General features: G+C 56.0%; 56 protein-coding genes and 1 pseudogene (2 of these 57 running past the window's edge). 32 read left to right on the forward strand and 25 right to left on the reverse strand.

Annotation, left to right across the window (positions count from 1 at the left end; genetic code table 11):
- The 3 genes and pseudogenes from zntA to LH23_RS04090 all read left to right on the forward strand — a co-directional run.
- Positions 1-891: the final stretch of a Zn(II)/Cd(II)/Pb(II) translocating P-type ATPase ZntA gene (gene zntA / locus LH23_RS04080; RefSeq protein WP_039288632.1), read on the forward strand. It extends 1,323 nt beyond the left edge of the window; the window shows 891 of its 2,214 coding nt (coding positions 1,324-2,214); its start codon lies beyond the left edge, outside the window; it ends in the stop codon at positions 889-891.
- 142 nt (positions 892-1,033) lie between these two features.
- A pseudogene (locus tag LH23_RS04085) lies at positions 1,034-1,344 on the forward strand (type II toxin-antitoxin system HigB family toxin).
- Positions 1,341-1,751, forward strand: coding sequence for a helix-turn-helix domain-containing protein (locus LH23_RS04090; RefSeq protein ID WP_039288644.1), 411 nt, complete (start codon positions 1,341-1,343; stop codon positions 1,749-1,751). Before LH23_RS04085 ends, LH23_RS04090 begins: the two are co-directional and overlap by 4 nt.
- Before the next feature lie 25 nt (positions 1,752-1,776).
- Here the strand turns inward: LH23_RS04090 and tusA are convergent, their stop codons facing one another.
- Entirely contained in the window at positions 1,777-2,022 is a 246-nt protein-coding gene (gene tusA, locus LH23_RS04095) for a sulfurtransferase TusA (protein ID WP_008458604.1), read from the reverse strand.
- A gap of 174 nt (positions 2,023-2,196) precedes the next feature.
- On the opposite strand from tusA, the gene LH23_RS04100 reads away from it, so the two are divergent.
- The 3 genes from LH23_RS04100 (at position 2,197) to LH23_RS04110 (ending at position 4,672) form a co-directional block, all read left to right on the forward strand.
- Positions 2,197-2,862: a 7-cyano-7-deazaguanine/7-aminomethyl-7-deazaguanine transporter gene (locus tag LH23_RS04100; RefSeq protein ID WP_039288646.1), complete on the forward strand. Its 666-nt coding sequence runs from the start codon at positions 2,197-2,199 to the stop codon at positions 2,860-2,862.
- A gap of 72 nt (positions 2,863-2,934) precedes the next feature.
- Positions 2,935-3,492, forward strand: coding sequence for a DcrB family lipoprotein (locus tag LH23_RS04105; protein WP_008458608.1), 558 nt, complete (start codon positions 2,935-2,937; stop codon positions 3,490-3,492).
- A gap of 130 nt (positions 3,493-3,622) precedes the next feature.
- Positions 3,623-4,672, forward strand: coding sequence for an AI-2E family transporter (locus LH23_RS04110; RefSeq protein WP_039288651.1), 1,050 nt, complete (start codon positions 3,623-3,625; stop codon positions 4,670-4,672).
- 5 nt (positions 4,673-4,677) lie between these two features.
- Here LH23_RS04110 and LH23_RS04115 read toward each other — a convergent pair whose 3' ends face one another.
- Positions 4,678-5,319, reverse strand: a complete 642-nt coding sequence (locus LH23_RS04115; protein ID WP_039288655.1) for an FMN-binding negative transcriptional regulator — start codon at positions 5,317-5,319, stop codon at positions 4,678-4,680.
- A 96-nt stretch (positions 5,320-5,415) separates the two neighbouring features.
- Here LH23_RS04115 and LH23_RS04120 point away from each other — a divergent pair, with 96 nt between their 5' ends.
- Entirely contained in the window at positions 5,416-6,903 is a 1,488-nt protein-coding gene (locus LH23_RS04120) for a PLP-dependent aminotransferase family protein (protein ID WP_039296362.1), read from the forward strand.
- 19 nt (positions 6,904-6,922) lie between these two features.
- Complete coding sequence (locus tag LH23_RS04125) at positions 6,923-7,528, forward strand: ATP-dependent Clp protease proteolytic subunit (RefSeq protein ID WP_039288659.1); 606 nt, start codon at positions 6,923-6,925, stop codon at positions 7,526-7,528.
- A 36-nt stretch (positions 7,529-7,564) separates the two neighbouring features.
- Here LH23_RS04125 and LH23_RS04130 read toward each other — a convergent pair whose 3' ends face one another.
- Positions 7,565-8,467: a DMT family transporter gene (locus tag LH23_RS04130; protein WP_039288663.1), complete on the reverse strand. Its 903-nt coding sequence runs from the start codon at positions 8,465-8,467 to the stop codon at positions 7,565-7,567.
- 287 nt (positions 8,468-8,754) lie between these two features.
- On the opposite strand from LH23_RS04130, the gene LH23_RS04135 reads away from it, so the two are divergent.
- The 9 genes from LH23_RS04135 (at position 8,755) to LH23_RS04175 (ending at position 17,220) form a co-directional block, all read left to right on the forward strand.
- Entirely contained in the window at positions 8,755-9,036 is a 282-nt protein-coding gene (locus LH23_RS04135; protein ID WP_039288669.1) for a hypothetical protein, read from the forward strand.
- Between the two features lie 20 nt (positions 9,037-9,056).
- Positions 9,057-9,401, forward strand: coding sequence for a carboxymuconolactone decarboxylase family protein (locus tag LH23_RS04140; RefSeq protein ID WP_008458624.1), 345 nt, complete (start codon positions 9,057-9,059; stop codon positions 9,399-9,401).
- 53 nt (positions 9,402-9,454) lie between these two features.
- Positions 9,455-10,471: an alcohol dehydrogenase gene (locus LH23_RS04145; protein ID WP_039288673.1), complete on the forward strand. Its 1,017-nt coding sequence runs from the start codon at positions 9,455-9,457 to the stop codon at positions 10,469-10,471.
- Positions 10,472-10,568: 97 nt separating this feature from the next.
- Complete coding sequence (locus LH23_RS04150) at positions 10,569-13,121, forward strand: TonB-dependent receptor (RefSeq protein ID WP_039288679.1); 2,553 nt, start codon at positions 10,569-10,571, stop codon at positions 13,119-13,121.
- Between the two features lie 162 nt (positions 13,122-13,283).
- Positions 13,284-13,781, forward strand: a complete 498-nt coding sequence (locus LH23_RS04155; RefSeq protein ID WP_039288684.1) for a sigma-70 family RNA polymerase sigma factor — start codon at positions 13,284-13,286, stop codon at positions 13,779-13,781.
- Positions 13,778-14,767: a FecR domain-containing protein gene (locus LH23_RS04160; protein ID WP_039288687.1), complete on the forward strand. Its 990-nt coding sequence runs from the start codon at positions 13,778-13,780 to the stop codon at positions 14,765-14,767. The genes LH23_RS04155 and LH23_RS04160 overlap by 4 nt, the downstream gene beginning before the upstream one ends.
- A gap of 133 nt (positions 14,768-14,900) precedes the next feature.
- On the forward strand, positions 14,901-15,698 hold the full coding sequence (locus tag LH23_RS04165) for an energy transducer TonB (RefSeq protein WP_039288690.1): 798 nt from the start codon (positions 14,901-14,903) through the stop codon (positions 15,696-15,698).
- 168 nt (positions 15,699-15,866) lie between these two features.
- Positions 15,867-16,385, forward strand: a complete 519-nt coding sequence (locus tag LH23_RS04170) for a phosphoribosyltransferase (RefSeq protein WP_231560170.1) — start codon at positions 15,867-15,869, stop codon at positions 16,383-16,385.
- 34 nt (positions 16,386-16,419) lie between these two features.
- The gene (locus LH23_RS04175; protein ID WP_039288697.1) at positions 16,420-17,220 is read left to right on the forward strand and encodes an HAD-IIB family hydrolase; all 801 of its coding nucleotides are present in this window, start codon (positions 16,420-16,422) and stop codon (positions 17,218-17,220) included.
- 35 nt (positions 17,221-17,255) lie between these two features.
- Here the strand turns inward: LH23_RS04175 and LH23_RS04180 are convergent, their stop codons facing one another.
- Both LH23_RS04180 and LH23_RS04185 read right to left on the reverse strand, forming a co-directional pair.
- Positions 17,256-18,020, reverse strand: a complete 765-nt coding sequence (locus LH23_RS04180) for a DeoR/GlpR family DNA-binding transcription regulator (protein ID WP_039288700.1) — start codon at positions 18,018-18,020, stop codon at positions 17,256-17,258.
- 72 nt (positions 18,021-18,092) lie between these two features.
- On the reverse strand, positions 18,093-19,286 hold the full coding sequence (locus LH23_RS04185; protein ID WP_039288703.1) for an NAD(P)/FAD-dependent oxidoreductase: 1,194 nt from the start codon (positions 19,284-19,286) through the stop codon (positions 18,093-18,095).
- Positions 19,287-19,515: 229 nt separating this feature from the next.
- Between LH23_RS04185 and pitA the strand changes: the two genes are divergently transcribed.
- Positions 19,516-21,012 (forward strand): inorganic phosphate transporter PitA, encoded by a 1,497-nt coding sequence (gene pitA / locus LH23_RS04190; protein WP_039288707.1) that lies wholly within the window; start codon positions 19,516-19,518, stop codon positions 21,010-21,012.
- Between the two features lie 75 nt (positions 21,013-21,087).
- On the opposite strand, the gene uspB is transcribed toward pitA, so the two are convergent.
- The gene (uspB, locus tag LH23_RS04195; protein ID WP_008458643.1) at positions 21,088-21,423 is read right to left on the reverse strand and encodes a universal stress protein UspB; all 336 of its coding nucleotides are present in this window, start codon (positions 21,421-21,423) and stop codon (positions 21,088-21,090) included.
- A 366-nt stretch (positions 21,424-21,789) separates the two neighbouring features.
- On the opposite strand from uspB, the gene uspA reads away from it, so the two are divergent.
- The gene (uspA, locus tag LH23_RS04200; protein ID WP_008458645.1) at positions 21,790-22,227 is read left to right on the forward strand and encodes a universal stress protein UspA; all 438 of its coding nucleotides are present in this window, start codon (positions 21,790-21,792) and stop codon (positions 22,225-22,227) included.
- 157 nt (positions 22,228-22,384) lie between these two features.
- Here the strand turns inward: uspA and LH23_RS04205 are convergent, their stop codons facing one another.
- The 4 genes from LH23_RS04205 to LH23_RS04220 form a co-directional block, all read right to left on the reverse strand.
- Positions 22,385-22,723, reverse strand: a complete 339-nt coding sequence (locus LH23_RS04205) for an endonuclease domain-containing protein (RefSeq protein WP_039288715.1) — start codon at positions 22,721-22,723, stop codon at positions 22,385-22,387.
- A gap of 81 nt (positions 22,724-22,804) precedes the next feature.
- Positions 22,805-23,557 (reverse strand): 16S rRNA (guanine(1516)-N(2))-methyltransferase RsmJ, encoded by a 753-nt coding sequence (gene rsmJ, locus LH23_RS04210; RefSeq protein ID WP_039288719.1) that lies wholly within the window; start codon positions 23,555-23,557, stop codon positions 22,805-22,807.
- Between the two features lie 8 nt (positions 23,558-23,565).
- Entirely contained in the window at positions 23,566-25,608 is a 2,043-nt protein-coding gene (prlC, locus tag LH23_RS04215; protein WP_039288725.1) for an oligopeptidase A, read from the reverse strand.
- 153 nt (positions 25,609-25,761) lie between these two features.
- Positions 25,762-27,033, reverse strand: coding sequence for an acid phosphatase (locus LH23_RS04220; RefSeq protein ID WP_039288729.1), 1,272 nt, complete (start codon positions 27,031-27,033; stop codon positions 25,762-25,764).
- A gap of 195 nt (positions 27,034-27,228) precedes the next feature.
- Between LH23_RS04220 and LH23_RS04225 the strand changes: the two genes are divergently transcribed.
- From LH23_RS04225 to LH23_RS04235, 3 genes are all read left to right on the forward strand, one after another.
- Positions 27,229-28,071, forward strand: a complete 843-nt coding sequence (locus tag LH23_RS04225) for a 23S rRNA (adenine(2030)-N(6))-methyltransferase RlmJ (RefSeq protein WP_039288733.1) — start codon at positions 27,229-27,231, stop codon at positions 28,069-28,071.
- 207 nt (positions 28,072-28,278) lie between these two features.
- Positions 28,279-29,631, forward strand: a complete 1,353-nt coding sequence (gene gorA, locus LH23_RS04230) for a glutathione-disulfide reductase (RefSeq protein ID WP_039288737.1) — start codon at positions 28,279-28,281, stop codon at positions 29,629-29,631.
- Positions 29,632-29,750: 119 nt separating this feature from the next.
- Positions 29,751-30,146 carry a hypothetical protein gene (locus LH23_RS04235; protein WP_231560171.1) on the forward strand — a complete coding sequence of 132 codons (396 nt, stop codon included), beginning with the start codon at positions 29,751-29,753 and terminating at the stop codon, positions 30,144-30,146.
- A 74-nt stretch (positions 30,147-30,220) separates the two neighbouring features.
- On the opposite strand, the gene LH23_RS04240 is transcribed toward LH23_RS04235, so the two are convergent.
- Together LH23_RS04240 and LH23_RS04245 are read right to left on the reverse strand one after the other, a co-directional pair.
- Positions 30,221-31,114 (reverse strand): Kdo hydroxylase family protein, encoded by an 894-nt coding sequence (locus LH23_RS04240; RefSeq protein WP_039288745.1) that lies wholly within the window; start codon positions 31,112-31,114, stop codon positions 30,221-30,223.
- A gap of 305 nt (positions 31,115-31,419) precedes the next feature.
- The gene (locus tag LH23_RS04245; RefSeq protein WP_039288748.1) at positions 31,420-31,956 is read right to left on the reverse strand and encodes a GNAT family N-acetyltransferase; all 537 of its coding nucleotides are present in this window, start codon (positions 31,954-31,956) and stop codon (positions 31,420-31,422) included.
- A 518-nt stretch (positions 31,957-32,474) separates the two neighbouring features.
- Here LH23_RS04245 and LH23_RS04250 point away from each other — a divergent pair.
- A complete protein-coding gene (locus tag LH23_RS04250) occupies positions 32,475-33,407 on the forward strand; it encodes an omptin family outer membrane protease (RefSeq protein WP_039288751.1) in 933 nt (310 codons plus the stop codon).
- Positions 33,408-33,557: 150 nt separating this feature from the next.
- On the opposite strand, the gene LH23_RS04255 is transcribed toward LH23_RS04250, so the two are convergent.
- The 4 genes from LH23_RS04255 to LH23_RS04270 all read right to left on the reverse strand — a co-directional run bounded on the left by LH23_RS04255 (position 33,558) and on the right by LH23_RS04270 (position 35,887).
- Complete coding sequence (locus LH23_RS04255) at positions 33,558-34,016, reverse strand: DUF943 family protein (protein ID WP_039296367.1); 459 nt, start codon at positions 34,014-34,016, stop codon at positions 33,558-33,560.
- A gap of 61 nt (positions 34,017-34,077) precedes the next feature.
- Complete coding sequence (locus tag LH23_RS04260; RefSeq protein WP_039288755.1) at positions 34,078-34,536, reverse strand: DUF943 family protein; 459 nt, start codon at positions 34,534-34,536, stop codon at positions 34,078-34,080.
- A gap of 57 nt (positions 34,537-34,593) precedes the next feature.
- Positions 34,594-35,052 (reverse strand): DUF943 family protein, encoded by a 459-nt coding sequence (locus LH23_RS04265; RefSeq protein ID WP_039288758.1) that lies wholly within the window; start codon positions 35,050-35,052, stop codon positions 34,594-34,596.
- Entirely contained in the window at positions 35,036-35,887 is an 852-nt protein-coding gene (locus LH23_RS04270) for a YPO3983 family protein (protein WP_039288761.1), read from the reverse strand. The genes LH23_RS04265 and LH23_RS04270 overlap by 17 nt, the downstream gene beginning before the upstream one ends.
- Before the next feature lie 315 nt (positions 35,888-36,202).
- Here LH23_RS04270 and nudI point away from each other — a divergent pair, with 315 nt between their 5' ends.
- Entirely contained in the window at positions 36,203-36,628 is a 426-nt protein-coding gene (gene nudI, locus LH23_RS04275) for a nucleoside triphosphatase NudI (protein WP_039288764.1), read from the forward strand.
- A gap of 33 nt (positions 36,629-36,661) precedes the next feature.
- On the opposite strand, the gene LH23_RS04280 is transcribed toward nudI, so the two are convergent.
- Together LH23_RS04280 and LH23_RS04285 are read right to left on the reverse strand one after the other, a co-directional pair.
- A complete protein-coding gene (locus LH23_RS04280) occupies positions 36,662-38,299 on the reverse strand; it encodes an STY4199 family HEPN domain-containing protein (protein ID WP_039288767.1) in 1,638 nt (545 codons plus the stop codon).
- Between the two features lie 171 nt (positions 38,300-38,470).
- Positions 38,471-39,889 carry a PLP-dependent aminotransferase family protein gene (locus LH23_RS04285; protein ID WP_039288771.1) on the reverse strand — a complete coding sequence of 473 codons (1,419 nt, stop codon included), beginning with the start codon at positions 39,887-39,889 and terminating at the stop codon, positions 38,471-38,473.
- A 176-nt stretch (positions 39,890-40,065) separates the two neighbouring features.
- On the opposite strand from LH23_RS04285, the gene LH23_RS23285 reads away from it, so the two are divergent.
- From LH23_RS23285 to LH23_RS04295, 3 genes are all read left to right on the forward strand, one after another.
- Positions 40,066-40,239 carry a DUF1127 domain-containing protein gene (locus LH23_RS23285; protein ID WP_071842692.1) on the forward strand — a complete coding sequence of 58 codons (174 nt, stop codon included), beginning with the start codon at positions 40,066-40,068 and terminating at the stop codon, positions 40,237-40,239.
- A gap of 89 nt (positions 40,240-40,328) precedes the next feature.
- Positions 40,329-40,658, forward strand: coding sequence for a DHCW motif cupin fold protein (locus tag LH23_RS04290; protein ID WP_039288774.1), 330 nt, complete (start codon positions 40,329-40,331; stop codon positions 40,656-40,658).
- Positions 40,659-40,662: 4 nt separating this feature from the next.
- On the forward strand, positions 40,663-41,190 hold the full coding sequence (locus tag LH23_RS04295) for a GNAT family N-acetyltransferase (protein ID WP_039288777.1): 528 nt from the start codon (positions 40,663-40,665) through the stop codon (positions 41,188-41,190).
- Between the two features lie 43 nt (positions 41,191-41,233).
- Here LH23_RS04295 and LH23_RS04300 read toward each other — a convergent pair whose 3' ends face one another.
- The 7 genes from LH23_RS04300 to LH23_RS04330 form a co-directional block, all read right to left on the reverse strand.
- Positions 41,234-41,479: a DUF1471 domain-containing protein gene (locus LH23_RS04300; protein WP_039288781.1), complete on the reverse strand. Its 246-nt coding sequence runs from the start codon at positions 41,477-41,479 to the stop codon at positions 41,234-41,236.
- Positions 41,480-41,635: 156 nt separating this feature from the next.
- Positions 41,636-44,362 (reverse strand): autotransporter outer membrane beta-barrel domain-containing protein, encoded by a 2,727-nt coding sequence (locus LH23_RS04305; RefSeq protein WP_052050128.1) that lies wholly within the window; start codon positions 44,360-44,362, stop codon positions 41,636-41,638.
- Positions 44,363-44,558: 196 nt separating this feature from the next.
- Positions 44,559-44,921 carry a YibL family ribosome-associated protein gene (locus LH23_RS04310; RefSeq protein WP_008458687.1) on the reverse strand — a complete coding sequence of 121 codons (363 nt, stop codon included), beginning with the start codon at positions 44,919-44,921 and terminating at the stop codon, positions 44,559-44,561.
- Positions 44,922-44,992: 71 nt separating this feature from the next.
- Positions 44,993-45,532, reverse strand: coding sequence for a mannitol operon repressor MtlR (mtlR, locus tag LH23_RS04315; RefSeq protein ID WP_052050130.1), 540 nt, complete (start codon positions 45,530-45,532; stop codon positions 44,993-44,995).
- 45 nt (positions 45,533-45,577) lie between these two features.
- Positions 45,578-46,726 (reverse strand): mannitol-1-phosphate 5-dehydrogenase, encoded by a 1,149-nt coding sequence (gene mtlD / locus LH23_RS04320; protein ID WP_039288791.1) that lies wholly within the window; start codon positions 46,724-46,726, stop codon positions 45,578-45,580.
- A 210-nt stretch (positions 46,727-46,936) separates the two neighbouring features.
- Positions 46,937-48,856, reverse strand: coding sequence for a PTS mannitol transporter subunit IICBA (locus LH23_RS04325; RefSeq protein ID WP_039288796.1), 1,920 nt, complete (start codon positions 48,854-48,856; stop codon positions 46,937-46,939).
- Positions 48,857-49,322: 466 nt separating this feature from the next.
- Positions 49,323-49,922 carry an NAD(P)H oxidoreductase gene (locus LH23_RS04330; protein ID WP_039288800.1) on the reverse strand — a complete coding sequence of 200 codons (600 nt, stop codon included), beginning with the start codon at positions 49,920-49,922 and terminating at the stop codon, positions 49,323-49,325.
- A 100-nt stretch (positions 49,923-50,022) separates the two neighbouring features.
- Here LH23_RS04330 and LH23_RS04335 point away from each other — a divergent pair, with 100 nt between their 5' ends.
- From LH23_RS04335 to LH23_RS04355, 5 genes are all read left to right on the forward strand, one after another.
- The gene (locus LH23_RS04335; protein ID WP_039288805.1) at positions 50,023-50,913 is read left to right on the forward strand and encodes a LysR family transcriptional regulator; all 891 of its coding nucleotides are present in this window, start codon (positions 50,023-50,025) and stop codon (positions 50,911-50,913) included.
- A gap of 65 nt (positions 50,914-50,978) precedes the next feature.
- Positions 50,979-51,587, forward strand: coding sequence for a glutathione S-transferase (locus tag LH23_RS04340; RefSeq protein WP_039288809.1), 609 nt, complete (start codon positions 50,979-50,981; stop codon positions 51,585-51,587).
- A gap of 69 nt (positions 51,588-51,656) precedes the next feature.
- Positions 51,657-53,045 carry an L-seryl-tRNA(Sec) selenium transferase gene (selA, locus tag LH23_RS04345; RefSeq protein WP_039288813.1) on the forward strand — a complete coding sequence of 463 codons (1,389 nt, stop codon included), beginning with the start codon at positions 51,657-51,659 and terminating at the stop codon, positions 53,043-53,045.
- On the forward strand, positions 53,042-54,877 hold the full coding sequence (gene selB / locus LH23_RS04350) for a selenocysteine-specific translation elongation factor (RefSeq protein ID WP_039288818.1): 1,836 nt from the start codon (positions 53,042-53,044) through the stop codon (positions 54,875-54,877). Before selA ends, selB begins: the two co-directional genes overlap by 4 nt.
- Positions 54,878-55,014: 137 nt before the next feature.
- Positions 55,015-56,397, forward strand: partial view of an aldehyde dehydrogenase family protein gene (locus LH23_RS04355; protein ID WP_039288822.1) — the 5' portion only. The gene runs 156 nt beyond the window's last position; the window shows 1,383 of its 1,539 coding nt (coding positions 1-1,383); it begins with the start codon at positions 55,015-55,017; its stop codon lies beyond the right edge, outside the window.

Genomic DNA, 56,397 nt, shown 5'->3' on the forward strand with positions numbered 1-56,397 from the left:
CTGACGGCAGGCAAACCTCAGGTTACGGCGATTGCGGTGGAAGAAGGAACAGAAGAAGACCAGCTTCTGGCGCTCGCCGCGGCGGTTGAACAAGGCTCCACCCACCCGCTGGCGCAGGCCATTGTCAACGCGGCGCAACAGCGCAACTTGCCTCCTGTCGCCGCAGAAAACCACCGCGCGCTCGCCGGGGTTGGCGTAGAAGCCAGCATTCAGGGCGAAACGCTGCTGCTCAGTTCCCCGTCCAAACTTGACGGCCAGACACTCAGCGAAACCTGGCAAAGACGTATCGCGAAGCAGGAAGAAGAGGGCCAGACGGTGATCGTGGTGCTGCGTTCAGGGCAGCTGCTGGGCACCATCGCCATGCGCGATACCCTGCGCAGCGATGCCCGTGAAGCGGTTGCGGCACTCCACCAGCTCGGGATTCAGGGCGTGATGCTGACGGGAGATAACCCACGTGCGGCAGCGGCAATAGCCAATGAACTGGGCATTGATTACCGTGCCAGCCTGCTGCCGGCAGACAAAGTGGCGGCGGTGAACAAACTCAATGCCACCGCGCCGCTGGCGATGGTCGGCGACGGCATCAACGATGCTCCGGCGATGAAAGCGGCCACCATCGGCATCGCGATGGGTAGCGGTACCGACGTCGCGCTGGAAACGGCAGATGCCGCGCTGACCCACAACCGCCTGACCGAACTGGCAGGTATGGTGCGACTTGCCAGAGCGACCCACAACAACATTCGTCAGAACGTGACGATTGCGTTGGGGCTGAAGGGGATTTTCCTCGTCACCACCCTGCTCGGCCTGACCGGCCTGTGGCTGGCGGTGCTGGCAGACTCAGGCGCTACCGCACTGGTCACGGCGAACGCCATTCGCCTGCTGCGGAAGAAATAGTTTTCGAGGCAGCTTCCGGTTTTTTACTCCACAAGCAAGGGCAAGGATGCCTCTGTGTAAAAATGAACCCCCGCCCATAAGTTGACTGATTGGCAACTTATGGGCATATTAATTGCCAATCAGTCAACTTCAGGATGAAGTGATGCATCTGATTACGCTTAAGGCGCTTGTGGAAGCCGGTCAAAAATTCCCAGACATAAGCAGGAACTGCAAATCCTTGGCAAAGTGCTGGAAAAAGGCTTTTTCCCAACGGCGGAATCACTTAAGCGGGTTTATCCCACGCTGGATAACTTTAAATATCTCGATAAACAATACGTCATCAACATAGCCGGAAATGAACTCAGGCTGATTGCGCTTATCTTTTTTACCAGCCAGAAGTTCTACATCCGCCACATAATGACGCACAGCGAATACATGCGATTTACTGAAAAACACCGGGGAAAGAAGCGATGATTGCGGATGCACTGAAGGCCACTGAAGCCTTAAAAACAGCAGTTCCGCTGCTGGCGGGCAGCACCTGCGAAAAAGATTATCTGGCTGCGCTGGAGCTAGTCGAATATCTGCTCATCAATGACCCAGAAAGTCCCCTGGTTGAGATTCTCAGTAGTAAGATCCAGGCTTGGGAAAACGCGCAGCCGGACGTGCAGGCATTTCGCGAGGAAATGCAGGCCATACCTGCCGGGATAGCCATACTGAAAACCCTGATGGAGCATCACCATTTAAAACAGAGCGATTTTCAGCAAGAAATTGGCAGCAAGTCGATGGTCTCCCGCATTCTCAGCGGTGAACGCCAGCTAACCACCGACCACATCCGCAAACTGTCCCGGCGATTTGGCATATCACCCGCTCTCTTTTTCTGAGCAGCGGATTAGCCTGGGGAGAGAATTAATGGCTCTTACGCAGCAAATAACGGTAAGGCAGCGCATCGGTTTCGCTGGCGACCAGCTCGTGCTCCATAAAGCGGCAGAAACCGGGAATATCGCGCGTGGTGGCCGGGTCATCGGCTATCACCAGCAGCGTTTCGCCGACGGGCATATTGCGCACGGTTTTGCGCACCATCATCACCGGCTCCGGGCAGCGCAGGCCAAGAGCATCCAACGTGTGGTCAGGGGTTGCGAACAAATCGGTCATAGCACTCTCAGGTCGTCAAAAACCGCGCTAGTTTACGCCGGGTAAAATCTGGCGCAAGCCGCGTGAACGATTGCGTTAAAATTAACCATTGCATTGAGAAACTAAAGCAGTATCATCCCCGCGCTTTACATTTTTGACTGGGTTCCCTCACCCCACTACTAAAAAGGCTACAACATGATGCAGTTCAGCTCTCGCCAGCGCACTAATGCGCTGTTTTGGCTATCGCTTTTTCATTTGCTGGTGATCACCTCCAGTAACTATCTGGTTCAGCTTCCGGTCTCCGTCTTCGGGTTTCATACCACCTGGGGTGCCTTCAGCTTCCCGTTTATTTTCCTCGCGACTGACCTCACGGTGCGTATTTTTGGCGCTCCGCTGGCGCGGCGGATTATTTTCGCGGTGATGATCCCGGCGCTGGTGATTTCCTACGGCATCTCCTCGCTGTTTTACATGGGAAGCTGGCAGGGCTTTGAAGCGTTAATGCACTTCAACCTGTTTGTTGCCCGTATCGCGGTTGCCAGCTTCATGGCTTACGCGCTCGGCCAGATTCTGGACGTGCACGTCTTTAACCGCCTGCGCCAGAATCACTGTTGGTGGCTGGCGCCTACGGTGTCCACGCTGTTCGGTAACGTGAGCGATACGCTGTCGTTCTTCTTTATCGCCTTCTGGCGCAGCCCGGACGCCTTTATGGCCCAGCACTGGGTGGAAATCGCCGTGGTCGATTACTGCTTCAAAGTCCTTATCAGCCTGATTTTCTTCCTGCCGATGTACGGCGTTCTGCTGAATATGCTGTTGAAACGCCTCGCAGATAAATCTGAAATCTCCGCGCTGCAGCCTGGTTAAACGCGGGCTGAATATCTTGTGTTAAGATGCAGGGATTGGCCTTTTGGCTTGCTAACGGAAAGGAAGAACGCGATGCGCAAACTGGTAAAATATGTCGGTATTGGCCTGCTGGTAGTGGGTCTTGCCGCCTGTGATAATAACGACAGCAAAACCGCCACCACCGGCGCGCCGGAAGCCAGCAGCGCCAGCGGTCAGCCAGTTGAACTGCTGGACGGCAAACTGAGCTTTGCCCTGCCAGCGGACATGAGCGATCAGAGCGGCAAGGTGGGCACCCAGTCCAACAACATGCACGTTTATTCTGACGCAACCGGCCAGAAAGCGGTGATCGTGATTGTCAGCGACAACCCGACTAGCGACCTTGCCACGCTGGCAAAAGGCCTCGAAGAGCAGCAGCGCGCGCGCGACCCGCAGCTTCAGGTGGTGACCAACAAATCCATCGAGATTAAAGGCCACACCCTGCAGCAACTGGACAGCGTGATCTCCGCCAAAGGGCAGACCGCGTACTCCTCCATCATTATTGGCAAAGTGGACGATAAACTGCTGACCATGCAGATCACGCTGCCTGCGGATAACCAGCAGCTGGCGCAGACCAACGCGGAAAACATCATCAACACCATCGTCATTAAGTAATCGCTGCGCGCTACATCAATGGCTCCGCCTTCGCGGGGCCATTTTTTTCCTTCATTTTCAGACAGACTGCCGCCGTCGCCCGGCCTGGAAGCACTACACTAAAAGCACCTTTTCCCGATCGGACCTCTGCATGACAGCCCCACAACCTGATAAGACCGGCCTGCATATTTTGCTTAAACTCGCGGCCCTGGTGATTATTCTCGCCGGTATTCACGCCGCAGCCGACATCATTGTTCAGCTATTGCTGGCCGTATTTTTCGCCATTGTGCTCAACCCGCTGGTGACCTGGTTTATGCGCCGCGGCCTAAGCCGCCCGCTGGCAATTGCCATAGTGGTGCTGGTCATGCTGGTGATGCTCACTTTGCTGGTCGGCGTGCTGGCAACGTCGATGAATGACTTCATGGAACAAATGCCGCAGTTCAACAAACTGCTGACGCAGAAAGTGCGTGAAATCGAACATGCGATGCCGTTTTTGCACCTGCCGCTGTCGCCGGAACGCCTGCTGCAAAAGCTGGACTCCGACAAGCTGATGACCTTTGCCACAACGCTGATGACCGGGCTTTCCGGAGCGATGGCCAGCGTTATTCTGCTGGCGATGACGGTGATTTTTATGCTGTTTGAGGTGCGCCATGTGCCTTATAAACTCCGTTTTGCGCTGGCCAACCCTAAGCTGCATATCGCCGGCATGCACCGCGCCCTAAAAGGCGTTACCCACTACCTGGCGCTGAAGACCTTTATCAGTTTATTGACCGGCATCGTTATCTGGCTGGGGCTAAAGCTGCTGGGCGTGCAATTTGCGCTGATGTGGGGCGTGCTGGGCTTCTTGCTCAACTACATTCCCAACATTGGGTCGGTGATCTCCGCCGTGCCGCCGATGATTCAGGCTCTGCTGCTCAACGGCACCTATGAAATGCTGATGGTCGGGGCGCTGTTCCTGGTAGTGCATATGGTGCTGGGCAATATTCTGGAGCCGCGCATGATGGGGCGTGGACTGGGGATGTCGACTTTTGTCGTATTTCTCTCCCTGCTCTTCTGGGGCTGGCTGCTCGGCCCTGTCGGCATGCTGCTCTCGGTGCCGCTCACCAGCGTTTGTAAAATCCTCATGGAATCCACCCAGGGCGGGGCAAAACTGGCGATCCTGCTGGGTCCCGGCAGGCCGAAAAAACGTCTGCCGGGATAATCCGGTTACGTTTTATCGCGCCCGGCGAGGCTGGCTAACATCGCCTCGCCAATGGCCACTTCACCTTTTGCCATCAGCCCCTGCGCGGCCCCGGCCTGATCTTCACGCTTTTTGTTCTGCCCGAGCTTGGTCTTGCCGACCAGCGAGGCCAGCGGGATTTCTATCCCGACAATCGCTTTAAGCATGGAGTCGATAAACGCCGGGGGCGCATCGCTTACCTGCCATGGGAGATCGCTCTGCGCTTCCTGCTGTCGCGTCAGACTAGTTATCTGCCGCAGGATAAAGTCAGCATCGTCCCGCACCGCAATCCTCCCCCGCGCCTGCACGGTCTGGTAGTTCCAGGTTGGCACCTCCTTGTGGTGCTCCTGCTTGCCCGGATACCAGCTCGGGGAGATATAGCCTTGCGCGCCACGGAACACCACCAGCACGTCCTGATCGGGCTGAACGCCTCGCCACAACGGGTTCGCGCGGGCGATATGTGCCCGAAGAGTACCGAATTCCCCCTCATCAGGGCAAAGCTCAAAGGGGATATCAAAAGCTTCCAGCACACCTTCAATCTGTACGACCAGCAGGCCCAGGGGATTAGCCTGAATCAGCCGCTGCAGCACAGTAATATCGTGTTCCTGAAAAGGGCGAGGAATATACATGGGCAAACCTTCATTCGCGGTAATTTTGCCCAGCATATGCCCAAAGTGGTTTATGATTAAGGACCAGATAATAGCAATATGACCGAGCCACAATTCATGTCACGTAAAGCCCGAGCCGTAGATATTCCCGCCATTGGCGAGCTTGACCGCCGCAGCGGGCAGCTCAGTTTGCAGCTAGCCAAAGCGCTGAAAAACGCCATTCACAAAGGTGAGCTAAAAAGCGGCGACCTACTGCCTTCCACCCGCGTATTGTCGGGCGCTCTTAGCGTGGCACGCGGCACCGTGCTGGAGGCGTTCGAACAGTTGGTTGCGGAAGGATTTCTGGAGTCGAAACACGGCTCCGGCACCCGCGTGGCCTACGCCCCGGAAAGCCCACAGCCCGAACCAGCGGCTCGTTCAGCGGCAGTCATCCCGCTTTCTGCCCAGGCTCAGGCCTTTGCCAGAGTGGGCGAGCAGCTAAAAACGCTGGCGCCGAAGCCGTTTGCCGTCTCCGTGCCGGTTGGCGACACGGCCCCGGACGACGTGTGGCGCAGGCTAGGCAACCGCATTCGGGCGCGGGGCGCCGGTGCCCCGTCGGGCTATGCCGACCCGCAAGGCGTTCTGGTTCTGCGCGAGGCTATCTGTGAATACGTCAGAAAATCACGTTCGGTGCGCTGTACCCCGGAGCAGGTCATCATTACCTCCGGCAACCAGCACGGCCTGTACCTGACGCTGCAAATCCTGTTGGAGGCTGGCGATGCCGTCTGGATGGAAGAGCCGGGCTACCCGGGGGCGACCTCGCTGTTTGAGACCATGTTTCGCGACCGCAACATGGTCAGAGTCACCGTGGACGACGAAGGGCTGGACGTTGAGCTGGGGAAAAAGCTGGCCCCCAACGCCCGCGCTGCGTTTGTCACGCCCTCGCACCAATATCCGTTAGGCATGCCGCTCAGCATGTCGCGCCGAGCCGCATTGCTGGAATGGGCGCAGGCCAACCAGGCCTGGATCATTGAAGACGACTACGACAGCGAGATGCGCTATGCGGGCCACCCGTTCCCGGCGCTGCAGGGCCTGGGGCCGGAGAACGTTATCTATCTCGGCACCTTCAGCAAAATCCTCTTCCCGTCGCTGCGCCTCGGCTACGCCGTGGTCCCTAAGCAGCTGGTTTCCGCCTTCTGCGGGGCGCGAATTCTGATGGACAGGCAGCCGCCGGGGGCCGACCAACACGTGCTGGCGAGCTTTATTTCAGAAGGGCATCTCGACCGCCACCTGCGCAAAATGCGTGGTGTTTATGCCGAAAAACGCCGCGTGTTAATGGTGGCAGTAGAACAATACATTTCCCCAGACGTGGCCTGGCTGCAGCCCTGCGACCAGGGCATGCACATGGTGCTCTGGCTGCGCCATGGCCTGGACGACCATCAGGTTGTGGAGCGGGCAATGCAGGCCGGAATCGCCGTTCGCGCGGTGTCGCACATGTTTACGCCTGAAAAACAGAAGTCCGGCATTCTGCTGGGCCTCGGCGGCTACAGCGACGAAGAGATCGTTCGCGCCGTGCAGCGTCTGAATGAAGTGCTATGCTCAAGTGCATCCCTGATTACGCCATAAACCTGGCAGGAGCCTGATTATGCTGACCTATTTAGATAAAGATGAACCTGAAGAAAGCGCCACCCCCGCCAACGCGTCAGGGCTGATGCAGCAAAAAATGCTGGATTCCCGCTCGATTATTATCTCCGGTGAAATCACTCAGGCGATCACCAAAGAGGTGGTTGCCCAGCTTTTGCTGCTGCAAAGCATCAACGACAAACCCATTAAGCTGTACCTCAACAGCCAGGGCGGCCACGTTGAGGCGGCGGACACCATTCATGACGTGATCAAATTCATCAAGCCGGAAGTCCATATCATCGGTACCGGCTGGGTTGCCAGCGCCGGGATCACCATCTTCCTCGCGGCAGACAAAAAACACCGCTATTCGCTGCCAAACACGCGCTTTATGATCCACCAGCCGCTGGGCGGCGTGCGCGGCCAGGCCACGGACATTGAGATCGAAGCCAGAGAGATCATTCGCATGCACGATCGCGTGAACAAGATGATCGCCGAGGCCACCGGCCAGCCGCTGGAGAAGGTGAAGCAGGATACCGATCGCAACTACTGGATGTCGCCGAAAGAAGCCATCGACTACGGCATTGTCGGCAAAGTCATTACCAGCTTCTCCGAGCTGAATATCGACTAACGCCTGAGAAACCGCCTTCACCGGCGGTTTTTCTTTCTAGCGAGAAAAGCGCTTAGCGCCGAACACGCAAACCAGCACGCCAAGCATCACGGCGATCATCGACGTATGCACTTCTTCATGAAGCAGCAGCCCGGCAAGCAACAGGCCAAAGAAGGGCTGCAGCAATTGAAGCTGTCCGACAGCGGCAATCCCGCCCAGCGCCAGGCCGCGATACCAGAAAATAAACCCTATCCACATGCTGAACAGCGACACGTAACCGAGCGCGAGCCATGCCTGAGGGCTGATGGCGGCTCCCGCAGCCGGAACGGTAAAAACAGCAGCCAGGGCGCTAAGCGGCAAAGAAATCACTAACGCCCACGAAATCACCTGCCAGTCGCCCAACCGCCGGGTCAACACCGCCCCTTCGGCATAGCCCAGCCCGCACAGCGCAATCGCCCCCAGCATCAACGCATCGCCCTGCCAGCCGCTGACCGAACAGTGGCTTAGCGCAAAACCCGCCACCAGCGCAGCACCCGCCAGAGAAAACAGCCAAAAAGCTGCTTTTGGCCTTTCTCCTCCTCGCAACACGCCAAAACAGGCTGTCGCCAGTGGCAGCAAGCCGATGTAGACCAGCGAGTGTGCCGAGGTCGTGTGCTGCAAAGCCAGGGCCGTTAGCAGCGGGAACCCCAGCACCACGCCGATAGCCACCAGCCCGAGTGGCAACCAGTCTTCTCGCTGCGGCCGTGGCTGCCGCAAAATCAGCAGCGCTCCGGCCGCCAGCAGCGCCGCAAGCGTGGCCCGTATTGCCGTCAGAAAAAGAGGATCAAGCTCCAGCACCGCAACGCGCGTGGCTGGCAGCGAGCCGCTAAAAATAAGCATCCCCAAAAAGCCGCTGATCCAGCCTCGGGTTTGCGGGTGAGCTGTCGGCTGATTTAGCGGCAACGTGCTTTTGTTGTGCATAACGGCTCCAGGCCTTCAAATTGGCTTTCCATTCTGCGCAATCGCCACCCGGCAAACAGATCCACAATGAACAAGAATCACCAGGCCAGCAAAAAAACCATCCACCAAAGAAGAAAATCTATCTCGCCAGTCAAGATTAAGTCATTTGTTAACCCTCACGCTGATTCACATAATGCGCCAACACGGAGAGGCAAGCGGCAGCCTTTTTCTTCTTCGTTCTGCCGCCTGTTCCTCCTTCATTTCCGCTCGTGCAACGGCATGAGCCACACAAAAAGAGGCAGTGAACCATGGCTTATTTGCAAATCACCCTTGATATCAGCGCGCAGAATCGCGCCGCAGCCGCGGGCGTTTACCAGCAGTACAAAGCAGCTTTCCTGACCACCATCGACGGTGCAGTCTCCAAAGAACTGCTGATCCGCGAGCAGGACGTCCAGGTGCTGCACGGCTTTAACACCGCCGCCCAGGCCGAAGCCTATCTGGATTCTGAATTGTTTATCCGCGACGTGGTTGAAGCACTGAAGCCATTCCTGAATGCCGCCCCGGAAGTCCGCATTTATAACGTCGCCTGAGATTAACTGAAGAGGTTTATATGTTGCTGAACTGGAATGAACATCGCGAAGAATTACTGGGTGTGGTGGGTGATTACGCGAAGCTGCAGCCGGAGTTTATGAAAGGGCTGATGAAGATGGACGCGGGCGCTTCCGCCATGGGCCACCTGGACGCCAAAACCCACGAGCTGATTGCGCTGGCGGTGGCGATCACCACCCGCTGCGACGGCTGCCTGTCGGTGCACGTTAAAGCCGCCGCAAAACACGGCGCAACCCGGGAAGAGATTGCCGAAGCGCTGGCGGTCGCCATTTCTCTGAACACCGGGGCGGCACTGACCTATACCGCTCACGCCCTGGACGCGTTCGACGCGCTGCCAAAAGCCTGAGCCTAGGCGGCATCCTTTCTGAGGGTGCCGTTTTTTTTCACCGGAGAAAGCAAATGACCTACAAAGCGATGCAGGCCAGCGGCAACGGCAGCCTGGAGCTTGTCGAACGCCCCATACCTGAACCTGGCGCAGGCGAAGTGCTGATAAAAATAGAAGCCTGCGGCATCTGTGGTGCTGACGGCGGCGTTATCGACGGCACGGAAAAAAACGTGGCTTACCCGCGTGTGCCGGGGCATGAAGTTGTCGGCACGCTGATGAAACTCGGCAGCGGCGTACCGTCTGGACTGCGTGTTGGGCAGCGGGTTGGCGTCGGCAGACTTGGCGGGCACTGCAATGAATGCGATTCCTGCCGTCGCGGCGAGTTCACGCTTTGCAGCCATCAACCGGTCGTCGGCAGTTCGCAGGACGGTGGCTATGCCGAAATGATGCTGGCGAAAGCGACCGGCCTTGTGGCAATCCCGGATGCGCTAAGCGCAGTGGCCGCCGCGCCGCTGCTTTGTGCCGGAATAGCCACCTTTAACGCGGTGCGTAAATCAGGCGCTCAGCCCGGCGACAGCATCGCGATCCTCGGCATTGGCGGCTTAGGCCACCTTGCCGTGCAATATGCCGCCAAAATGGGCTTCCGGGTTATCGCCATCGGGCGCGGAGGCGATAAAGCACCTGCCGCGCTGGCGCTGGGTGCCAGCGATTATCTCGACAGCAGCCTGGGCAATCCTGCCGAAGCGCTGAAAAAGCTCGGCGGCGTAAAAGCGATCGTCACCACGGTCACGGACAATGCTATCGCGTCCTCTCTGTTGCCCGCCCTGCAACCCAAAGGCAAGCTGATGGTGCTCGGGGTCGGCCAGCAGCCGCTCATGCTTTCTCCGGGTATGCTGGTTGGCCGGGAGCTGTCCGTCGAAGGTTCACTGACCGGCACGCCGTATGAAACGGAAAGCGCCCTGCGTTTTAGCCTGCTGAACAACGTGCGACCGATGACGGAAATATTCCCGCTGGCGCAGGCCAACGAAGCATGGCAAAAAATGAAGTCCGGCAAGGCACGATTCCGCATAGTGCTGACGATGGAAAACTAGCAGCCAGTTTTTAATTAAAAAATTTTCTGCCTGATTTTCAGTCTCGCGTGACCTCTCTGAAGCAGTACTTCTTGTGACTCACCTTCAGGGATACATCATGACGATAAAAAATAACGGAAAGGCTACGGCCATTTCCGACGCGAGCCAACCTGCACAGCTCCCTCGCGCCCCGCTTGCGTCTGGCATCGCCTTATCCGGCCTGCTGGCGCTGGCCGCCGGTTTACCCACGTTTTCCTGGGCGGCAGAAGCCACCTCAGCCACCAGCCAGGCATTTTCCGTGCCTGCCGGGCCTTTGAGCGGCGCTCTGCAAACGCTGGCGAATGACGCCAACGTAATGCTGGTCTTCACCCCGGATCAAACGTCAAATAAAACGACCTCCGGTCTCAAAGGGACTTATTCCGTACAAAGCGCGTTTGATCATCTGCTGGCGGGCAGCGGCCTGAAAGCCGTGCGCGACGGCAATAGCTATCGGCTTGTTTCTCTGCCGACAGCCCCCGGCGAGACCGCGCCGATTCTTGTGCCGGAGCTTTCCGTGCTCAGCGGCCTGGATGATAGCGTCGTGGCCGGGCGCTCAACGCTGAAAAAAGAGAATATCGAGCGCATTCAGGCCGATAACGTCGCCGCCCTGCTGGATAAGCTGCCGGGTGTCTCTTCCGCGGGTTCACCGCGTCCGGGCGGGCAAAGCCTGAATATCTGGGGCATGGGCGGCATGGAAGACATCAAAGTGACGCTGGACGGCGCGCCCAAAGGGTTTGAGAAGTATCGCCAGGGCTCGGTATTTATCGAGCCAGAGCTCATCAAACAGATCGACGTCGATAAGGGTCCGTTTAACCTCGCCAACGGCAACGGTGGCTTCGGCGGCAGCATTAAAATCGTCACCAAAGACGCGGCCGACCTCTTACAGCCCGGTGAAAACTTTGGCGGTATGCTGAAGTACGGTTTCCACACCAACGACAACCAGAATATTTACAGCGGCGCGCTGTACGGCAGAACGCCGGAAGGCTTTGCCGACGGCATGCTCTACGCCAGCAAACGAGACGGCGGCAATATTACCCGCCCGGACGGCACGCACTTTGATTATTCCGCTAACCGGCAGGGGACCTGGCTTGCCAAAACCAATCTCTACCTGACCGACGCACAGACGCTGACGCTTTCAGCCATGCATTCGGAATCCACCGGCTGGCAGCCCTTCGCCGCCAAGCGGGACGACATCGCCGCCCCGAGTCAGGCGGATGTCAACAAATACGGGTTAGACGAAGCCTGGCGCAGGAAGCTGGTGTACCGCAACCAGACCGACGAAAACTACTCCGTGAAGTGGAACCTGGCCCCGGCGGACAAGCCCTGGCTGGATTTGACGCTGAATTACGCATACTCCAAAACCAAACAGCATGATACCCGCCCCGACTCCGCCGGAGCCTCCAGCTTCCTGGGCTCGCTCGGCAATGAGAGCTGGGTGGATTACAAAGACAATCTGGTGGAGGTCAGCAACAAGAGCCGCTTCAGTACCGGGCCGGTGGATCACCTGCTGGAAATCGGCGCAAGCTGGCATAAAAACCAACGCGATGCGCTGATGTACTATCCGGGCTACAAGAAAAACGCCGCCTACAACTACGGCTACTTCCAGCCGTATTACATGCCCGCCGGAGAGCAGCAAACGCGCGGCCTGTATCTGCAGGACAGCATGACGCTCGGCAGCGTTACCGTGACGCCGGGCGTGCGCTACGACAGCGTCACCAACACCGGCGAGCCAAACATCGCCCGGATGTACAACAGCAGCGATCCTAAAGTCGGCCACGACTACAGCAGCAAAAGCTACCACGGCTTTACGCCTGCACTTGGGCTGGTCTGGAAGGCCACGCCGAATGTATCGCTGTTTGCCGATGTGACCCGCACGTGGCGAGCGCCGACCATTGATGAGCAGTACACCGTGCAGTACGCGCTGTCTAACGTGTCCGGCTCCAGCCGCGACCTGAAAGTGGAAACCATCAACAGCGTTCGCGGCGGGATGATCCTGAACTTCAACAATCTGCTGGCGGACGACGACAGCGTACAGATTCGTACCACGCTATTCCGCAACCGCGGCAAAGACGAAATCTTCTACCGCCGCGGCGTGCTGTGCGAGGCGCAGTCGGTGAAAAGTGGCGCTAACTGCGGTTCTCCGCTGTCGAACTACCGCAACCTGCCGGGCTACACCATCCAGGGCCTGGAGATTGAATCGTTTTACGACAGCCGCCGTATCTTCGGCAGCTTCTCCTTCTCCACCATCCGTGGGCAGCGTGACGCTTCCCCGCGCGACCCGTGGGGCAACCAAACCTGGATCGCAGAAATTCCGCCGGTCACCGCCCACACCACGCTGGGCGTAAAAGCCCCGGAGTGGAACATGACGTTCGGCTGGACCATGGACATGGTGCGTAAACAGGACCGCTCCCCGCAGGATGGCGACCCGTTAGCGGGCATCTGGGCGCTGCCAAAAACCAGCGGCTACGCGCTGCAGGGCCTGTTTGCCTCCTGGCAGCCGGAGCAGGTGAAAGGCATGGAAGCCCGCATTGCCGTCGACAACTTGTTTAACACTGACTACTACCCGTATCTGGGTGAATCCGTGTCCGGTATTGGCCGCAACTTCAAACTGAGCATTTCACAGAAGTTCTAAGACCTTACCCGCAGCGCCAGCCCTGGCGCTGCGTTCTCGTTGCCCGCAAAAATACATTAATACTTCGCAATCTCTTGACATAAAAATAGAGAAATGAAAATAATAATGATTATCATTTCAATATTTATCACGCCCTGATACCGATCAATGGTGAGTCACATCATGTCCCGTTCCCAACAGGTTGCGCAGCAGCTTTACTGCGATCATCAGCGCTGGCTTTACCACTGGCTTCGCAATAAAGTCGGCTGCCCGGAACAGGCGCAGGATCTGACGCAGGACACCTTTATTAATATTCTGGTCAGTCCCGATCTGGCCTCCATTCGCCAGCCACGCCCTTTTCTTGCCACGGTCGCCAGACGGCTGATTGCCAACCATTATCGCCGCAAGAAAATCGAAGAGGCCTGGCTGGAGGCGCTGGCGACTCAGCCGGAAATGGAACACCCTTCCCCTGAAACCCGGCTGTTGATTCTGGAAGTGCTGGAACAGATTGATGCGGCGCTGGACGGCCTGCCGCCGCAGGTGCGGGAAGCCTTTTTGCTGGCCCACTTGCAGGGGATGCGCTATAGCGATATCGCCGAGCGCCTGCGCGTTTCCAGCAGCTCCGTGAAGCAGTATCTCCAGCGCGCCAACCTGCACTGTTTCTTCGCGCTCAGCTCATGACCTCCCATCCTTTTATTGATCAAAACGGGCAAGCAATCGACCGGGAGAGCGCCTACGCCGCTGCCTCATGGCTGACGCTGATGATGTCGGACGACGTTAGCGAGCAGGATAAAATCAACTGGCAAAAATGGCTGGCGGCAAGCGCCGAAAATCAGCGCGCATGGCAGCACGTTGAGGCCGTTTGCGCCAGCTTCCGGCAGGTTGACGGCAAACTGGCGCGGCAAAGCCTCTCTTCGTTAAAAAACAGCGGCAGGCGTCGGGCGCTAAAAGGATTAGGCGCTCTGCTGCTGGTCGGTGGCTCGCTGGAATGGGGACGACAGCAGCACGGCTGGGAAACGTTTATCGCCGATTACCGCACCGGGACGGGCGAGCAGCGACAGGTTGAACTCAGCGAAGGCAGCCGCCTGCTGCTGGACACCCAAACGGCGCTGAACGTACATTTTACCGGGCAACAGCGCCAGATTGAGCTGCTCGGCGGCGACCTGCTGATTACTACCGGGCAGCAGGAAAAGCTGGCGGCATGGCCCCGGCCTTTTAGCGTGACGACGCCACACGGCAAAGTGCTCGCACTGGGCACACAATTCCGGGTGAAGCTGGAGCCGGGGCTTACCCGCGTGGCGGTTTACCACGGCGCAGTCCGACTTTATCCGCGCAGCTCAGGCCTCGCCGGGCTACAGCTCGCGGCGGGCCAGGGCGCATGGCTCAGCGGGGCTGAATCCGGGGGACTGCACGGCGGTGAAAAAGAGCCTGGCTGGGTACATGGCAAGCTGTTGGCCGACAATATGCCGCTGGGCGATTTTCTGCGGGAAGTTAACCGCTACCGCCCCGGCGTCCTGCGCTGTGACGAGGATATTGCGGCCCTGCGGCTGTCCGGCGTTTTCCCGCTGGCGGATACTGACCAGATTCTGGCTGCGTTACCCCGCGTCCTGCCCGTCAGAATAAATACGCTATCTCGTTACTGGGTCAGCCTTTCACGCAGTGAATAATGCTTCGCGACAGGGTAATCCATGTCAGTTGTCTCGTTATTCATGTCAGCCTGCCCGTTTTGGCGTTTCACGTGTCCTCTCTCTTATCCCCACTGAAACAACAGCCTTTAACCCGGCTGCGGAGTATTTTGTCATGCCTTCTACCCTGCCGATGAGACAGCCTTTTCCTGCCTGGTCCGACGGCCTGCCTCCCTCACGCCGCAGCATCGGGCTGGTGCTGGCGCTTTTGCTGCACGCGGGCGTTTTTCTCTGGCTAACCCACCGGCCCACGCAGGAGCAGCCGGCCACCGCGCCGCCGCCCATTGCGCTGATGATCCTCCCGACAGACGATCCGGCCTCTGTCGCCACGCCAGCTAAGCAGCCCGATAAGATCAAACAGATCCAGTCGGCGGCACCTCAGGAGAAGGCCGAGTCGAAAGAAGAGGTGAAAAGCGTGGAGGCACCGAACCCGGAGATCGTTGTGGCTAAAAAAATGCGCCATAAAGTCATCGCCAAACCTCAGCCGGTTAAGCCGCACGATGCGGAAGTGCCGCCAGCCCCTGCGCCACCTGCACCCGAAACCCACGCCCCGGCCAGCCACCCGCAGCAAAGCGCCGGCAGGGCAGGAAGCAGCGCGGTGAGCGCCCCCAGCCCAGGCGAAGTGAACTGGCTCGGCCTGCTTCGACAGCGGCTCGACCGCTTCAAACGCTACCCGGCTCAGGCTTTGCGCCAGCAGGCCCAGGGCGTGGTTTACCTGAGCCTGACGCTGAACCGGGACGGCCATGTCCTCAGCGTAGCGCTGGCAAAAAGCAGCGGCACGCCAGCGCTGGATCGCGAAGCCCTTGCCCTGCCGACTCGCGCGGTTCCGCTGCCCGCCCCCACGGACGATATCGCCCCAGGCCAGCCGCAAATCACCCTCACGCTGCCAATCCGGTTCGATCTCCGCCAGTAAATCCCTTTGCTCAATGCTCGGTAATGCAGCATTGAGCATACCCTGCCTGCACGATCGTTTTAGATCACAAAAAATACGCTGTCATTACGCTAACATTGCACAATCGAGCATTAGATCTTATTTTAATCGAGCAACAACGAGCAATGACACTTTAGCGAGGATGCAGCAGTGAGAAACAATCATGTAGGACACATCGTGATGAATGAGTCGACGATTGCCGATGGCGTCACCAAAGTCGCCCGGCAGTTGAACAGTCGCTATCACGAAGCGGTAGTGATCACGGTCGTGCCCGGTGGGATCCTGTTTACCGCCGACCTGGTCAGACAGTTAACTTTCGATATTTCAATGGACTATATTTCCTGCCCGCACACGCCCGGCGACAGACATAACAGCTCCACTATCGTTTATCACGACAATATTGGCATCAGGGGGAAGGACGTTATCCTGGTGGATGACGCCATTGAGTCCGGCGGCACCATGAAGCGGCTGGTCGAGCATTTAATCGAACATTACGCCCCGAAATCTCTTTCCATCGCCACCTTATTTGTAAAGCCTGGCCGCGTAGAGATCCCCGTCGAGCAATGTTATGCCTACATCATGGACAACGACGATCTGCTCATTGGCTACGGCATGCCGTGGCAAAACAAGTACCGCAACCTGCCCTTCGTTTCAAAACTAAAAATATAAACGCCTACAGAACACTTACCGATGGGATAACAACATGATAAAGCTAATTATTACCGACCTGGACGGCACTTTTCTCAATAGTCACGGCGACTATGACCGTGAATTATTTGCCCAGACTCACCGCTTAATGGCGGAACAAGGCGTCCATTTTGCCGCCTGTACCGGCAAGCAGTGCCAGCGGGTAGAAGAGCTGTTCGCCGATTATCGTGAAGACTTATGGATCATCGGCGACAGCGCCACGCGCATCAAAAGGAACGGCGAATATGTCTACGAGTCGCTGATCAATAATGCGCTGGGATTACGCATCATCGACACGCTGGAAGCTGCCAGCGACAGCCATGTGATTGTTGCCTGCGGCAGCGAAAGCGCGTTTGTTCGCAAAGACGTGCCGCAGCGGCTGCAGGACAAAATGCGCCAGTCCTACGCCAGCCTGGCGCAGGTGGACTCTTTTGCCGAACTCGAGTGTGATTTCGTGAAGATAAGCGTCTATGACGAAGCCGGAAACTGCCCGCAGACTCGCCCGGTACTCAGCCCGTTTGAGCAGGATGTCTACATCGTGGTGTCCGAAGCGGCGTGGATAGATATTGCCGATTACGGCGTTCACAAAGGAACAACGGTGCAAAGGCTCCAGCAGTTACTGAACGTCAGCCCGGCGGAAACTCTCGCCTTTGGCGACGGCTATAACGACCTGGAGCTGCTGGCCCAGGCGGAATACAGCTTCGCGATGCGTAATGCGTTTGAAGAGACCAAGGCCGCTGCCCGATTTATTACCGGTAGCAATGATGAAAGCGCGGTCCAGCACACGATAAAAAGCCTGCTGGCGCTGCAAAAATAAGGTTGAAGCAGGGCGCCCTACACGCCGCCCTTTCGCTAGCCCGCGATTTCAATCCGCAGGTTAACGCCGCCGAAATCGGCAATTTTGGTTTCGGCGCTGACCACCGCAATATCTATATCTTCGCAGGGCGCCACTTTATAGCGCGCCACCTGGGACATCTTGTTGGCCGTCACGGCGGCGATCACCTCGTTGCTCTGGCTCAGCACTTCCCGCTTAAAACAGGCATCTTCGTAATAAACCGCACTTAAGCCAGCCTGCGGATCCAGCCCGCACACGCCGATAAAGGTCTGGTCGAAAACCATGCCGCGCAGCTGATTGACCGTGTCGGAACCCAGCGTGCTGCCGGTCAGCGGGTTCACTTTACCGCCCAACAGAATCAGTTCGCCCCGCGTGCGCCCGCTCAGCGCCGCAGCAATCTGCGGGGAATTGGTGACAATGGTGAGATCCAGCTCTTCAGGAATAAATTCCACCATCGCCAGATAGGTTGAACCAGCGTCGAGAAACACGCAGGTATTGGCTTTGATCATCCCGGCGCACTTCCGCGCCACCTGGGACTTCTCAACCACATCCTGTGCCACGCGGGTTTCAAAGCTGGCAGACTGCTGAAACTGGCTGATGGCACCGCCGTAGACCTTTTTGCACAGGCCTCGACGCGCCAACTCCTGCAGATCCCGGCGGATAGTGTGCTCGGACACGCCCAGCTTCCGCGCCACATCGGCCCCGATCACCCTGCCCGTTTCGGTCAGGATCTGGTGGATCATCGCCTGGCGCTGTTCAGGCAATGCGTCATAATCTGTCACGTTTAGCCCTCAAATAGCTGCAATAGTGCATAACATATCACAATCTATCATCGGCACTCGAAAAGCGGTGCGTTAGCCTTCAACCAAAGCCTGCGCGCACGCCCAGGCAGAACTCCAGGCCCATTGGAAGTTATAGCCGCCCAGCCAGCCGCTGACGTCCATCACTTCGCCGATAAAATAGAGGCCCGGGGATTTTTTGGCTTCCATGGTGCGGGAAGAGAGTTCGTTGGTGTCCACGCCGCCGAGGGTCACTTCCGCGGTGCGGTAGCCTTCGGTGCCGTTCGGCTGAACGCGCCAGGCTTGCAGAGTTTCAACTAGCTCGCTTTGCTGGCGGCTGTTAAGCTGCTTCAGCGTGACGTCCGGGATTTGCTGCAGCTGCTGCAGGCACTCAACCAGGCGTTTCGGCAGCACCATCGCCAGCGTGTTTTTCAGGCTCTGATTTGGGTGTGCGTTACGCTGCTCGTGGATAAAACCGTCCAGATCGGTGTCCGGCAGCAGGTTGACGCTGACAAATTCGCCCGGCTGCCAGTAGCTGGAAAGCTGCAGCACAGCGGGGCCAGAAAGGCCGCGATGGGTAAATAGCAGGCTTTCGCGGAAGCTGACGCCGTTTTCTGCGGTGATGACGGACGGCACCGAGACGCCGGACAGTACCTGCAGCTGTTCGAGCAATGGTTTATGCAGCGTGAACGGCACCAGGCCCGCACGGGTCGGCAGCACTTTCAGGCCAAACTGTTCGGCGACTTTATAGCCGAACGGCGTCGCGCCCAGCCCCGGCATCGACAGGCCGCCGCTGGCAATAACCAGTTTCGCGCCATGCACGCTGCCGCCGTTTAGCTGCAGAGTGTAACCTTGTTCGTCCCGCTCAATGCCGAGCACTTCGCTGCGCAGGCGCATCGTTACTTTGCCTTTCTCGCATTCGGCCACCAGCATATCGACCACCTGCTGGGCAGAATCGTCGCAGAACAGCTGCCCGAGGGTTTTCTCGTGCCAGGCGATGCCGTGCTTGCCCACCATGTCGATAAAGTCCCATTGGGTGTAGCGCGCGAGGGCAGATTTGCAGAAATGCGGGTTTTGGCTCAGATACGCCGCAGGCTCGACATAAAGATTGGTAAAGTTGCAGCGCCCGCCGCCGGACATCAGGATTTTACGGCCCGGTTTTTTCCCATTATCAATCAGCAATACGCGGCTGCCCGCCTGCCCGGCAACCGCCGCACAAAACATTCCTGCTGCACCCGCACCTATAATAATGGCATCAAACTTTTCCACGACCGACTCCCGACTATGCTTAAGGCAACGGATTGTAAAGACCTGAGGCTGGTCGCACCAGCTTTAAGGTGAATAACAAATGCAGGTGATTGATAAACAAAATGTAAATCATTCCACCTGTGCGCCAGATGGCGACTAAAATCAAAAAAAGTCCAGATTTCACTTTGCCGCGGTGGAGGTTGTCTTACATAATGCGCCGCGTTCATGTCCTCAAAATGGCGTAACGTCTATGCTACATTTGTTTGCCGGCCTGGATCTTCACACCGGGCTTTTACTTTTGCTTGCTCTGGCATTTGTGCTGTTCTACGAAGCCATTAATGGTTTCCACGATACGGCCAACGCAGTAGCAACGGTAATTTATACCCGCGCTATGCGATCGCAACTTGCGGTGGCAATGGCTGCGTTGTTTAACTTCTTCGGCGTTCTGCTCGGTGGGCTGAGCGTGGCCTATGCCATTGTGCATATGCTGCCTACAGATCTGCTGTTAAACGTAGGGTCTTCTCATGGTCTCGCCATGGTGTTCTCTATGTTACTGGCCGCTATTATCTGGAACCTCGGCACCTGGTATTTTGGTCTGCCGGCCTCCAGCTCCCATACGCTTATCGGTGCCATCATCGGTATCGGTTTGACCAACGCGCTGCTGACCGGCACCTCGGTTGTCGACGCGCTGAATATCCCGAAAGTGATTGGGATCTTCGCTTCCTTAATTCTGTCCCCGATTGTCGGGCTGGTGATTGCCGGTGGGTTGATTTTCCTGCTGCGCCGTTACTGGAGCAACACCAAGAAAAAGCAGCGTATTCACCTGACGCCTGCGGAACGTGAAAAGCAAGACGGTAAGAAAAAGCCGCCTTTCTGGACGCGTATCGCGCTGATCCTGTCCGCTATCGGCGTGAGTTTCTCTCACGGCGCTAACGACGGTCAGAAAGGCATCGGCCTGATTATGCTGGTACTGATTGGCGTCGCACCGGCGGGCTTCGTGGTTAACATGAATGCTTCCGGCTACGAAATCACCCGTACTCGCGATGCAGTGAACAACGTCGAAACTTTCTTCCAGCAACGTCCTGACCTGCTGAAGAAAGCCACCGGCACGGAACAGCTGATCCCTTCTCCAGAAGCGGGCGCGACTGAACCGGCTCAATTCCACTGCCACCCGGCCAACGCGATTAATGCGCTGGACCGCGCGAAGCTAATGCTGACCGACATCGAAAGCTACGACAAACTCACCATCGAGCAACGTAGCCAGCTGCGTCGCATCATGCTGTGCATCTCCGATACCACCGATAAAGTGGTGAAGCTGCCGGAAGTGAACGCGGACGATCAGCGCCTGCTGAAGAAACTGAAAGGCGACATGCTTAGCACCATCGAGTACGCGCCGGTCTGGATTATTCTGGCGGTGGCTCTGGCTCTTGGTCTGGGTACAATGATCGGCTGGCGTCGCGTGGCGACCACCATCGGTGAGAAGATCGGTAAGAAAGGCATGACCTATGCGCAAGGGATGTCCGCGCAGATGACGGCCGCCGTTTCTATCGGTCTGGCAAGCTACACCGGGATGCCGGTTTCCACCACCCACGTGCTCTCTTCCTCCGTGGCAGGGACAATGATCGTGGACGGCGGCGGCCTGCAGCGTAAGACGGTAACCAATATCCTGATGGCCTGGATATTCACCTTACCGGCTTCGATTCTGCTCTCCGGCGGGCTGTACTGGATTGCGCTGCGCTTCGTGTAAGCCGTAGCCAAAGAAAAAGCGGGTCAGGAAACTGGCCCGCTTTTTTTATGCTTGTCCATAACGCAGTCCTACAAACTAGTGCCAGATAATTAATCCAATCAGGCTAATCACCACCAGACCACACAGCGAACTCGTCAGAATAAACTGGCGGCGCAGGCGTTCACAGCGGCGAATAAACTCTTCATCATGATGATCGACATAGCGCTGGCCGTAAATGTAACGCACCAGCCTGACCTGCTTGCTGGGTTGACCATGTGAGGTGAAAAAACCGCCGCCATCAACGTATTGATACAGCAGTGGATCGCACCCGCGCAGCACCACCAGTAACGCGCGCAGTGAAGAGTAATAGCGCGCCATATTCACCACACAAACTACACAAAGCGCCCAGAACAGCGCGACGGTGCTGATCATGTACCCCTCCCGGCGAAGCCCTCGAAGCCTTTGCTTCGGGACAACCGCTCTCCCCGAAAACCCTGTCAGACAATCCTGCAACGAATAACCGATACAGGTCACAGATCTCTTCCCGCCCGGCTCATTTAATAGTGTAGGAGATCCCTTAATTTTTTTACCACCGCGTTAATCTTTATCAAAGTGGCCGCATTCATTTTTCGCTTGAATGTGATTAAGGGATGGCGCATTGTCGGGCTGAAGAAGGTTCGATAAAAGCGAAATACCATCTACAATTGAAGTCTTTAGATCGGGTGACCGTAGCTCATGCCGCTACGGTTTAAAAGATGACGGCGAGAGTCATCGATAACTTATGGAAGGAGTAACATTATGGCTTACAAACACATTCTGATCGCGGTTGACCTCTCCCCTGAGAGTAAAGTCCTGGTAGAAAAAGCCGTCTCAATGGCTCGGCCTTACAACGCGAAAGTTTCCCTGATTCATGTCGATGTGAATTACTCCGATCTGTATACCGGGCTGATTGATGTCAATCTGGGCGATATGCAGAAACGCATTTCCGAAGAGACTCACCACGCGCTCACCGAGCTGTCTACCGGGGCAGGTTACCCGATTACCGAAACCCTGAGCGGCAGCGGCGATCTGGGCCAGGTGCTGGTCGATGCCATTAAAAAATACGATATGGATTTAGTGGTTTGTGGTCACCACCAGGATTTCTGGAGCAAGCTGATGTCCTCTGCACGCCAGCTGATCAATACCGTGCATGTGGATATGCTGATTGTTCCGCTGCGTGATGAAGAAGACGAGTAACATTTTCCCCTCACCCTAACCCTCTCCCCAAAGGGGAGAGGGGACTGAATTGCGGTAAGCATTAATCCCTCACCCTGGCCCGCTCCCCAGCGACTGAATAGAGCACAAGCCTTTGATTTTCCTCCCCTCCCTTCCAGGGAGAGGGTCGGGGTGAGGGTCACAGCTCACTCAGATCCTGCAAAATCACCGTCAACACCCCCTCCAGATTCTCCCGCAGCTCGTTATTCCAGAATCGCCTCACCCGCCACCCTTGCTCATTCAGATACTTCGTTCTTCGTTCATCATAGCCCCTTTGCATCTCATGCTGCCCACCGTCCAGCTCGATCACCAGGTGAGCAGCGCAGCAGGCAAAGTCCACGATATAAAGCCCAATCGGATGCTGCCGCCGAAACTTATACGTGGCAAAACGCCTGCTGCGGAGTTGATACCACAGCAAGTTCTCTTCGGGAGTCATCTGGCGCCTGAGCTGGTGGGCATAACGTCGGATCGGCTGCATGGCCTACAACATGCCAATGCAGCCGTAAAGCGGCGAGGGGAAGCAATCTCTTCTGCGAGGTACTTTCCAGCGTTTTAGTAATTACTCCGGCGTCCCGGCATAAATATCAAACCGATGCCCTTTGGTCACCACCGCATTCTGCGTGGCGACGTGGGCCAGCGGCGGCGCGTAGTCCGGGCGCTTCACAACCACCCTTTTCTTAGCGAGCGCTCTGGCCGGGGCAAGCAGTCCGTCCGCATCCTCATCCGGCCCCACCAAAGACTGGAAAACACGCATCTCTTTCTTCACCAGCGCGCTCTTTTGTTTATGGGGGAACATCGGGTCGAGATACACCACATCCGGCCTCGGCGTAATATCGCTGAGTGCCGTCAGGCTTGAGGCATGAATGAGCTGTAATCGCTCCTGCAGCCAGCCGCCGATTTCCGGGTCCTCGTAACCACGGCGCAGGCCGTCATCGAGCAGCGCGGCAACCACCGGATTGCGCTCCAGCATTCGTACGCGGCAGCCTACGGACGCCAACACAAAGGCATCTCGCCCTAACCCGGCCGTCGCGTCGACCACATCCGGCAGATAGCTGCCCTTAACGCCCACGGCTTTTGCCACCGCTTCGCCACGCCCGCCGCCAAACTTACGGCGATGCGCCATCGCGCCGGAGGCAAAATCAACGAAGATGCCGCCGAGCTTTGGCTCGTCGCGTTTGCGTAGCTCCAGCCTTTCAGGCGTCAGCACCAGCGCCATCAGCGCCTCTTTATCATGCTCAAGCTGCCAGCGCTCGCTCAAAACAGATAAGGCGCCGGAGTCGGCGCCTGCTTCAGTCAGTAAACAGATTTTCACGTGGTGGCTTAACCCTGAATACCGTAGTGATCCAGCATCGCATCCAGCTGCGGCTCGCGCCCGCGGAAGCGTTTGAACAGCTCCATCGGCTCTTCCGAACCGCCACGGGTCAGGATGTTGTCGAGGAACGACTGACCCGTTTCACGGTTGAAAATGCCCTCTTCTTCGAAGCGAGAGAAGGCATCCGCCGCCAGTACGTCGGCCCACAGATAGCTGTAGTAGCCCGCCGCGTAACCGCCGGCAAAGATGTGGCTGAAGGCGTGCGGGAAGCGGCCCCAGCTCGGCCCCGGCACCACGGCAACCTGTTTCTTAATTTCGGCCAGCGTCTGCAGCACTTTCGCGCCCTGCTCCGGGTTGAATTCCGCGTGCAGGCGGAAGTCGAACAGGCCGAACTCCAGCTGGCGCAGGATAAACAGCGCCGCCTGGTAGTTCTTCGCCGCCAGCATTTTTTCCAGCAGCTCAACAGGCAGAGATTCGCCGGTTTCGTAGTGGCCGGAGATAAACGCCAGCGCTTCCGGCTCCCAGCACCAATTTTCCATAAACTGGCTCGGCAGCTCGACCGCATCCCACGGCACGCCGTTGATACCGGACACGCCTGCGGTTTCGATTTTGGTCAGCATATGATGCAGACCGTGACCGAACTCATGGAACAGGGTGATCACTTCATCGTGAGTAAACAGCGCAGGTTTGCCGTTCACCGGGCGGTTGAAGTTACAGGTCAGATAAGCCACCGGTTTTTGCAGCGAGCCATCGGCACGGCGCATTTTGCCCACACAGTCATCCATCCACGCCCCGCCGCGTTTGTGTTCGCGAGCGTAAAGGTCAAGATAGAAGCTGCCGCGCAGCTCGCCCTGGTCGTCATACAGCTCGAAGAAGCGCACGTCCGGGTGCCAGACGTCGATATCTTTTCGCTCTTTCGCGGTGATGCCGTAGATGCGCTTCACGACTTCGAAGAGGCCATTCACCGCACGCTCTTCCGGGAAGTACGGGCGCAGCTGTTCGTCGCTGATGCTGTAGAGATGCTGTTTCTGTTTTTCGCTGTACCAGGTGATGTCCCACGGCTCCAGCTCTTCTACACCGTAATGCTCTTTCGCATAGGCGCGCAGCTGAGCCAGCTCGGCTTCACCCTGCGGACGGGCGCGTTTTGCCAGATCGGACAGGAACTCCAGCACTTGCTGCGGGTTTTCCGCCATTTTGGTGGCCAGAGATTTTTCCGCGTAGTTGCCAAAGCCCAGCAGCTGAGCCAGCTCGTGGCGCAGCGCCAGAATCTCTTCCATCACCGGGGTGTTATCCCACTTCCCGGCGTTCGGCCCCTGGTCAGAAGCGCGAGTGGAATAGGCGCGGTACATTTCTTCGCGCAATGCACGGTTGTCGCAGTAGGTCAGCACCGGCAGGTAGCTCGGGATATCCAGCGTCAGCAGCCAGCCGTCCTGCTCTTTGGCTTCCGCCTGAGCGCGCGCTGCCGCTAAGGCGCTTTCCGGCATTCCGGCAAGCTCGGCTTCATCGGTAATCAGTTTGCTCCAGCCCATAGTGGCATCGAGCACGTTGTTGCTGTAGGTGGACCCCAGCTCGGACAGGCGAGCGGAGATCTCCCCGTAGCGCTGCTGTTTGTCTTTTGGCAAACCAATCCCGGACAGCTCGAAGTCACGCAGGGCGTTATCCACCGCTTTCTTCTCGGCGACGCTCAAGTTGGCGTAGTTCGTACCGTCGCGCAGGTCGCGGTAGGCGTTATACAGGCCTTCGTGCTGGCCAACCCAGGTGCTGTATTCGGACAGCAGCGGCAGCGTTTGCTCATAGGCTTCGCGCAGCTCCGGGCTGTTCTGTACCGAGTTCAGATGGCTGACCGGGGAGAACAGGCGGCCCAGGCAATCGTCCACTTCTGCCAGCGGCTGAACCAGGTTCTGCCAGCTATAAGGCGCGCCCTGCGCAACCACGCTTTCCACCACCGCACGGCAGTCGTCCAGCGCTTTAGTCACGGCCGGAACAACATGCTCAGGTTTGATGGCGGAAAACGGCGGCAGCTCAAAAGAGGTCAGTAAAGGATTGGTCATAAGCGCGTTCCTGATTAAAAGGGAGAGAGAAGCGCTCAAGCGGCGCTTTGTGCATGGAGTCTAGCATGGGGTTAAGTGTAGCGAATTTCAATCCCGGACGTTGCGCTGAGCTAGCCGGGAAAAGGGGCAGCAGACGCTGCCCCGGGCGGTCAATCAGTGGGATTTCGCGGCCATTGCGTAGGCCGCTGGCAGGTTCAGGCGCTGCCAAAACTGCTGGTCTGCCGTCGTGCCGGACAGCGGGTAGCCCGCAGGCAGCGCGGTTTTCACCATCAGGTCGCGGCGCTGGGCGGCGGAAAGCTTAGGCAGCGCGGCTTCCAGCAGAACTTCCGCCCCTTGCGGCACTTTCAGGGCTTGCTTCTCGCCCTTCTGCTGCGGCAGGTCGTAAGTCATGGTGAAGCGGTAAAGTTCTTTCATCGCCGGGGCGCGGTAAGGATCGTCTTTCGCGGAAGATTTCGCACATTCAGCCAAAGAGGTGCCGCACTCTTTTTCCAGCGCGGTACGCAGCTGATCGCGGGCTTCGTTAAACAACGCGCGGTATTTCGGGTCGTTCAGGTAGTTGGCGACATTGCGCTGCGCCACCATACGAGAGCCCATCACATCCAGCGGGTAATGCACGCCCAGCACAATGCGCGAGTAACCGTAGCGCGCGCCACGCTCAACCAGGGGTTCAAAGCGCTCCGGCACCATCTCGGCCATCAGCAGCGCGTCGGTGTAACCGGTGTTGGTGTGGCCACTTGGGAAGGAGCCGCCGTCTGCGGTGTACGGTTTGTTATCTTTAATCACCACATCGTCCGGCACGAGGTGAATGGTGTTGCCCTGGATCAGGAACGGACGCGGGTTATTGAAGTGCTTCTTCGCGGCGCTGGTGCTGACTTCGGAGGCTTTAATCAGCGCTGCGGCTTTACTCAGCTCGCCTTTATCGTAGGCGGCCAGGAAGGCTTTCCCCAGGCGCGGCCCCATGGCGTCGCTCAGGAAGTAGAGGTGGTTGATGCCCTCGGCATCCGCCAGCGCCTGATGGCGCGAAGTCTGTACAGCATTCAGGTTGATGTTGGTGACCGTTTCAAGGTTCTGCTTAATCACCGAGTCCGGCAGCTTGCTGAACGCGGAAAGCAGCTCAATACCCGCCTTCTGGTTGGCTTTAGTCTGGAAGTCATAGCCGCTTGCTTTCAGCCAGGCTGTATCCGCCAGCTTTTTGCTTTGCTTCGCTTTATCTAACTGATCGCGGGTCAGTTTATCCGCATCGCCTTTCAGGGCAGTGCGCAGCGCCGCCAGGGACTGCATCTCAAGATCATCAAACGCCTGGCTCCTGTTTGCCGGGGTCACGCTATTGGCTATCGCCGCGGCCTGCGGAAGAGACACATCCTTAGCCAGCGCGGGCAGAGATACGGCTAACGCAGCGGCCAGCATAGAAATACGAAGTTTCATTATTTTTCCTTTTATTCAAACGATTACCTTGCCTGGCAGCGACGCTATCCTGGTAATTTGACGTTTTTATGACACCGTTATGTTTTGAAACGCTTTCTCCCCGACTGAAACAGCCTCGCGCCCGGGCGGTAATCCGCCGCAATCTGCGGTAAACTGTGGGAAATTTGTTTTCTTATTCGTGGAACACCATCCCTCATGCTCAGCTATCGCCACAGCTTTCACGCCGGTAACCATGCCGACGTACTGAAACACACCGTTCAAAGCCTGATTATTGAATCGCTTAAAGAGAAGGAGAAACCGTTTCTCTATCTCGACACTCACGCAGGCGCCGGGCGTTACCAGCTGAGCAGCGAGCATGCGGAGCGCACCGGCGAGTATCTGGAAGGTATCGCGCGCATCTGGCAGCAGGACGATTTGCCTGCCGAGCTGGAAGCCTATATCGGCGCGGTGCAGCACCTGAACCGCAGCGGCAACCTGCGTTATTACCCAGGCTCCCCGCTGATTGCCCGCCACCTGCTGCGCGAGCAGGACAGCCTGCAGCTGACCGAGCTGCATCCGTCCGACTTCCCGCTGCTGCGTTCGGAGTTCCAGAAGGACGATCGCGCCCGCGTTGAGCGCGCCGACGGTTACCAGCAGTTGAAAGCGAAGCTGCCGCCGGTTTCCCGCCGTGGGCTGATTCTCATCGACCCACCGTATGAGATCAAAACCGACTACCAGGACGTGGTGAAAGGGATCACCGAAGGCTATAAGCGTTTTGCGACAGGCACCTACGCGCTGTGGTACCCGGTGGTGCTGCGTCAGCAAATCAAACGCATGATCCGCGACCTGGAAGAGACCGGCATCCGCCGCATCCTGCAGATCGAGCTGGCGGTTCGCCCGGACAGCGATCAGCGCGGCATGACGGCCTCCGGCATGATCGTGATTAACCCGCCGTGGAAGCTGGAACAGCAGATGGCGAACGTCCTGCCGTGGCTGCACAAAAAGCTGGTGCCAACGGGGACCGGCTCCACCACGTTGAGCTGGATTGTGCCTGAATAAGAAAACTAGCCACTAGATAATTCGAGTTGCGGCCAGGCGGCAAGGGAGTGAATCCCCTGGAGCTAGCTAAAGTAAGTGACTGGGGTTCAGGAGTGCAGCCAACACCGCTGCAGCTTGAAGTATGACGTGGCTATTACAACAATTGGTAGAACCTTTATCCCGGCGCGCTACAATCGCGCCTAATTTTCGACTCAAAAGGGAAACATCATGACCAAACATTATGACTACCTCGCCATTGGCGGCGGCAGCGGCGGTATCGCCTCGATTAACCGTGCGGCAATGTATGGGCAGAAATGCGCACTGATTGAGGCGAAAGATCTGGGCGGCACCTGCGTGAACGTCGGCTGTGTGCCTAAAAAAGTGATGTGGCATGCGGCGCAGATCGCCGAAGCGATCCACAACTACGGCCCGGACTACGGCTTTGACACCACGCTGAACCACTTCGACTGGGACAAGCTGATCGCCAGCCGCACCGCCTATATCGACCGTATTCATACCTCTTACGACAACGTACTGGGCAAGAATAACGTGGACGTGATCCGCGGCTTTGCGAAGTTCGTGGATGCCCACACCGTAGAAGTTAACGGCGAAACCATCACCGCAGACCATATTCTGATCGCTACCGGCGGCCGCCCAAGCCACCCGAACATCCCTGGCGCTGAGTACGGCATCGACTCCGACGGCTTCTTCGAGCTGCCGGGCCTGCCAAAACGCGTGGCGGTTGTTGGCGCGGGCTACATCGCGGTGGAAATCGCGGGCGTGATTAACGCGCTGGGTTCAGAAACGCACCTTTTCGTGCGCAAACACGCGCCGCTGCGTACCTTTGACCCGCTGATCGTTGAAACGCTGCTGGAAGTCATCGAAGCAGAAGGCCCAACCCTGCACACCAACGCGATTCCAAAAGCGGTAGTGAAAAATGCAGACGGCAGCCTGACGCTGGAGCTAGAAGATGGCCGGGCGGAAACCGTCGACACCCTAATTTGGGCGATTGGCCGCGAACCGGCTAACGACAACTTCAACCTGCAGGTGACTGGCGTTGAGCTGGACGCCAAAGGCTACATCAAGGTTGATAAGTTCCAGAACACCAGCGTGCCGGGGATTTATGCCGTGGGCGATAACACCGGTGCGGTTGAGCTGACCCCGGTGGCGGTTGCCGCCGGTCGTCGCCTGTCCGAGCGCCTGTTTAACAACAAGCCGGACGAGCATCTGGACTACAGCAACGTGCCGACCGTGGTGTTCAGCCATCCGCCAATCGGTACAGTTGGCCTGACTGAACCGCAGGCGCGCGAGCAGTACGGCGACGATAACGTGAAGGTCTACAAATCCTCTTTCACCGCCATGTACACCGCCGTGACCTCTCACCGCCAGCCATGCCGCATGAAGCTGGTCTGTGCTGGCCCGGACGAGAAAATCGTCGGGATCCACGGCATTGGCTTCGGCATGGATGAAATCCTGCAGGGCTTCGCCGTGGCGCTGAAAATGGGCGCAACCAAGAAAGACTTCGACAACACCGTGGCGATTCACCCGACCGCAGCGGAAGAGTTTGTCACTATGCGTTAATCCCCTCAGGGAAACGCCTAAAAAGGTCAGAGATCGCTCTGGCCTTTTTTATTGCTACCGTAAAATCGACAGCAATGATATTTATCTCTCCATCTGGTTTTATCAAAAAAATTGTATAAATGCAGAGAGGTATTATGGGCTGGGAAATGCACATCACCAGGGCAGAACATGTATGGGATGGGGAGAGTCATCCCATTTTTCCGGAAGAATGGATTCAGCATGTGAATAATGATTCTGAACTCAGTTTTGATCCAAAAAATGGACAATATCATGTCCTGTGGCGAGGAAATGAAATTAACTGGCTGGACTGGGACACAGGCAATATTTCAACGACATCACCTGGTCAGGAACTGTATTGCAAAATGCTTGATATCGCAGCCGCGCTCAACGCGAAAGTGCTGGATGATGACGGTCGTGTATATCTGTTACCCGATGATTTATTTAATCCATCATGGGCAAAAAAAGAAGTTCCACTTTCATTTCTACAGAAAATTATTACTTACTTCAGAAAATAAATAACTCGGTCTTGCCTTTACGGATTACCAATAAAAAAGCCGCACCAGCGGCTTTTTACACGCATTCATTATGGCTAAATCAGCGCCTTTCTTAGCAGCCCTTCCAGTACCTTCAGCGGGGAATGCTGCGGGTTTTGCATGGCGTCCACCGGCAACAGGAAGGTTTGCTCCAGCATAAATTGCCCACCCATTGCGGCATGCGGCGTCTGGTCAGAGAAACAAATCCAGCTGCTGCCCGGCGGGAAATCGATGGCTACCTGAGGCCCCTGCTTTTGGTAGCCCGCATCGGCCTTCATCGCATCGTGCATCTGCAGCATCAGGTGGTCGTAATGGCTGCGGCGGCTTTTGGTGATGCCAACGGCATTCTGTAGCCAGCTGCTTACCGGGGAATAACTTTTCAGGCGTGGCAGGAAACGCTCGGCAAGCGTAGGGAAGGCTTCGCCGACTCGCCAGCTGCGGTTTTCACCAGCCGGATTGATGTTGGTGAAAATACGTAAAATACGCTCGCCATAGTTGGGCCGGGACGGGAACGCATCTACGTGCAGGCGGCTGTCATCTTTACGCCAGGAAGTGTTCTGCGTCCACTGCTTAACGGGGTGGAGGCGCAGGCTGTTGGTCGGCGAATGCAGCACTTGCTGGTATTCGGGCAGAAGAGTGGCAATCAGCTGCAGGCAAGATTCGTAATGCCGTTTTAGCAACGCGCGAACTTCTGGCTCCTGTTCAACAACGGCCACGCCGGTCAGCTTATCCTTTAGCGGCTGGTAGCTGATGTTTTTACGCTTCGGATCGACAACCGCCGGGTTCAGCAGCGCGGTTTCCTGTTCAGTCAGCGCAAACGCCAGCTGCGGCAGAAAGACAACTTTGCCCTGCTCCAGGTCGCCCACAACGGATTCAGCCGCTGTATTGCCCCATTGAGAAAGCGGATGCGTCAGGGCCGCGGTATCAAGAGTGATGTTTAGATCTGACATATTGATGTCCTTGCCACTGCTCCGGACAATACTTTTAACAGATAAATTTCCGGAACATTTTTATTTTTTGAAAGACGAATAGAAGCACGCCGCCGGAAGACAGCGAATACATACCTGAAAGGAAGTGAAATCAGTATAATAAGAATGCAAATTAAAGGTTAAACAAAAGCTAAACATCGCCTTAGGTACCAAATTAAAACGCACAAAATCATAAAATAACGCTCAGTGAATATTACACTGGCTCACTGCTATTATCGGCCATTCCTCCCTGCTTAATAATAATGGCCCGCTAAGCAGGCCATTTTTTATTTCCACTCGCTGCGCAACAGCGCATAGGCATATTCATCCCCCCACTCACCTTTAAAGAAAATATTCTTATGAAAGTGTGCTTCGCGACGAAAACCCAGTTTCTCCAACAGGCCGGCGGCGGCTTCGTTCCTGGCATCAACCGTCGCCACCAGGCGATGTTTGTTGAAGGTGGTGAACAGCAGTTCAATCGCCCCACGCAAAGCTTCAAAAGCGAAGCCCTGGCGCTGGTGCCGTTCGTCAAAGGTCATGCCCAGCTCTGCCTGCTGGCCTTCATCGAAGAAGTGAACGGCAACGTCCCCCAATAAACGCTGATCATCGCTACGGACGACCGCAATCTGGAACCAGCTTTCATCGGTATTGAAGTCCAGCGGTGCCTGCTGGGCATAAAATGCCTCGGCATCGGCTTCGCTATAGCCATCCCAGCTCTGGTAGCGAGCGACTTCCGGCTGGTTGCGGTATTCAATAAAAACGGGCAAATCGGCACGAGTAAACTTGCGCAGCGTCAGGCGCGGGGTGGTCAGTAACGGCTCCATAAGTCATTCCTGGTCAAAGTGTCTGGGTGTAGTGTCGGCATGCAGAGTAGCAGCTTTACATTTTTTCGATATTACGCCGAGTGCTCAGCAGCGCGGTAGCAAGTGTCATGTAAAAAAGAGAATGAAATTAATATGCTACGGGCAGCAGAGTTTTCATCGCCAAATAATTGTTAGCTTGCTTACCTATTTAAACCCCCCAAATATGACTTAAGCTAAATTTCCTCAATAAATACATATGAATAGTTATGATATATCCTTGTAACAAAAAGCTACAATTTTAATTTTCTTTAAAATCAAACGATTCACAGCTCAAATATTAAGCGGTAGAAAATAATCTTTCCCCTGTCAAGTCGCAGTCCATAAAATAGCCCCCGTTTTGCCTGGCAAGACAAACTAATAATAATTTTCAACAACATAATTTATCGCGCAACAATAACCCTTTACGGCCTTTAACCTGTCCGTACAGGTTTATTTTTTGCAACACCAAACCAATGTTATAGAAAACAGAACGATACATCATGCACAAGCAAAAATACCTGCCTGTAGCCGCCGCATTGCTGTTTAGCCCGGCGCTATTCGCTTCAACCAGCTTTAATTTCTCACCCGATGCAGTTAGCACGAATATTTCCACCAGCGTTTTAAACGGAGAATCTAAAGAGCTCGTTTATAATCAAGGCGATGGCAGTAAATTAAGTGAACTGAAATGGAAAATCAAAAATACACCTATTATTAAAGGCGGTATTAGCTGGGACGCACAGCGTTACATCACCCTCAATGCTAACGGCTGGACAACGTTCGCCTCTCGCGGCTCGCATATGTCCGACTATGACTGGCAAACGCCTGGCCAGAGCCACTGGAGCGACAAATCTACCCACCCGGATACCAGCCTGAATTACGCCAATCAGTTCGATCTCAACCTGACCGGCTGGCTGTTAAAAGAACCTGCTTATAACCTCGGCATCGTCACCGGTTATCAGGAAACTCGCTATAGCTGGACGGCCAGAGGCGGCTCATACAATTATTTCAACGGAGCCCTTGTCGGTGAATTCCCTGCGGGGAAACCGGGGATTGGCTATAGCCAGAAATTCAGCGTGCCTTACATTGGGCTGACCAGTAGCTACCGCTATCAGGACTTTGATATTTCTGGGCAATTTAAATTCAGCCCGCTGGTTAATGCCCAGGATAATGACGAGCACTATATGCGTCAGCTGAGCTTTAGCGAGAAAAGTAGCCATTCCAATTATTACGCTGCAACCGTCTCGGCCGGTTATTACGTCACGCCAAATACCCGGCTGTACACGGAATTAACCTGGACACGCTTTGCTGAAGCAAAAGCGTCAACCAAGACCCGCGATAATAATACCGGGGAAACCTGGACTCAGGGCAGTGGGTCAGCCGGCCTGAGTAACGACAGCTACGCCTACGGCGTCGGGATTCAGTATCGGTTCTAAAGGGTTGTGCAGATCAAGTTGAGGAAACTCAGCCCGGATGGTGTGATTTTCACCAACCGGGCTGAGAGATGTTCTTATGCTTGAATAGCAGAAATAGTGTTGCATTTTTAATGCCTCCCGCCACAGTAATCATCAATAAAAAACATACTCTCAATATATCTTTATAAGATTGCCATTTTCTTCAAGCCTGTAGACACTGCCATTAACAGTCAGCTCCAATCCTGCGTTTTTACTGTAATTGATTCTAAAAACTGAATCTTTCTCAATACAGTTGACTTTTGTTTTCATATCATCAAAACAGAGTCGATCATACTTTCCTTCTTCTTTATACCCCTCACCAAAAAGCCAAAAAATAATCGTATAGCCACCGTAAGATGCAGGCCTTGGAATATCGTATTTCGCTTTCAGCATCTCTTTATTTTCCAGCCACCAGTTTATTTTACCTCTACTCGTAAAAGGGAAATTTTTAACCAAAACATCGCTATAGTTACCATCGTAATGAACAGCGACAATCTCCACTGGGCGAAGTGACTCCCATAGCAGGTAACCTGCTAACACACAGCTCGCAATAACTAGCAAGGAAAGTACTTTCTTATTTTTGAATGTCATTACGCCCCCGGTAATTTCAGTAGTAGCTATCACATTGAACATCAAAAAAAAACAAAGCATCTCAATCTATCTTTTTAATGCTTCCATTTTCTTCCAGCCTATAAATGCCATCACTAAAAGTAAATTCCAAACCCATGTTTTTACTATAATCAATACTAAAAACCGAATCTTTATCAATACAGTTAACTTTTGTTTTCATATCATCGAAGCAGAGTCGGTCATATTTCCCTTCTTCTTTGTAGCCTTCACCAAAAAGCCAAAAAATAATCGTATAGCCACCGTAAGATGCAGGCCTTGGAATATCGTATTTCGCTTTCAGCATCTCTTTATTTTCCAGCCACCAGTTTATTTTTCCTTTTTTCGTAAAAGGGAAATTTTTAACCAGAACACTGCTATAGGTATTTCTCTGATGAACAGCGACAATCTCCACCGGGCGAAGTGACTGCCATAGCAGGTAACCTGCTAAGACACAGCCCACCACGACTAGCAAGGAAAGTGCTTTCTTATTTTTGCATTTCATTTAGCCCCCGGTGATACAAGTTACTCGCTTGATATTAAATCAATAAAAAATATACTCTCAATATATATTTATAAGATTGCCATTCTCTTCCAGCCTGTAGACACTGCCATTAACAGTGATCTCTAATCCTGTATTTTTACTATTACTGATTCTAAAAACTGAGTCTTTATCAATACAGTTGACTTTTGTTTCCATATCATCGAAACAGAGTCGGTCATACTTTCCTTCTTCTTTATAACCCTCACCGAAAAGCCAAAAAATAATCGTATAGCCACCGTAAGATGCAGGTCTTGGGATATCATACTTCGCTTTCAGCATCTCTTTATTTTCCAGCCACCAGTTTATTTTACCTCTACTCGTAAAAGGGAAATTTTTAACTAAAACATCACTATAGGCGTTTCTCTGATGGACAGCGACAATCTCAACCGTGCGAAGTGACTGCCATAGCAGGTAACCTGCTAAGACACAGCCCACAAAAAATAACAGGGAAAGTGTTTTATTATTTCTTACTTTCATTACGTCCTCCGGTAATTTCGATGGTGGCCTCCATATTGGTCATAAAGGGTTTAAAGGCAAACTGGCTGTAGCGCTGAAGGACAAACCAGATACGGAAAAATCGAAACTGGTTAAATTTCACCTTTGAAATATCGTCGTCATCCAGCCCAAAGTGGTCCTGAACCTTATAATGAACAACGGCGCGATAGCGTTCTTTATCAACCACCAGAGACTTAATCGTAATATGCGTTGCCCAGGTATCGTGCACGGTGATGCCCAGGCCGTTAAAGTTGTCCTGGAAGCGGTCAAACTTTGGCAATTTTCCACTCTTAACTGCATCTGTCAGTTGCCCCTTGTTCCCGGCAGGATAACAGCCTCTCTCCCAGTCAATAAATAGCCTAAAAGCTTCCTGCAAATAAAGTCGCGTGCTGTTTTCAGGCGAACTATCACTTAAAATATGCTCCTTCAAGCCGCTATCCAGTAAGGGATGACTGAACGGTTTGCCGCTACTTTTTTGCATATGGGTAATCATCAGCTCAATCAGCAAGTTGTACGGGCGGTGCAACGCAAACGGACGGGATAGGTGCCGAAACTCATCAAAAAGGATCTCTGCGCACTCCCTCTGGGTCAGTTTTTCACCTTCCTTTAGATAGCCAGGGAACATTAAGTGCGGCTGGGCGAAGGGACTGATTGTCGTCAATGTGTAAGGGTTTACCCTGGTGGAAACGTCTAACAGATGAAACCGCGCCTTCAAAACTATGTCAGACAGATCGCCGCATTGCATATCGCTGGCGGTATAGTCATCCATCTTTTTCTGGGTTTTAAATATCGTACAGGGAAACTGAAGTGCCGGCATAAATACCTTCCTGGTATATTGTTCACGAGGCTCATCTTGAGCGCCGCTTATGATAAGCGGCATATACATACGGCGCGTAATATCTTTTCTATTTTCAGTAAAAACTTAGACCCTGGTCATTATTTTTCACTCACAGCATAAAGCTAACTCACTTTATTTAATTTTATACATTCATCTAATAAATATATTAAATGGAATTATTATAAAAATATTATTGTATTAACGGATAAAATTTCCCCCCAAAGGTCTGCCAGCGCGCAGACCCTTCTTCTTATCTGTGCTATAACACAGCGGCTTATTTTCAGGGAGATAACCATGCGACAAAGAGTGATTGCCTGCCCGATTATTCAGAATCAGGGCCAATATTTGCTGTGCAAAATGCCACAAGATCGCGGGGTGTTTCCCGGCCAGTGGGCGCTGTCCGGCGGCGGCATTGAGCCAGGTGAAACCATGGAAGAAGGGCTGCGGCGTGAAATTCGGGAAGAGCTGGGCGAAGCGCTGATTATTTCGCATATCGAGCCGTGGACCTTCCGCGATGATGTGCGGATGAAAACCTACGCTGATGGGCGCAAAGAGCAGGTGTACATGATTTACCTGATGTTCGACTGTACCAGCGAAAACCGCGAGATAACCATTAACGAAGAGTTTGAGCAGTACGCCTGGGTCAGCCCGCAGGACCTGGCGAGCTACGATCTGAATGAAGCCACCGCCGCGACGTTCCGTGATAAAGGGCTGCTTTAAGGAGCTGAGCAGCCCGAAGGCTGCCCGGCACGGCTAGCGCATCGCGTTGTATATCGCCTGCTGAATTTTGACGGTCTGTTCGTCCACCGGCTCCGGCTCCAGCCCCTGAGCGGTCGCATCTTCATAGCGCTGCTTCTGCGCCGCCAGGCGCAGCTGAGCACGCTCAACTTCTTCCTTCTGGCGCTGTACCGCCGGGGCAGAACTGCAGAAGCTGGCGAGGAATTGCTTTCTCAGCGAAGTCAGCTTTTGCCCTTTCTTCATGCCTAACTCGGTGGAGCCGATCAGCCTGCGGCAGGGCCGGGTTTCATCCATTTGCGGGCGATACTGCAGCAAAATGGTCAGCACATCGCGGTCATCCACCGCCAATGCCTGCTCGGCAAAATAGACTTTCCAGTTCATCCCGCCCTGCATGAACAGACGCACAATACGGGCGTCGTTACGGTTAATCGCCGCCCGCAGGTTATTTTCATCCCAGGTGATACCCATATTGGCGAGCATATCCCGCGGGCTGTTGGATTCCGGCCGCTCTTTCTGCTGCACCGGCGCACTCACGATTGGCGGAGCCGCCGTTACCTCAGGCTTTGAAGAGGTATCACTCAACAGATAGAGACCAATCACCGCCACCGCTACCACCACAATCCCTACCGATGCCCACAGCGCGGTGGAGATCATGTCGGTAGTGTCATGCTGTTTTTTGGCCGTGCGCGGGTCATAACGCTCAATGGATTCTCTGATCTCTTCCGGGTCACCGCCCTGAGCCGCATGATTTTTACGCGCCTGTTCAAGGTAGCTTTGCAGCGCGGCATCATCCGCGTCCAGCAGCGAGGAAGGATTCACTTTGGTGCGGCCTTCACTAAAGGCTTTCTGGACAGGGCCGCTGATTTCACCGAAATAGCTGTCCAGCAAAGCCACCTGCACGGTCGTCAGCGGCTGCTTGTGCATCAGGTCATTGCGGATTTGACGGGTGCCATCGAGAAAAATTTGCAGGGTTTTACGCTGGTCGATCAGAAAACCCAGCTGAGGCGAGTTTTGGTAAATTTTGGCGTAGTGATGGGCGAACTCTTTCTTATCCACCAGCATCAACGCCAGCTCGCTGAACTTCATGCCGCTCAGCACGTCGCCCCGCTCGCCTCGCTTCAGCCAACGGCGAACTTTGTCAGCCCCAAACTGGCTTTTTAGCTGATTGACCAGCTCCGCCTGGCTTTCCCAGGCCTGATTAACCAGCCCTTTCAACATTAACTCAATGGCGCGCATCTGCTGCTGGGCGCCTTTTTGTAGCCCGTCAACGTCGGAGGAAAGCTCGGTGGAATAGCCCAGCAGGGGCTGCTTGAAGCGCACATGCTCCAGATAGCTGGTGAACCGCAGGGCAGCGAGGAGTTGGTTCTGGCTAACTTCCTGCCCGCTTTCATACTGCGGCACCAGCTGCTGTAAATGGCGTAGGAGCAGCGTAAATTGTGAAATCTCAGAGTCGTTAAGATTCAGCCGCTTTGCCACCGCCCCCCAGCTTCCCAGCGCCATGCGGGCCTGCTCCAACTGCTGGAAAAACCATTGCGGATCTTTGCCTTCGGCGGCACGAATATTCAATAGCGGCAGGATCTGAAGCGAAGCTTGCCGAATAATTCCCAGACACGTCTCAAAGTGCTCCCGCATCTGCAATGTTGCGCTGCTCATGATAGTCCTTTGTCGATGTCCGGCCTGACTTTGCCGAACGCAGAAAAAACTGTTTTTTCCGCCCCAGGCGGCTATTTTTTATGGTTATTAATGCCAAGGCCAAACTTCGCCATTACAGCCGAGTGTAAAGCAGCCCGCCGGGAATCAATGGCGATAAAAAGAGCGATTTAGTCAGGTATTTTCTAGCGCTTGCTCGGCGATTTCACCCACTCGCTTTAGCGCCGCCTCGGTGACGGCATCGAGAGGCAAAGCATAGTTAAGACGCAGGCAATTGCGATATTTGCCGGAAGCAGAAAAGAGTGACCCACTGGCGACGTATATTTTCTCTTCCCGTAGCAGGAGGTTAAAGCGTTCCACATCAACGTTTTCCGGCAGCTCAATCCAAAGTAGAAAACCGCCTTGCGGTCGGCTAACGCAAATGCCGCAGGGGAAGTACTGCCTCACACGGCAGGAAAAGTGATCGAGATTCCGCTGGTATTGTTGCCTCATACGTCTCAGGTGGCGGTGATAGTGGCCTTCGCGGATAAACCCGGCAATCGCATGCTGAGTAAAGACCGACGTACTGCCGGTCCCGATATACTTCATGTGCAGGACGCGGTCGAGATAGCGGCCGGGAACAATCCAGCCAATACGCAGGCCGGGTGCCAGCGTTTTAGAAAATGAGCCACAAAGTAAAACGCAGTCACCGACGTCCAGAGATTTAATGGTCATCGGGCGTGGGTACTCGTAGGTAAGCTCGCCGTAAACGTCATCTTCGATAATGGCAATGTCGTAGCGTTTCGCCAGACTGAGTACGGCCTTTTTACGCGCGTCTGGCATAATAAACCCCTGAGGGTTATTGCAGTTCGGCACCAGAAAAATCGCTTTAATCGGCCACTGTTCAAGCACCAGCTCCAGCGCCTCCAGGCTCATCCCGGTCACAGAGTCGGTTGGGATCTCCACCACTTTCAGGCCATAGCCTCGCAGCATCTGCATGGTGCCGTGGAATGATGGCGACTCAACCGCCACGATATCCCCCGGTTCACAGACCGCACGAATGGCAATCGACAGCGCTTCGTGGCAACCGTTGGTCACCACAATATCGTCAGCGTTCACCACACAGTTGCTGTCCAGCAACAGACGGGCAATTTGTTCACGCAGCACTTTGGTGCCCTGAATTTCGTCATAACCCAGTACTTCAGCGGCCTGGTGCTGGCTCAATCTGCCCATCTCCCGCAATAGCGGCTTGACGGTCGATTGCGTGAAATCAGGCGCTCCACTGAAAAATCCCGGCGCTTCACCGCTGTAGCGGAGATTAATCATCTCCAGCACTTCACTCCATTGCTTAACTTCCACGGGCCAACGTGCGGGACGCGAAAGGCGTGGAAGCGGCGGCACGGCTTTGCGCGGCGAAACAAAGTAGCCGGAGCGTGGCTGAGGGGAAATCAGCTGCTGGTCTTCCAGAACGTGATACGCCTGTTGCACGGTGCTGATACTGACGCCATGTTCGCTGCTCAGGCTACGCACCGAGGGCAAACGCTCCCCGCTTTGATATAGCCCCTGCTCAATGCGCTCAGCCAGCAGCGTGGCAAGATGTTGGTAACGCGTCATGCTGTATCCTCACCGGAAACCATACAGAAGGAAAAACCGATACAGAATGGCGCAATAAATACCATTCAGCTCATGTTTTAGCCCTTCTGTATGTTAAAGAAAAGTAATTTTTGAATCTGTCTGCTTTTGCCCGCTGGCCCCATGATAACTCCAGGCAAACCGCGAGGAGTCACATCATGGGCTTTGAAGAGAACCACCATCGCAGACCGTTTTATGGCCTGGTGATGCTTTACCAGTATTTTCGCCGCAGCCGCCAGCGCCGCCAGGCTTTGCGGGCGCTGCGCGAGCTGAGTCCGGAGCAACTCAGGGATATGGGGCTGACGAGGGATGATTTATCACGCTGGGAATAACGCTTAAGCGGTGCCACACGCTGGCACCGCTTTTTATTTACTGCTATCAAAAGGAGGGTAAGACAACAACAACGATAATCAGGAGCCGCATGAACATCACCGACCTGCCTTTTACTACCACCGACTGGGCAACTCTCACCCCTACCGAACATCCCGGCATTACCGGCAAAGCGCTGTGGCGCACGCAGCAGTTTGGGCCGATCCGCGTGCGCATGGTGGAATACACCGCCGGCTATCTGGCCGATCACTGGTGCCAAAAAGGACACGTTTTGCTGTGCCTGAAGGGCGAGCTGCAAACTGAGCTCGAAGATGGCCGCCAGTTTACGCTAACCCCGGGGATGAGCTACCAGGTGGCAGACGGCGCGGAGCCTCACCGCTCCTCAACGGCATCAGGTGCAGTCCTGTTTATTGTGGATTAACGCCATGTCGACAATTTTGACACCTCGCCTGGCGCTCAACCAAATCACCGAAGCCGACTGGCCACTCTTCCGCTACCTGCAGCAGCAGCCGGACGTCATGCGCTACGTAGCCGATAACCGAACGGAGGCAGAGATCCGCCAGGCTTTTGACGCCCGTCTTCCCGACTGGCAGCCGGGCAGCCGCCACTGGCTCTGTATGGTGATGCGCCACCGCAAAACCGGCGTGCCGATTGGCGTCACCGGCTTCATCCTGCGCGAGGACGATATCGCGGAAGTCGGCTTTTTACTCGACCCGCCGTTTCACGGGCAAGGCTACGGGTATGAATCGCTGTACGAGGTGTGCGCCTTTGCGTTTGCGGAGGTAGGCATCCGCAAGCTTGTGGCCACGGTCACCGCCGGAAATGTTCCGTCGAAGAAAGTGCTGGAGAAAGTCGGGTTTCAGCGGGAAGGCACGCTGCGGGAAAACTACTGGCTGAATGAACGCTGGCAGGATGACTGGATTTTTGGCCTGTTGGCCCGGGAGTTCAGATAAAACACGGGCCGCACGAGGCGGCCCATACTGCGTGATTCAAGACTTAGTTGTAGATTTCAGCCACGCCGTACATTTTGTTATCGCCACCGGCGGAAACAATGCGGATAGACTTCGCGCCTGCCTGCTCGGCTTTCTGCTGCAGCTGGTGTTGCAGGCTGTCGAGGTTAGACGCGCCGCTTACCGATACGGTGCCCATTTTCTGGCTGGCAGCTGGCTGTGCTTCCGCAGCAAAACCGGAGAAGGAAGCAGCGAGAGTCATAACTACGGCAAAATATTTGATGCTTTTCATGATGGTTACCTTTGCAATTTGTTTAGTTGGAAGGCTGACTGCCTTCGATGAGATAAGAATAGCGCCGCCGTGTTTTGTTTGTTAGCGGAACAATTCGCTTATCTCTTTCAAAAAAATTGAACACAAAGTAACCATAATAAAAGCGGCACTGGGCAGTCACCAGATCCAGCGCACGCCGACATTCCCCGTCACTACCCGCTGCCGCTCGCCGCCGAAGTTTGTCAGGTAGCCTGTCGTAGCATATAGGCTGCCGTTCTGGCTCACCTGCGCCACCAGCCCCGCTCCAATTTGCCCGGCCGTTTGCCCAATGCTATTAGCGATCGTCGTGCTGCCATCGAAAGCGGTTTCATCATCCTGACCGAATGACCGCAGCACATTGGCGCGCAGATAAGGCTTCCAGTTCACGCCGCTCGCCTCAAACGCCCACTGCAGCCGGGCCCCAACCCGTCCCTGCCAGGTGTTGCCATTGTTCCAGCGAACATCGGAAACGCCATCATGCAGCGAATCCAGCGAGGTTCTTTGCCAGACCAGCTGTGCCTGAGGTTCAAGCGTCACCCCTTCGCCGAGGGAAACGGGCAGCCCCGTCTCAACGGAGCCGGTCACCGCATTGCCGCTGGATGAAGCATTCACCTCGTTGACCGAGTTAGTATTCAGCCGCAGCGCGCTGCCCATTAACACTGCGTCCGTATACCAGCCGGAGGCCGTAACCCTTGTCCAGTAGCCGCCGTAGTTGTAGTTATTCAGCTGCATTTTGCCGACGCGCATGCCCTGTTTCGCCAGTGCAAAACCATCAACGTCCCCGGTCGCTCTGGAGAATCCGAACAGGATACCGACGTGATATGTCGCCCCGCTATCCTCAGTGGCGGTATACAAATCCTGCCCCAGCTGCAGCCCCCACAATGTGCCATTGAAGGACGGGTTTACATCTCCACTTTGATGAATATCCGCGTGGCTTCCCCAGCTTCTGGCCCAGAAGGCCGGCGCTTTGTTATCGCCGCTCAGCAGGCTCTGCTCGCCCTGGCGGTCATGGAAGGTGTCGATCTGCTGCAGGTTAAGCTGGCGGGCAACGGCGGGCGCTTCGGCGTACAGCGCAACTTCTGGTCGGTAAACGTTCAGCGTCTCATTGCCGTGAGACGCATCCACGATGGACTCAGGCGTTTCTTCTGCCGGGGTGACCGACGTTGTCGAGTCCGGTACGACAGTATTGCGCAGATACCAACTCCCGCCGCTGCCGTCGGAGACGCCGCCTTTGGCGAGATAATAGGAATATGCCCCTGCGCTAACGGTGCCCCCCGAAAGAGTGAAGGCATTCGCCGTGCTGGTCGCGCCGTTAGTGGCCTGCACCACCTGAATACCATCGGCCACAATTGGCGCCCCGGCGCCGCCGAGATTAGTGACCTTCAACGTGCTGCTGCCCGAAGCGCTACCGCCGCTGAGGATAAGCTTATCCGACTCAGCCCCGTCCCCCGCCAGAACACTATTCAGCGCAATCATGCCGTTCTGACCGCTATAGTTTCCGGCTACGGTCAGGCTATTCCCCACGCCGCTGCCACCAAGCTGAACAAGCCCTGTGTTGGTCAGGTTGCCGTTAATCTGGAAGTTACCGGGCATAGCGTTTGCATGCGCTGTTAATGCATTTGCGACAGCAATTCTGCCGCCATTAACAACATCGCCATTGACGGTACCGTAACCCCCCAGGGTAGCGCCGTTGACCACCGTCACCGCCACGGGTGCAGAAGCATTGCCGAGCGTTCCGGCTAAATCAAAGGTTCCACTTTGCATCAATGCCGTAGCAAATGAGCCATTTCCGGCCCACGTCCAGTCGCTGCCATTCATGGTTAACGTTTTGAAGTTAACAAAATCATTTGTGGCGCTGCCTGTCCCCTCAAGCGTCACGCTGTTATTGCCCAGCCCGCCATCGGCGAGGCCAACAATTTGTGAGCCGGTCTGGAGGATCAACGAAATGCTGCCGTTGCCGCTAAGGATCGCCGTGCCGCTTCCCCCCTGAATCAGCCCGGCGTTGGTGATGGTGATATTACCGTTAGTCGACCGGATACCTATGCCGTTATTACTAATGATTTTCCCGCCGGCCAGGTTGTTGATCGTGGTGTTAAAACTGCTACCGAGCGTGTTCGCTACCACGCCGTCCACGCTGCCGCTGGAAGAGGCGGTGCCGGTGGTCTGAATCAGGCCGCTGTTATTTAGCGTGGCGTTGTTACCCTGCAAAAACACCGTGGGCGCGTCCCGCCCGGAAGTGGTCAGTGTCCCGCTGTTATTCACCGTGCCGCTGCCACCCAGCAGCGAAATGGCCCTGGCGTTATTCCCCGACGTGGAGATAGTACCGGTATTGGTGATGGTATTTCCTGCAGCGCCAGGATTACTCTGCCCCCAGGCCGCCGTCATGCCGTAAGAGTTATTGCCGCTGGTGATGATAGTGCCGTTATTGATCAGCGTATTGTTATTGCCGTTAGCAGCCATGCCGTCGTTGTAGGCCCCGGTGGTGGTCAGCATTCCCGTAGCGCCATTAGTCAGCGTATTACCGTTATTCACGCCCAGCAGCAGCGCCCCACGGTTCGCCACGCCCGTGCCGTTATCAGAGAGAGTCAGCGCCCCGGCGTTGTTGATATTACTGCCGCTGTCCACCGAAAACGGCGTCGCCTGGGTGGTCAGCGAATAGCTCCCGCTCACGGTTGAGTCGAGATTAATCGTGACGTTATTACTGCCTGCGGTGGCAACCACCGGCGGAATACCCGAACCGCTACAGGTCACGGTATCCCCGCTATTCGGCGTTGACGACGAACAGGCGGCGGAGGCGGATAAAGGAAGCGCGCCGGTGAAACCGACCAGACAGACGGGAATCAGAGTCAAAGCCTTATTTTTCATGTTTACTCTCGCAGCAAGAAAGATAAACAAAGGGTTGGCGTTCCCTGCGGCCTCGCGTTGAGACGGGCAAATTGTCCAGTGGTGGGGCTGGGGCAGAAGAAATCCACACCCGGCACTTAACTATAGAGCCAGGTGGAGATTTAAGAGGCTGATGAGGCGGGTTTTATCGGCCTATTTCACCGAAAAGAGAGCGCGGTCAGAATTCCGTGCGGGAGAAACCGGTCATCTCGGTCAGTTCCATCTCACGACCCAAAGCGGTCATCGGATGGACAATCACCAGGCCACGCACGCTTTTCTTGAGCTTGCCCATATCAGCCTGCTCTTTTTTGGTAATCGCACGCTTGTACGGCAGCGCCACCAACTTCTGCGCTTCTTTGCTCAGCTTCTGGTTGCGCACCGCCTGCAGGCGAGCAATTTCGATTTCCAGCTTCTGCCGCTCTTTTTCCAGCTCGGCATATTTTTCCGCTTCGTTGATCAGGTGCAGGCCTGGCATTTCGTGGCGGATAGCGTCCAGACGGTCGCTAAGGCGTTTAATTTCTGCTTTTTCGATTTCTTTCATTTTGACTTACCGTGAATAAAGATGGCTTGCTGGCAAGGATACACGATCCTGAGGGACAGGGCGAAAAGCGGCTATTTCTGGAAGGCTTTTTTTAAGCTGATCCGGGAGATCAGCTCTGTCAGGGAAAGTACCATTGTGGAGCGAACAATTTGCATGTAGCGCTGACGCTGCATCGCCTGCAGCTCAGGATCGCTGCCGTCAACGAAGGTCGGCGTCGGCGGGAGCGCCGTCACGCAGTGCAGCTCGCCGAACGGGCCAAGCATTTCGTCATCGGTAAAGCTGTACTCGTTGCCGTCGTGGTTCAGCTCTTCGCGGAGCGCCATCAGCAGCTCGCAGTCTTCGTACTCAGCGCGATTCAACACGCCCAGTCCGTAGATAAGCTTCAGGCGTACCGAAAGGTCGCCCAGCGGGCCGTCGCCGTCCAACAGGGGCTCAACCGCATATTTCACCGCGTAGTCGTCCTTGCGGAACACCTGCAGCACCAGGATATTTACCGCTTCGGTTAACAGCTCGACGGCAGCAATCAGCAGGCTTCTTACGGTTTTGCCGGCATTCAGTCGCTCAAGCACGCGGTTTTCAAAGGCCTGGGTTTCTTCCATTTTTGCCTGCATCACTAAACATGTTTCAGGCGCGGTATCCACCGCGCCTGCATAGGGTTACGCTATGGCGTTATACGCCTTCACCGCCTCAGTCACGGCTTCGCTGTTCGCATCCAGACCGGACACTTCCGCCAGCGCCGCCTGCGGGCCTTTCTCCGCCAGCAGTTGTTTCAGCTCCTGCGCCTGCGGGTCCTGCTCGCTGTGGTAGTGCATTGCCGCCGCAATCCCTTTAATCAGGTTCACGTGAGGCAAACCGTACTCAATTGTCCCCAGCAGCGGCTTAACCAGGCGGTCACCCGCGCTGAGTTTACGCAGCGGCTGGCGGCCAACGCGTTCCACGTCATCCTTCAGATACGGGTTTTCGAAACGACCGAGGATTTTCTTGATATACGCGGCGTGTTTGTCGGCTTCAAAGCCGTAGCGCTTAATCAGCACCGCGCCGCTCTCTTCCATCGCCCCTTTCACTACGGCGCGCACTTTCTCATCAAGAATGGCATCGCGGATAGTCTGGTGCCCGGCCAGCTGACCGAGGTACGCGGTTATAGCATGCCCGGTATTCAGCGTGAAGAGCTTGCGCTCGACAAACGCCATAAGATTATCAGTAAGTTCCATGCCAGGAATGTTCGGCAGGTCACCTTTAAACTGGGTTTTATCGACAATCCACTCGCTAAAGGTCTCAACGGTCACTTCCAGCGGATCGTTGGTGGCGGACTCAGACGGCGGAACGATGCGGTCAACCGCAGAATCGACAAAGCCAACGTGCTGCTCAACCCACGCCCACGCTTCGGCAGACAGCGCTTTCTTGACGTGCTCTTTCAGCTGGCTGGTGCCGCGCACCATGTTTTCACAGGCGATGATGTTCAGCGGCGTTTCGTTGCCGTTCGCGCGGCGCAGCTCCAGGCCTTTGGCAAGCGTTGGCGCGATGCGCTCAAGCACAACAGGGCCGACGGCGGTGGTGATCAGATCAACCTGAGCGATAAGGGCCACAACGTCATCGCCAATGCTGCTGACGGCATTCACGTTGGAGACGGTATCAATCTGCTGCTGCTCGCCCACTACGTGAACCTGGTAGCTGTGACGCGCGTTCAGGGCATCCAGAACCACCTGGTTTACGTCGGCAAAAGTCAGCTGCAGACCGGCGTCCGCCAGCAGTTTACCGATAAAGCCACGACCGATATTACCTGCACCAAAATGTAATGCTTTCATTGCGTTAACCTTCCTGATTATTTCACCCGTGAGGGCTGGGGTAAGGATACTGTATGCGAATCCCCTCACCCTAGCCCTCTCCCCAAAGGGGAGAGGGAATAGACAGACCAACATCTCGATATCGCCTCTTCCCAAAGGGGAGAGGGAACATCCAGAACTTCCCCTCGTTTACTCCCTCTCCCTTTCAAGGAGAGGGTTGGGGTGAGGGTCCTATTTCTTACCGGCCAGCAGATCCAACACTTCCTGAACGCTGGTGGTGTGCGCCAGGCGCTCAATCACCGACTCATCATCCAGCGCGTTGGTCAGGCTGGTGATCACCTGGATGTGTTCGTTATTGCGGGCAGCAATCCCGATAACCAGGCGAGCCACGTCTTCCGGCTCTTCACCAAAGTGAACGCCTTCCGGATACTGGCAGAAAACCACGCCGGTTTTCAGCACGCGATCTTTCGCTTCCACGGTGCCATGAGGAACCGCAATACCTTCGCCCAGATAAGTCGGGGTCAGTTTTTCACGCTCAAACATCGCGTCCACGTATTCCGGCTGCACGTAGCCGCCGTTCACCAGCTGTTCACCGGCAAAGCGAATCGCTTCTTCTTTATTGCTGGCTTTCAGGCCGAGGAACACGTTACCCGCGCCCAGCTTGAACACCGCGTCTTCGCTGGAAACAAAGCTGTCTTCCAGGCTGTGCATCACTTTTTCTTCTTTCTGACTCAGGTTCTGAGAAGCCAACAGGCGCTCAACCAGGTTGGCGTACAGGCTGCTGTCGAGGAAGTTAGTCAGGGAGATGTGCTGTGCCTGCGGCACCTGGCGCATCGCACGCTCGGTCAGGTCGCGGTGGGTAATCACCAGGTCAACGTCGTCCGGCAGGCTGTTGATCGCGCAGTTGGTCACGGAGATGTTTTTCAGGCCAGCGTCGTTCACTTTCTTACGCAGCACGCCTGCGCCCATGGCGCTGGAGCCCATACCTGCGTCACAGGCAACGATGATTTTACGCACGTGGCTCAGGTCGTTAGACAGGCCAGCACCTACCGCCAGCGGCGCTGCGCCACCTTTGGATTCGGCTTTCATTTCCTGCATACGGCGAGCCGCAGCTTCGATGTCGTCTTCTTCTTTCACTTTGCTGGTTTTCAGCAGAATGGCGGAGACCACGAAGGAAACAATCATTGCCGCACAGATAGCCGCGATGTTAGCGAAGTACGCGCCTTTCGGCGTCATCGCCAGTACCGCCAGGATGGAACCAGGGGATGCCGGAGATACCAGGCCGCCGTTCAGCACGGTCAGGGTGAACACGCCGGTCATACCGCCGAGGATAACGGCCAGGATCAGACGTGGGTTCATCAGCACGTACGGGAAGTAAATTTCGTGGATACCGCCCAGGAAGTGGATGATAGCCGCGCCGCCAGCAGACTGCTTGGCGTTACCGCGCCCAAAGAACATGTACGCCAGCAGAACACCCATACCCGGACCCGGGTTCGCTTCAATCAGGAAGAAGATGGATTTGCCCAGCTCGTGGGACTGCTGAATACCCAGCGGCGAGAAGATACCGTGGTTGATGGCGTTGTTCAGGAACAGGATTTTGGCCGGTTCTACAAAGATAGACGCCAGCGGCAGCATGTCGTGCACAACCATGAAGTTAACGCCTGCCGCCAGAACTTTGGACAGGACTTCAACCGCCGGGCCGATGCCGAGGAATGCCAGAATCGCCAGGATCATCCCGATGATACCGGCAGAGAAGTTGTTCACCAGCATTTCAAAGCCGGATTTGATTTTACCGTCGACCCATTTGTCGAAGTGCTTGATTGCCCAGCCGCCCAGAGGACCCGCAATCATTGCGCCGAGGAACATCGGCATATCTGCACCGACGATAACGCCCATGGTAGTAATCGCACCCACCACGCCGCCGCGGTCACCGCCAATCAGGCGACCACCGGTAAAGCCGATCAGCAGCGGCAGCAGGTAAGTGATCATCGGGCCTACCAGCTTCGCCAGCGTTTCGTTTGGCAACCATCCGGTAGGAATAAATAAGGCCGTGATAATACCCCAGGCGATAAACGCCCCGATATTTGGCATAACCATATTGCTGAGGAAACGACCAAAGCTTTGCACTTTGATCTTGATATCGGATGACATACACATACCCCTTGTTGGTGTTCCGCGCTGAAAAGCAGCCCGAGGTTTATTGTTAACGTAGCGGCAGGGTCGCCGGCCTTATGCAGTAAAGTGACGCGAATCTGGCACTGAATCGTTAAGCTGTCCAGCAACCGCCTAATTATGTGAGTTAGATCACTAATACTCAGGGATCACCCATCCACATTGAGTGATATCGATCACATAATTGCAGTGTAAAAAAAGTACACCGTGGAATTTTTAACCCTGATTGACCTTTTAATGTGATAAACATCACATTTAATTATGACGCCTTTGTTATTTATTTGTGATCTAAATCACAAAGTATTTTTAGGCAGGTTAATCCTAATGTGATCCAGTTAAAATCTGGGCGTTGACAACAAACGGCGGGCAAGAAAAGGATGAAAGTAAATTACAGCGAAGCGGCTGGCAGAAAGCGCGGCGTTGAATGCCGCGCAGGAATGAAAAGTTAGTTATCTAAATCCGCGACAATGCCACGCGCCTGAGCAAACAGCTGCTGGTAATGGGCGTCGCTGTCGCCAATCCCCTCTTCCACGCCGATGGTATTATAGAGAAAGTCGATTTTTGCATCCTGAATGCCAAGGTAGCTCATTGAGCCGCTAATAAAGTCGGTCATGTTTTTTTCCCAACCGTACTTCACAAAACCGGCCTGTGAACCGCCGACCAACGCCACCCAGCGGATTTTCTTCCCGCCTAACTTACTGCCTGGCCCGTAGCCCAGACCGTTGTTCCACACGCGATCCAGGTAGCCTTTAAGCATCGCCGGGAAGCTGTACCACCACACCGGGAACACGATCACCATTGTGTCTTTATCTTCCAGTTCACCGAACAGGCGGTGAACTTCCGGGGAGTACTGCTTCTGCGGGTTGTTCCAGTCCGGCTCGTCTTCCACGCCCAGCGCCGGGTTAAAGCCGCTGCGGTACAAATCGAGAGAAGAGACATTAATGCCGCGCTCCGCCGCCTCGCCCTGAATTTCCTGTACCACCTGCGCGGTTAGCGATTCGCTGCGTGGGTGCGCCCAAACAATATACATATTCTCTGATTTCATGGAGTTATCTCAGTCAGTGGGGATGTGCGTTCACTTTACGACCGCTGGATAATTCTGTAAAACGTAGTATTTGAGATGAGTTAATGAAGGATTTTCACTAATGGCGCTGAATTTTACCGACTTCGCGACCTTTATCGCCGTGGCGCGGCACAAAAGCTTTCGCGCCGCCGGAGACGAGCTGGGGCTTTCTCCTTCGGCAATTAGCCACGGCATCAAGCAGCTCGAGCAGCGTCTGAAAATCCGGCTGTTCAACCGCACCACCCGCAGCGTTTCGCTAACCGAGGCTGGCAGCAACCTCTACGAGCGCCTGCGCCCGGCCTGCGACGAAATTAATACCATTCTCGATGAAGTGAACTCATTTCGTGACACGCCGATGGGCACCCTCAGAATTAACAGTTCGCGGCTGGCTTCACGCCTTGTGCTGATGCCGCTGGTCGCCGGGTTTACCGCCCGCTATCCCGACATTAAAGTCGAGGTGACCACCGACGACAGGCTGGTGGATATCGTGAAACAGGAGTACGACGCCGGGATACGCCTCAGTACCACGGTGGAAAAAGACATGATTGCCGTTCCCATCGGCCCAAAAGCGAGGATTTGCGTGGTCGCCACACCGGAGTATCTGGCGCAAAACCCTGCGCCAGTGCACCCACGCGAGCTGGTGAATCACTGCAGCGTTACCTTCCGCTTTCACAGCGGCCGCCCCTATTGCTGGGAGTTTTACGGGCCGGAAGGCAAGCTGGAAGTGACGCCCTGCGGCAACATCATCGTGGACGATCTCGACTCCGAGCTGGCAGCGGTGCTGTGCGGCGCAGGCATCGGCTATCTTTATCAGCAGCAGGTAGAAGACCATCTGGCGAGCGGCAGGCTGGTTTCGATGCTTGAGGACTGGCTGCCTGAGCTGCCGCCGTTCCAGTTCTATTACCCAGGCCGCCAGTACATGCCCAGTGCGCTTCGCGCCTTCGTCGATTACATAAAAGCGCCGCAGGCGTAGACTTTTTCACCAATGTTGGGTATCTGTTTCATACTTACCTCAAGTTGGCAAAAACGGATAATGTCATGAAACTGATCGGTAACTACACCAGCCCCTATGTGCGAAAGATCTCGGTCATCCTGCTTGAAAAAGGCCTCAGTTTTGAATTTATTAACGTCAACCCGTGGGTTGGCGACAGCCCGGCCCCGCAGTACAACCCGCTAGGCAAAGTCCCAACGCTTATCACCGATGAAGGCGAGCGCTGGTTTGATTCGCCGATCATCGCCCAATACCTTGAGCTGCTGAACATTGCGCCAGCGCTTATCCCGCACGACCCAAAGGCGGCACTGAAAGTGCGCCAGCTTGAGGCGCTTTCCGATGGCATTCTGGATGCGGCGTTAACGTCAGTGCGTGAGAAACTGCGCCCGGCGGAACAGCAGTCTGAAGAAGTCCTGGTGCGTCAGCGCGAGAAGATTGGCCGCGCCCTCGACCTGCTGGAAGAATACGCCGCCGACGGCACGCTGGCCGCAGAGCCGCTCAATCTGGCCAGTATTTCTGCGGCCTGCGCAGTGGGCTATCTCAATTTCCGCCGCGTTGCGCCAGGCTGGTGTGTGAACCGCCCGCACCTGGTTAAGCTGGTGGAACAGCTGTTCCAGCGCGAGAGCTTTGCCCGTACCGAACCGCCCGCGGCATGATCTGCGGCCAGGACAGGGGACGTTGTCCCCTGTAATATCGCCCACAAATTTCTTAATTCAGTCCCTGCCATGACGACAGCTCAAACACTTTTTAGCCATCTTCCGGCGACCGACCGCCTGCTGCGCGATGCCGCCTTTACCGCCCTGCTTGCCGAGTTCGGCCACACCCGCGTGGTTGCCACGCTGAGGACGCTGCAAAACGAAGCGCGCGAGCACATCCGCACGGCGAACACACTGCCGGACTGGAGCGAAGACTGGGCGAAGAAAACGCGTAGCGTGCTCGAGGCCAGCCAGCGCAGCGCTCTCCAGCCCGTGTTCAACCTGACCGGCACGGTACTGCACACCAATCTTGGCCGGGCCTTACAGGCAGAAGAAGCTATTGCGGCAGTGACAGAAGCCATGCGCTCCGCCGTCACGCTGGAATATTCTTTGGACGACGCCGGACGCGGCCACCGCGATCGCGCCATTGCCGATCTGCTTTGCGAGCTGACCGGGGCGGAAGATGCCTGCATCGTCAACAACAATGCTGCGGCGGTCCTGCTGATGCTGGCGGCCTGTGCCAACGGCAGCGAAGTGGTGGTTTCGCGCGGCGAACTGGTGGAGATTGGCGGTGCGTTTCGCATCCCCGACGTCATGCGCCAGGCGGGCTGCACGCTGGTTGAAGTCGGCACCACCAACCGTACACACCTCAAAGACTACCGCGCGGCAGCGGGTGAGAACACCTCGCTGCTGATGAAGGTTCACACCAGCAATTACCACATTGAAGGCTTCACCAAAGCCGTCAGCGAGGTCGAGCTGGTTACGCTGGGTAACGAACTGAACCTGCCGGTCGTCACCGACCTGGGCAGCGGCTCGCTGGTCGATTTAAGCCAGTGGGGCCTGCCGCCTGAGCCGATGCCGCAGCAGCTGATTGCCGACGGCGTGAGCCTGGTGAGCTTCTCCGGCGACAAACTGCTCGGCGGCCCGCAGGCCGGGATCATCGTCGGCAAAAAGGCGCTGATCGAGCGCATTCAGAGCCACCCGCTGAAGCGTGCGCTGCGAGCCGACAAAATGACGCTGGCGGCGCTGGAAGCCACACTGCGGCTGTACCAACACCCGGAAACGCTGGTTGAACGCCTGCCAACCCTGCGCCTGCTGACCCGCAGCGCCGAAGAGATCCACCAGCAGGCCAGCCGCCTGCTGCCCGCATTTAAAGAGCGCTTTGGCGAGCAGTTCGACGTGCGCGTTGAGGCATGCCTGTCGCAAATCGGTAGCGGCTCTTTGCCCGTTGACCGCCTGCCTGGCGCCGCCCTGACCTTCACGCCGAAAGACGGACGTGGCACAACGCTTGCCTCGCTGACGCAAACTCTGCGTGAGCTGGAAAGGCCGGTGATTGGCCGCGTGGCCGAAGGCCGCCTGTGGCTGGATTTACGCTGCCTGGAAAACGAAGAACTACTGCTGGAGGGACTCGCCCAGTGATTATCGCCACCGCCGGGCACGTCGACCACGGCAAAACCACCCTGCTTCAGGCGCTGACCGGGGTAAATGCAGACCGCCTGCCGGAAGAGAAAAAACGCGGCATGACCATCGACCTCGGCTACGCCTACTGGCCGCAGCCGGATGGCCGGGTTATCGGCTTTATCGACGTGCCAGGGCATGAAAAGTTTCTGGCCAACATGCTGGCGGGCGTCGGCGGCATCGATCATGCCCTGCTGGTCATCGCCTGCGACGACGGCGTGATGGCGCAAACCCGCGAGCATCTGGCGATTTTACAGCTGACAGGTAACCCGAAGATTACCGTCGCGCTGACCAAAGCCGACCGGGTGAGCGACAGCCGCATTGCAGAGGTCCGCGATGAAGTTGTCACGCTGCTGGGTAAGGCGGATGCCGCTATTTTTGTTACCGCCGCCAACAGTGGGGAAGGCGTTGAAGCGCTACAGCAGCATCTCAAAGGGCTGGGCGAACGCCCTCATGCCACTGCACATCGCTTCCGCCTTGCCATCGACCGTGCCTTTACGGTCAAGGGCGCAGGACTGGTAGTGACCGGCACAGCGCTGAGCGGGGAAGTTAATATCGGTGATTCACTCTGGCTGACCGGCACAGAAAAACCTATGCGCGTGCGCGGCCTCCATGCTCAAAACCAGCCGGTAACCCGCGCCATGGCCGGGCAGCGCATTGCGTTGAATATCAGCGGTGACGCGGAAAAAACGGATATCAGCCGGGGCGACTGGCTGTTAAGCGAAAAACCGCTGCAGCCGGTTGAGCGCGTCATCGTCGAGCTGCAACCCCTGCAGCCGCTCCAGCAGTGGCAGCCGCTGCATATTCACCATTCTGCCCGCCACGTAACCGGGCGTGTTTCCCTGCTCGAAGGTAATTTAGCTGAGCTGGTGCTGGATGTGCCGCTGTGGCTGGCGGATAACGACCGCCTGGTGCTGCGCGATATCAGCGCCCGCACCACGCTCGCCGGGGCCCGTGCCGTGCTGCTCCATGCGCCACGTCGTGGTAAACGCCAGCCCGCTTTCCTGAGCTGGCTGGGTGAGCTGGCAGCAGTCACCGATGACCAACAGGCGTTGAGAACATATCTGACTCGCGGAGCCGTGCTGCTCAACGAATTTGGCTGGGCGCGTCAGCTAACGACGCAAGGGCTTCAGGCCCTGCTTGCGAAGCCAGGCTATTTGCAGGCAGGCAACGCGCTGCTAAGCACGGACGTGGCCGCTATCTGGCAGCAAAAACTGCTCGATGCGCTGGCTCGCTACCACCAACAGCATGACGATCAGCCGGGGCCGGGGCGAGAACGCCTGCGCCGCATGGCGTTGCCCGCAGAGGACGAAGGCCTGGTGCTGTCACTCATCGAAAAAATGCGTGGTGAAGGCCTGCTCATGAGCCGCCAGGGCTGGCTGCATCTGCCGGGGCATGAGCCAGGGTTTTCCGCAACACAACAGGCCGTGTGGGATAAAGTCGACGTCCTCTTTGGCGACGAGCCGTGGTGGGTGCGCGACCTGGCCAAAGAAACCGGCGAGGAAGAGCAGGCCATGCGCCAGCTGCTAAGATCCGCCGCTCAGCAAGGGCTGGTCACCGCGATTCTGAAAGATCGTTATTACCGCAACGATCGCCTGCGGGCGTTTGCCGATCTGATCCGCGAGCTGGATCAAACCCACGGCGCGACCAACGCCGCTGACTTCCGCGACAGGCTGGGCGTGGGCCGCAAGCTGGCGATTCAGATTCTGGAGTATTTCGACAAAATTGGCTTCACCCGGCGACGAGGCAACGACCATCTGCTGCGCGATAAGGCGCTATTTTTATCGGCGTAATATTCCATTCTGCGGGAAGAGGCCTGCCCTCTTCTCCGCAGGGAATCCGTGAAGCGTGTCGTAAAGCCGACGCGAAATGGCGAATAAACAGGCAGCCCGGACTACCCTTGTGAGTGAACCATTACAAGGAGACGGCCATGACAAACAATCCTCCCGATACCCGTATTATCCCCGGCGAGTATGGTTTCCCGCTCAAACTTAAACCCCGTTACGACAACTACATCGGCGGCCAGTGGGTTGCCCCGGTTGGCGGCCAGTACTATGAAAACCTCACCCCGGTAACCGGCCAGCCGCTGTGCGAAATCGCCAGTTCAGGCAAGGCCGACATCGACCTGGCGCTGGACGCCGCCCACGCAGCCAAAAAGGGCTGGGGGCAAATGTCCGTGCAGGAGCGCGCGACTATCCTGCTAAAAATTGCCGACCGCATGGAGCAAAACATTGAGCTGCTGGCGACGGCGGAAACCTGGGACAACGGCAAACCGATTCGCGAAACCAGCGCCGCCGATGTACCGCTGGCTATCGATCACTTCCGCTACTTCGCCTCCTGCATTCGTGCCCAGGAAGGCGGCATCAGCGAGGTGGATAATGACACCGTGGCCTATCACTTCCACGAACCGCTTGGCGTAGTGGCGCAGATTATCCCGTGGAACTTCCCGCTGCTGATGGCAAGCTGGAAAATGGCGCCGGCGCTGGCGGCAGGCAACTGCATCGTACTGAAACCCGCGCGGCTGACCCCGCTCTCCGTACTGCTGCTGATGGAACTGGTTGGCGACCTGCTGCCGCCGGGCGTGGTTAACGTGGTGAACGGCGCGGGCGGCGAAATAGGTGAATACCTGGCAACCTCCAAACGCATCGCAAAAGTGGCGTTTACCGGCTCCACCGAAGTTGGGCAGCAGATCATGCAGTACGCCACTCAGAACATCATCCCGGTCACGCTGGAGCTGGGCGGCAAATCCCCGAACATCTTCTTCGCCGACGTAATGGAAGAGGAAGACGCCTTCTTCGACAAGGCGCTGGAAGGCTTTGCGCTGTTCGCCTTCAACCAGGGCGAGGTCTGTACCTGCCCGAGCCGCGCGCTGGTACAGGAATCTATCTACGAACGCTTTATCGAGCGGGCCATTCGCCGGGTGGAAGCCATCCGCAGCGGTAACCCGCTGGACAGCCGCACCCAGATGGGTGCGCAGGTGTCTCAGGGGCAGATGGAAACCATCCTCAACTACATCGACATCGGCAAGAAAGAAGGCGCGGACGTGCTCACCGGCGGGCGCAGAAAAGCGCTGACCGGCGACCTGCAGGCGGGCTACTACCTTGAGCCGACCATCCTGTTCGGTAAAAACAACATGCGCGTGTTCCAGGAAGAGATCTTTGGGCCGGTGCTCGCCGTCACCACGTTTAAAACCGTGGAAGAGGCGCTGGAACTGGCGAACGACACCGAATACGGCCTGGGTGCGGGCGTGTGGAGCCGCAACGGCAGCCTGGCGTACAAAATGGGGCGCGGCATTCAGGCCGGGCGAGTGTGG

The sequence above is a fragment of the Cedecea neteri genome, assembly GCF_000758305.1.
Lineage (GTDB): Bacteria > Pseudomonadota > Gammaproteobacteria > Enterobacterales > Enterobacteriaceae > Cedecea > Cedecea neteri_C.

Coding starts and splice junctions, on each gene's coding strand:
- LH23_RS04335 (WP_039288805.1), top strand. CDS start 50,023: ATGGCGCTGAATTTTACCGACTTCGCGACCTTTATCGCCGTGGCGCGG.
- LH23_RS23285 (WP_071842692.1), top strand. CDS start 40,066: ATGGGCTTTGAAGAGAACCACCATCGCAGACCGTTTTATGGCCTGGTG.
- LH23_RS04175 (WP_039288697.1), top strand. CDS start 16,420: ATGATAAAGCTAATTATTACCGACCTGGACGGCACTTTTCTCAATAGT.
- LH23_RS04240 (WP_039288745.1), bottom strand. CDS start 31,114: ATGTCAGATCTAAACATCACTCTTGATACCGCGGCCCTGACGCATCCG.
- pitA (WP_039288707.1), top strand. CDS start 19,516: ATGCTACATTTGTTTGCCGGCCTGGATCTTCACACCGGGCTTTTACTT.
- LH23_RS04265 (WP_039288758.1), bottom strand. CDS start 35,052: ATGAAAGTAAGAAATAATAAAACACTTTCCCTGTTATTTTTTGTGGGC.
- LH23_RS04120 (WP_039296362.1), top strand. CDS start 5,416: ATGTCACGTAAAGCCCGAGCCGTAGATATTCCCGCCATTGGCGAGCTT.
- LH23_RS04280 (WP_039288767.1), bottom strand. CDS start 38,299: ATGAGCAGCGCAACATTGCAGATGCGGGAGCACTTTGAGACGTGTCTG.
- LH23_RS04150 (WP_039288679.1), top strand. CDS start 10,569: ATGACGATAAAAAATAACGGAAAGGCTACGGCCATTTCCGACGCGAGC.
- LH23_RS04115 (WP_039288655.1), bottom strand. CDS start 5,319: ATGTATATTCCTCGCCCTTTTCAGGAACACGATATTACTGTGCTGCAG.
- LH23_RS04205 (WP_039288715.1), bottom strand. CDS start 22,723: ATGCAGCCGATCCGACGTTATGCCCACCAGCTCAGGCGCCAGATGACT.
- LH23_RS04325 (WP_039288796.1), bottom strand. CDS start 48,856: ATGTCATCCGATATCAAGATCAAAGTGCAAAGCTTTGGTCGTTTCCTC.
- LH23_RS04135 (WP_039288669.1), top strand. CDS start 8,755: ATGGCTTATTTGCAAATCACCCTTGATATCAGCGCGCAGAATCGCGCC.
- LH23_RS04340 (WP_039288809.1), top strand. CDS start 50,979: ATGAAACTGATCGGTAACTACACCAGCCCCTATGTGCGAAAGATCTCG.
- mtlD (WP_039288791.1), bottom strand. CDS start 46,726: ATGAAAGCATTACATTTTGGTGCAGGTAATATCGGTCGTGGCTTTATC.
- LH23_RS04140 (WP_008458624.1), top strand. CDS start 9,057: ATGTTGCTGAACTGGAATGAACATCGCGAAGAATTACTGGGTGTGGTG.
- gorA (WP_039288737.1), top strand. CDS start 28,279: ATGACCAAACATTATGACTACCTCGCCATTGGCGGCGGCAGCGGCGGT.
- LH23_RS04225 (WP_039288733.1), top strand. CDS start 27,229: ATGCTCAGCTATCGCCACAGCTTTCACGCCGGTAACCATGCCGACGTA.
- LH23_RS04260 (WP_039288755.1), bottom strand. CDS start 34,536: ATGAAATGCAAAAATAAGAAAGCACTTTCCTTGCTAGTCGTGGTGGGC.
- LH23_RS04110 (WP_039288651.1), top strand. CDS start 3,623: ATGACAGCCCCACAACCTGATAAGACCGGCCTGCATATTTTGCTTAAA.
- LH23_RS04235 (WP_231560171.1), top strand. CDS start 29,751: ATGCAGAGAGGTATTATGGGCTGGGAAATGCACATCACCAGGGCAGAA.
- LH23_RS04145 (WP_039288673.1), top strand. CDS start 9,455: ATGACCTACAAAGCGATGCAGGCCAGCGGCAACGGCAGCCTGGAGCTT.
- LH23_RS04290 (WP_039288774.1), top strand. CDS start 40,329: ATGAACATCACCGACCTGCCTTTTACTACCACCGACTGGGCAACTCTC.
- uspA (WP_008458645.1), top strand. CDS start 21,790: ATGGCTTACAAACACATTCTGATCGCGGTTGACCTCTCCCCTGAGAGT.
- LH23_RS04105 (WP_008458608.1), top strand. CDS start 2,935: ATGCGCAAACTGGTAAAATATGTCGGTATTGGCCTGCTGGTAGTGGGT.
- LH23_RS04305 (WP_052050128.1), bottom strand. CDS start 44,362: ATGAAAAATAAGGCTTTGACTCTGATTCCCGTCTGTCTGGTCGGTTTC.
- LH23_RS04160 (WP_039288687.1), top strand. CDS start 13,778: ATGACCTCCCATCCTTTTATTGATCAAAACGGGCAAGCAATCGACCGG.
- LH23_RS04310 (WP_008458687.1), bottom strand. CDS start 44,921: ATGAAAGAAATCGAAAAAGCAGAAATTAAACGCCTTAGCGACCGTCTG.
- LH23_RS04245 (WP_039288748.1), bottom strand. CDS start 31,956: ATGGAGCCGTTACTGACCACCCCGCGCCTGACGCTGCGCAAGTTTACT.
- tusA (WP_008458604.1), bottom strand. CDS start 2,022: ATGACCGATTTGTTCGCAACCCCTGACCACACGTTGGATGCTCTTGGC.
- prlC (WP_039288725.1), bottom strand. CDS start 25,608: ATGACCAATCCTTTACTGACCTCTTTTGAGCTGCCGCCGTTTTCCGCC.
- LH23_RS04255 (WP_039296367.1), bottom strand. CDS start 34,016: ATGACATTCAAAAATAAGAAAGTACTTTCCTTGCTAGTTATTGCGAGC.
- LH23_RS04285 (WP_039288771.1), bottom strand. CDS start 39,889: ATGACGCGTTACCAACATCTTGCCACGCTGCTGGCTGAGCGCATTGAG.
- nudI (WP_039288764.1), top strand. CDS start 36,203: ATGCGACAAAGAGTGATTGCCTGCCCGATTATTCAGAATCAGGGCCAA.
- LH23_RS04125 (WP_039288659.1), top strand. CDS start 6,923: ATGCTGACCTATTTAGATAAAGATGAACCTGAAGAAAGCGCCACCCCC.
- LH23_RS04100 (WP_039288646.1), top strand. CDS start 2,197: ATGATGCAGTTCAGCTCTCGCCAGCGCACTAATGCGCTGTTTTGGCTA.
- LH23_RS04300 (WP_039288781.1), bottom strand. CDS start 41,479: ATGAAAAGCATCAAATATTTTGCCGTAGTTATGACTCTCGCTGCTTCC.
- LH23_RS04165 (WP_039288690.1), top strand. CDS start 14,901: ATGCCTTCTACCCTGCCGATGAGACAGCCTTTTCCTGCCTGGTCCGAC.
- LH23_RS04130 (WP_039288663.1), bottom strand. CDS start 8,467: ATGCACAACAAAAGCACGTTGCCGCTAAATCAGCCGACAGCTCACCCG.
- LH23_RS04270 (WP_039288761.1), bottom strand. CDS start 35,887: ATGCCGGCACTTCAGTTTCCCTGTACGATATTTAAAACCCAGAAAAAG.
- LH23_RS04090 (WP_039288644.1), top strand. CDS start 1,341: ATGATTGCGGATGCACTGAAGGCCACTGAAGCCTTAAAAACAGCAGTT.
- uspB (WP_008458643.1), bottom strand. CDS start 21,423: ATGATCAGCACCGTCGCGCTGTTCTGGGCGCTTTGTGTAGTTTGTGTG.
- LH23_RS04250 (WP_039288751.1), top strand. CDS start 32,475: ATGCACAAGCAAAAATACCTGCCTGTAGCCGCCGCATTGCTGTTTAGC.
- LH23_RS04155 (WP_039288684.1), top strand. CDS start 13,284: ATGTCCCGTTCCCAACAGGTTGCGCAGCAGCTTTACTGCGATCATCAG.
- LH23_RS04330 (WP_039288800.1), bottom strand. CDS start 49,922: ATGAAATCAGAGAATATGTATATTGTTTGGGCGCACCCACGCAGCGAA.
- mtlR (WP_052050130.1), bottom strand. CDS start 45,532: ATGCAGGCAAAAATGGAAGAAACCCAGGCCTTTGAAAACCGCGTGCTT.
- LH23_RS04220 (WP_039288729.1), bottom strand. CDS start 27,033: ATGAAACTTCGTATTTCTATGCTGGCCGCTGCGTTAGCCGTATCTCTG.
- selA (WP_039288813.1), top strand. CDS start 51,657: ATGACGACAGCTCAAACACTTTTTAGCCATCTTCCGGCGACCGACCGC.
- LH23_RS04295 (WP_039288777.1), top strand. CDS start 40,663: ATGTCGACAATTTTGACACCTCGCCTGGCGCTCAACCAAATCACCGAA.